General features: G+C 68.0%; 50 protein-coding genes and 1 pseudogene (2 of these 51 running past the window's edge). 34 read left to right on the forward strand and 17 right to left on the reverse strand.

From position 1 onward, the window contains the following. Positions 1–650 carry the 5' portion of a hypothetical protein gene (locus tag A3CU_RS0121635; protein WP_027944067.1) on the reverse strand. Its footprint begins 10 nt before the window's first position, so 650 of the gene's 660 nt are visible here — the first part of the coding sequence; it begins with the start codon at positions 648–650; its stop codon lies beyond the left edge, outside the window. A gap of 135 nt (positions 651–785) precedes the next feature. Here A3CU_RS0121635 and A3CU_RS52590 point away from each other — a divergent pair, with 135 nt between their 5' ends. After that, on the forward strand, positions 786–953 hold the full coding sequence (locus A3CU_RS52590) for a hypothetical protein (protein WP_156960480.1): 168 nt from the start codon (positions 786–788) through the stop codon (positions 951–953). 37 nt (positions 954–990) lie between these two features. On the opposite strand, the gene A3CU_RS0121645 is transcribed toward A3CU_RS52590, so the two are convergent. Further along, positions 991–1872: a LysR family transcriptional regulator gene (locus A3CU_RS0121645; protein ID WP_027944068.1), complete on the reverse strand. Its 882-nt coding sequence runs from the start codon at positions 1870–1872 to the stop codon at positions 991–993. Positions 1873–1951: 79 nt separating this feature from the next. Between A3CU_RS0121645 and A3CU_RS45970 the strand changes: the two genes are divergently transcribed. From A3CU_RS45970 to A3CU_RS0121660, 3 genes are all read left to right on the forward strand, one after another. Next, entirely contained in the window at positions 1952–2842 is an 891-nt protein-coding gene (locus tag A3CU_RS45970) for an EamA family transporter (RefSeq protein ID WP_084143547.1), read from the forward strand. After that, complete coding sequence (locus tag A3CU_RS0121655; RefSeq protein WP_027944069.1) at positions 2839–3456, forward strand: NAD(P)-dependent oxidoreductase; 618 nt, start codon at positions 2839–2841, stop codon at positions 3454–3456. Before A3CU_RS45970 ends, A3CU_RS0121655 begins: the two co-directional genes overlap by 4 nt. 407 nt (positions 3457–3863) lie before the next feature. After that, complete coding sequence (locus tag A3CU_RS0121660; RefSeq protein WP_027944070.1) at positions 3864–4517, forward strand: hypothetical protein; 654 nt, start codon at positions 3864–3866, stop codon at positions 4515–4517. 14 nt (positions 4518–4531) lie between these two features. Here A3CU_RS0121660 and A3CU_RS0121665 read toward each other — a convergent pair whose 3' ends face one another. Together A3CU_RS0121665 and mdlC are read right to left on the reverse strand one after the other, a co-directional pair. Continuing rightward, complete coding sequence (locus tag A3CU_RS0121665) at positions 4532–5749, reverse strand: MFS transporter (RefSeq protein WP_027944071.1); 1218 nt, start codon at positions 5747–5749, stop codon at positions 4532–4534. A gap of 181 nt (positions 5750–5930) precedes the next feature. Continuing rightward, positions 5931–7508 (reverse strand): benzoylformate decarboxylase, encoded by a 1578-nt coding sequence (gene mdlC, locus A3CU_RS0121670; RefSeq protein ID WP_027944072.1) that lies wholly within the window; start codon positions 7506–7508, stop codon positions 5931–5933. Between the two features lie 72 nt (positions 7509–7580). Between mdlC and A3CU_RS0121675 the strand changes: the two genes are divergently transcribed. From A3CU_RS0121675 to A3CU_RS0121720, 9 genes are all read left to right on the forward strand, one after another. Further along, the gene (locus A3CU_RS0121675) at positions 7581–8477 is read left to right on the forward strand and encodes a LysR family transcriptional regulator (RefSeq protein WP_027944073.1); all 897 of its coding nucleotides are present in this window, start codon (positions 7581–7583) and stop codon (positions 8475–8477) included. Positions 8478–8705: 228 nt separating this feature from the next. Continuing rightward, positions 8706–9929 (forward strand): PucR family transcriptional regulator, encoded by a 1224-nt coding sequence (locus tag A3CU_RS0121685; RefSeq protein ID WP_052371962.1) that lies wholly within the window; start codon positions 8706–8708, stop codon positions 9927–9929. Between the two features lie 125 nt (positions 9930–10054). After that, entirely contained in the window at positions 10055–11986 is a 1932-nt protein-coding gene (locus A3CU_RS0121690; protein WP_027944075.1) for an AMP-binding protein, read from the forward strand. Then, the gene (locus tag A3CU_RS0121695; protein ID WP_027944076.1) at positions 11983–13140 is read left to right on the forward strand and encodes a thiolase family protein; all 1158 of its coding nucleotides are present in this window, start codon (positions 11983–11985) and stop codon (positions 13138–13140) included. The genes A3CU_RS0121690 and A3CU_RS0121695 overlap by 4 nt, the downstream gene beginning before the upstream one ends. Next, entirely contained in the window at positions 13137–13544 is a 408-nt protein-coding gene (locus tag A3CU_RS45975; protein WP_043842022.1) for a Zn-ribbon domain-containing OB-fold protein, read from the forward strand. Before A3CU_RS0121695 ends, A3CU_RS45975 begins: the two co-directional genes overlap by 4 nt. 32 nt (positions 13545–13576) lie before the next feature. Next, positions 13577–14917 (forward strand): MFS transporter, encoded by a 1341-nt coding sequence (locus A3CU_RS45980; protein WP_043842050.1) that lies wholly within the window; start codon positions 13577–13579, stop codon positions 14915–14917. After that, positions 14907–16124, forward strand: a complete 1218-nt coding sequence (locus A3CU_RS0121710) for an MFS transporter (protein WP_027944077.1) — start codon at positions 14907–14909, stop codon at positions 16122–16124. Before A3CU_RS45980 ends, A3CU_RS0121710 begins: the two co-directional genes overlap by 11 nt. A gap of 160 nt (positions 16125–16284) precedes the next feature. Then, entirely contained in the window at positions 16285–16713 is a 429-nt protein-coding gene (locus tag A3CU_RS0121715; protein ID WP_027944078.1) for a MaoC family dehydratase, read from the forward strand. A 5-nt stretch (positions 16714–16718) separates the two neighbouring features. Then, positions 16719–17879 (forward strand): acetyl-CoA C-acyltransferase, encoded by a 1161-nt coding sequence (locus tag A3CU_RS0121720; protein ID WP_027944079.1) that lies wholly within the window; start codon positions 16719–16721, stop codon positions 17877–17879. A gap of 92 nt (positions 17880–17971) precedes the next feature. Here the strand turns inward: A3CU_RS0121720 and A3CU_RS0121725 are convergent, their stop codons facing one another. The 3 genes from A3CU_RS0121725 to A3CU_RS0121735 all read right to left on the reverse strand — a co-directional run bounded on the left by A3CU_RS0121725 (position 17972) and on the right by A3CU_RS0121735 (position 23795). Beyond that, complete coding sequence (locus A3CU_RS0121725; RefSeq protein ID WP_027944080.1) at positions 17972–19243, reverse strand: HNH endonuclease signature motif containing protein; 1272 nt, start codon at positions 19241–19243, stop codon at positions 17972–17974. 326 nt (positions 19244–19569) lie between these two features. Then, on the reverse strand, positions 19570–21714 hold the full coding sequence (locus A3CU_RS0121730; protein WP_027944081.1) for a hydantoinase B/oxoprolinase family protein: 2145 nt from the start codon (positions 21712–21714) through the stop codon (positions 19570–19572). 2 nt (positions 21715–21716) lie between these two features. Continuing rightward, positions 21717–23795 (reverse strand): hydantoinase/oxoprolinase family protein, encoded by a 2079-nt coding sequence (locus A3CU_RS0121735; RefSeq protein ID WP_027944082.1) that lies wholly within the window; start codon positions 23793–23795, stop codon positions 21717–21719. A gap of 90 nt (positions 23796–23885) precedes the next feature. On the opposite strand from A3CU_RS0121735, the gene A3CU_RS0121740 reads away from it, so the two are divergent. The 7 genes from A3CU_RS0121740 (at position 23886) to A3CU_RS0121770 (ending at position 32147) form a co-directional block, all read left to right on the forward strand. After that, a complete protein-coding gene (locus A3CU_RS0121740) occupies positions 23886–26027 on the forward strand; it encodes an acetate--CoA ligase family protein (protein WP_052371963.1) in 2142 nt (713 codons plus the stop codon). 40 nt (positions 26028–26067) lie between these two features. Then, positions 26068–27327, forward strand: a complete 1260-nt coding sequence (locus tag A3CU_RS0121745) for a CaiB/BaiF CoA transferase family protein (protein ID WP_211246483.1) — start codon at positions 26068–26070, stop codon at positions 27325–27327. A 114-nt stretch (positions 27328–27441) separates the two neighbouring features. Further along, on the forward strand, positions 27442–28263 hold the full coding sequence (locus A3CU_RS0121750) for an ABC transporter ATP-binding protein (protein WP_245617248.1): 822 nt from the start codon (positions 27442–27444) through the stop codon (positions 28261–28263). Positions 28264–28429: 166 nt separating this feature from the next. Next, complete coding sequence (locus tag A3CU_RS0121755) at positions 28430–29311, forward strand: ABC transporter permease (RefSeq protein WP_027944086.1); 882 nt, start codon at positions 28430–28432, stop codon at positions 29309–29311. A gap of 40 nt (positions 29312–29351) precedes the next feature. Next, entirely contained in the window at positions 29352–30506 is a 1155-nt protein-coding gene (locus tag A3CU_RS0121760; RefSeq protein WP_052371964.1) for an ABC transporter substrate-binding protein, read from the forward strand. After that, positions 30506–31312 carry an SDR family NAD(P)-dependent oxidoreductase gene (locus tag A3CU_RS0121765; RefSeq protein WP_027944088.1) on the forward strand — a complete coding sequence of 269 codons (807 nt, stop codon included), beginning with the start codon at positions 30506–30508 and terminating at the stop codon, positions 31310–31312. The genes A3CU_RS0121760 and A3CU_RS0121765 overlap by 1 nt, the downstream gene beginning before the upstream one ends. 46 nt (positions 31313–31358) lie before the next feature. Beyond that, entirely contained in the window at positions 31359–32147 is a 789-nt protein-coding gene (locus A3CU_RS0121770; protein ID WP_052371965.1) for a sugar phosphate isomerase/epimerase family protein, read from the forward strand. A 56-nt stretch (positions 32148–32203) separates the two neighbouring features. Here the strand turns inward: A3CU_RS0121770 and A3CU_RS0121775 are convergent, their stop codons facing one another. Next, positions 32204–32959 (reverse strand): SDR family oxidoreductase, encoded by a 756-nt coding sequence (locus tag A3CU_RS0121775; RefSeq protein ID WP_027944090.1) that lies wholly within the window; start codon positions 32957–32959, stop codon positions 32204–32206. A 369-nt stretch (positions 32960–33328) separates the two neighbouring features. On the opposite strand from A3CU_RS0121775, the gene A3CU_RS45985 reads away from it, so the two are divergent. The 3 genes and pseudogenes from A3CU_RS45985 (at position 33329) to A3CU_RS54605 (ending at position 35003) form a co-directional block, all read left to right on the forward strand. After that, positions 33329–34363: a hypothetical protein gene (locus A3CU_RS45985; protein WP_052371966.1), complete on the forward strand. Its 1035-nt coding sequence runs from the start codon at positions 33329–33331 to the stop codon at positions 34361–34363. Positions 34364–34531: 168 nt separating this feature from the next. Then, positions 34532–34648, forward strand: a pseudogene (locus A3CU_RS54600) (MbtH family protein); the annotation flags it as partial. Positions 34649–34667: 19 nt separating this feature from the next. Further along, positions 34668–35003 (forward strand): hypothetical protein, encoded by a 336-nt coding sequence (locus tag A3CU_RS54605; protein WP_027944091.1) that lies wholly within the window; start codon positions 34668–34670, stop codon positions 35001–35003. 67 nt (positions 35004–35070) lie between these two features. Here the strand turns inward: A3CU_RS54605 and A3CU_RS0121790 are convergent, their stop codons facing one another. Continuing rightward, complete coding sequence (locus tag A3CU_RS0121790; protein WP_156960482.1) at positions 35071–36111, reverse strand: apolipoprotein L family protein; 1041 nt, start codon at positions 36109–36111, stop codon at positions 35071–35073. Beyond that, positions 36018–36356 carry a hypothetical protein gene (locus A3CU_RS0121795; protein WP_027944093.1) on the reverse strand — a complete coding sequence of 113 codons (339 nt, stop codon included), beginning with the start codon at positions 36354–36356 and terminating at the stop codon, positions 36018–36020. Before A3CU_RS0121795 ends, A3CU_RS0121790 begins: the two co-directional genes overlap by 94 nt. A gap of 264 nt (positions 36357–36620) precedes the next feature. On the opposite strand from A3CU_RS0121795, the gene A3CU_RS0121800 reads away from it, so the two are divergent. From A3CU_RS0121800 to A3CU_RS0121820, 5 genes are all read left to right on the forward strand, one after another. Continuing rightward, positions 36621–37124 (forward strand): hypothetical protein, encoded by a 504-nt coding sequence (locus A3CU_RS0121800; RefSeq protein ID WP_052371982.1) that lies wholly within the window; start codon positions 36621–36623, stop codon positions 37122–37124. Then, entirely contained in the window at positions 37094–38503 is a 1410-nt protein-coding gene (locus A3CU_RS0121805; protein WP_027944095.1) for a hypothetical protein, read from the forward strand. The genes A3CU_RS0121800 and A3CU_RS0121805 overlap by 31 nt, the downstream gene beginning before the upstream one ends. Then, on the forward strand, positions 38500–39894 hold the full coding sequence (locus A3CU_RS0121810) for a VWA domain-containing protein (RefSeq protein WP_027944096.1): 1395 nt from the start codon (positions 38500–38502) through the stop codon (positions 39892–39894). Before A3CU_RS0121805 ends, A3CU_RS0121810 begins: the two co-directional genes overlap by 4 nt. A 101-nt stretch (positions 39895–39995) precedes the next feature. Continuing rightward, positions 39996–41108 carry an ATP-binding protein gene (locus tag A3CU_RS0121815; protein ID WP_027944097.1) on the forward strand — a complete coding sequence of 371 codons (1113 nt, stop codon included), beginning with the start codon at positions 39996–39998 and terminating at the stop codon, positions 41106–41108. After that, positions 41105–43885 (forward strand): DUF5682 family protein, encoded by a 2781-nt coding sequence (locus A3CU_RS0121820; RefSeq protein WP_027944098.1) that lies wholly within the window; start codon positions 41105–41107, stop codon positions 43883–43885. The genes A3CU_RS0121815 and A3CU_RS0121820 overlap by 4 nt, the downstream gene beginning before the upstream one ends. 67 nt (positions 43886–43952) lie before the next feature. On the opposite strand, the gene A3CU_RS0121825 is transcribed toward A3CU_RS0121820, so the two are convergent. Further along, on the reverse strand, positions 43953–44213 hold the full coding sequence (locus A3CU_RS0121825; RefSeq protein WP_245617249.1) for a CDGSH iron-sulfur domain-containing protein: 261 nt from the start codon (positions 44211–44213) through the stop codon (positions 43953–43955). After that, complete coding sequence (locus A3CU_RS0121830; RefSeq protein WP_027944100.1) at positions 44210–44416, reverse strand: heavy-metal-associated domain-containing protein; 207 nt, start codon at positions 44414–44416, stop codon at positions 44210–44212. The genes A3CU_RS0121825 and A3CU_RS0121830 overlap by 4 nt, the downstream gene beginning before the upstream one ends. A 365-nt stretch (positions 44417–44781) precedes the next feature. On the opposite strand from A3CU_RS0121830, the gene fmdA reads away from it, so the two are divergent. Beyond that, positions 44782–46023 carry a formamidase gene (fmdA, locus tag A3CU_RS0121835; protein ID WP_027944101.1) on the forward strand — a complete coding sequence of 414 codons (1242 nt, stop codon included), beginning with the start codon at positions 44782–44784 and terminating at the stop codon, positions 46021–46023. A gap of 7 nt (positions 46024–46030) precedes the next feature. Here the strand turns inward: fmdA and A3CU_RS0121840 are convergent, their stop codons facing one another. Both A3CU_RS0121840 and A3CU_RS45990 read right to left on the reverse strand, forming a co-directional pair. After that, positions 46031–47128: an LLM class flavin-dependent oxidoreductase gene (locus A3CU_RS0121840; protein WP_027944102.1), complete on the reverse strand. Its 1098-nt coding sequence runs from the start codon at positions 47126–47128 to the stop codon at positions 46031–46033. Next, positions 47125–48246 carry an LLM class flavin-dependent oxidoreductase gene (locus A3CU_RS45990; RefSeq protein WP_169739671.1) on the reverse strand — a complete coding sequence of 374 codons (1122 nt, stop codon included), beginning with the start codon at positions 48244–48246 and terminating at the stop codon, positions 47125–47127. The genes A3CU_RS0121840 and A3CU_RS45990 overlap by 4 nt, the downstream gene beginning before the upstream one ends. A gap of 304 nt (positions 48247–48550) precedes the next feature. On the opposite strand from A3CU_RS45990, the gene A3CU_RS49940 reads away from it, so the two are divergent. Then, a complete protein-coding gene (locus A3CU_RS49940; RefSeq protein ID WP_052371969.1) occupies positions 48551–50050 on the forward strand; it encodes an arsenate reductase/protein-tyrosine-phosphatase family protein in 1500 nt (499 codons plus the stop codon). Here the strand turns inward: A3CU_RS49940 and A3CU_RS0121860 are convergent. Next, the gene (locus A3CU_RS0121860) at positions 50047–50730 is read right to left on the reverse strand and encodes a nitroreductase (protein ID WP_084143567.1); all 684 of its coding nucleotides are present in this window, start codon (positions 50728–50730) and stop codon (positions 50047–50049) included. The genes A3CU_RS49940 and A3CU_RS0121860 overlap by 4 nt on opposite strands. A gap of 17 nt (positions 50731–50747) precedes the next feature. On the opposite strand from A3CU_RS0121860, the gene A3CU_RS0121865 reads away from it, so the two are divergent. Together A3CU_RS0121865 and A3CU_RS0121870 are read left to right on the forward strand one after the other, a co-directional pair. Continuing rightward, a complete protein-coding gene (locus A3CU_RS0121865) occupies positions 50748–52280 on the forward strand; it encodes a type I 3-dehydroquinate dehydratase (protein WP_084143569.1) in 1533 nt (510 codons plus the stop codon). Continuing rightward, positions 52277–53476 carry an acyl-CoA dehydrogenase family protein gene (locus A3CU_RS0121870; RefSeq protein WP_211246484.1) on the forward strand — a complete coding sequence of 400 codons (1200 nt, stop codon included), beginning with the start codon at positions 52277–52279 and terminating at the stop codon, positions 53474–53476. Before A3CU_RS0121865 ends, A3CU_RS0121870 begins: the two co-directional genes overlap by 4 nt. Positions 53477–53492: 16 nt before the next feature. Here the strand turns inward: A3CU_RS0121870 and A3CU_RS0121875 are convergent, their stop codons facing one another. Next, complete coding sequence (locus A3CU_RS0121875; RefSeq protein WP_027944106.1) at positions 53493–54749, reverse strand: LuxR C-terminal-related transcriptional regulator; 1257 nt, start codon at positions 54747–54749, stop codon at positions 53493–53495. A gap of 399 nt (positions 54750–55148) precedes the next feature. Further along, entirely contained in the window at positions 55149–56453 is a 1305-nt protein-coding gene (locus tag A3CU_RS46005) for a dicarboxylate/amino acid:cation symporter (RefSeq protein ID WP_245617250.1), read from the reverse strand. A 173-nt stretch (positions 56454–56626) separates the two neighbouring features. Between A3CU_RS46005 and cuyA the strand changes: the two genes are divergently transcribed. Both cuyA and cuyB read left to right on the forward strand, forming a co-directional pair. Then, positions 56627–57634, forward strand: a complete 1008-nt coding sequence (cuyA, locus tag A3CU_RS0121885; protein WP_027944107.1) for a D-cysteate sulfo-lyase — start codon at positions 56627–56629, stop codon at positions 57632–57634. A 4-nt stretch (positions 57635–57638) separates the two neighbouring features. Beyond that, on the forward strand, positions 57639–57671 hold the start of the coding sequence (gene cuyB, locus A3CU_RS0121890) for a cysteate racemase (protein WP_027944108.1). Its footprint extends 687 nt past the window's final position; only the first 33 of its 720 coding nucleotides appear in the window; its start codon is at positions 57639–57641; its stop codon lies beyond the right edge, outside the window.

Here is a 57671-nt window from a genome sequence, read left to right on the forward strand (position 1 = left end):
GGCAGGAGGTCCGCGACACTGGCCACCTCATTGAGCATGGCGTCGGATGGCGCACCACGCAGTCGATCGGTTTCTGCGATTACGACGAGTGGCCCGTCCAGGCGCGATTTGTAGTGCTTTCCGCTGAACCGGAAGTGGCTGAGTTCGAGGATCTCGGTGCCGAAGGGTGTGACATCACCGGTTCCGTAATTGTCTTCCAATTCTTTGAACTGCGCGGCGACCTCCGCTGACGGCATGGTAACCCACACAATCGAGCCGGCGATCACGTTTCCTTGTGTGTCGCTCAACGCGAATAATTGTTGATCCAGTTTGTTGCATGGATGCGTGAGAAAGAACTGCCGCACCTCGCCATAGGACTGTGCGGCGCATCGAAGGCCTCGCTTTACTTCCCGCCTGACTTCCTTGAGGGCCATCCGTTGCCACGCCTCGGATTCGTTACCTTTCTGGGCAGACTTCCTTCCATTCGCCGCTTTTTGCTCAGCTGTGCCCTGGCTGGAACCGGCATCCAGCGCCGCGCCGACGGAGGTGGTGACATCCGCGCCTCCCGCAGCCGTCATCACGCCCGCCACCAAAGCCACTCCAGCGCCCGCCGCCTTCCCCTTGGTCCACCGGCCACGGCTGTCTCGGGGCTGGTTCGGATCGAAAGGCATGCCATTCTCCCTGGTCGACTTCTCAACAGAATCCGAGTTTGGCCCAGGAAAGGGGAGCAATACTGTGATCATGGCGTTGAACCCTCGAACGTCGCAGCCGGTCCACCCGAACGCACCAACAGAAGGATTCGATACGTGTCGGCGCGAAGGGTCGTGCACGGCGTCCACCCAGCGCCTCGGGGTGTCGTCCAGGATCGGCTCACCGTGCTGGCGGCCAGCGCCGCCGGCCTCGTGGTGGAAGCACTCGCGTTCGTCGCGGGCCAATGGTGCATGGCTGAATTCGACCAAGGCCTGTCCGGCTGATCGGAGAACGTTGTATTCAGCCAGGACATCAGGAATCTCACCCGGCTCGTTCCGGGGTGCCCAGAATGGACAGGAACGCGGCTGCCGCGGGGGTGGGCGTGAACCGGCTCCAGGCGAGGTACTCGATTCGGACGGGTGCGTCGGCCACCGGAACCGTGATCAGTCCGGGTAGTCGCGGTGCATAGGCCGACGCCAGCATCGCCACGCCGAGGCCCTCGTGCACGAGCCGGGCCAACAGGTCCGCGGCGGTCACCTCGAACGCCACGTCGCGGGTCAGGCCCGCGGCCGAGAAGGCCTGGTCGGCCTGCAGGCGGCCGGCGGTTCCGGCAGGGAAGTCCACGAACACCTCCTCGGCGAGCCGGCGGAGCGTGACCTTCCGCCGGCCGGCGAGCGGGTGCCCGGGCGGGACGAGGGCGACGTGCCGGTCGCGGGCCAGTACGCGGGTGCGGACTCCCTCGGGCTGGGCCGTGGGCGGCAGTCCGAGGAAGGCGACGTCCAGGCTGCCGTCCTTCACCTGCTCGATGAGGTCCTCGCTGGCGCCCATGCGCAGGCTGACCCGCACCTGCGGGTAGGTGTCGCGGAACTCGCGCAGCACGGCCGGGATGTCCACCGCGGCGACGGTCGGGATCACGCCGACGGCCAGTCGCCCACGCACCTGGCCCACGGCGGCGGCCACTTCGGCGGCGACACGCTCGGCGGCGTCGAGGCACTGGCGGGCCACCGGCAGGAACGCCTCGCCGGCCGGGGTGAGCCGCACCCAGCGGCTGGTGCGGTCGAACAGCCGCGCGCCCAGTTCCCGTTCCACCCGCGCGATCTGATGACTGAGCGCCGACTGCACCACCAGGCATCGTTCCGCGGCGCGCGTGAAACTGCCCGTCTCGGCCACGGCCACGACGTAGCGCATCTGCTGAAGCTCCATTCATCCATGATGCACAGAGATGGATCACATGACAAACATGTGTTGGACTCATCCATGCGGCCGGGCTGGAATAGGGGGCATGAAGACGTTGTCCGTTCCTGCTCCCACTCCCACTCTCGCTCCTGAGACCAGCCACTGGGGCCGCACCGCGTTGACCGCGCTGGCGCCGATCTCGTGGGGCACGACCTATCTGGTGACCACCGAGCTACTTCCCGCCGGCCATCCGCTGTTCGCCGGGCTGCTGCGGGCGTTGCCCGCGGGCCTGATCGCGCTGGCGATCACCCGGATCCTGCCGCGCGGCGCGTGGTGGGGCAAGGCCGCGGTGCTGGGTGTGCTGAACATCGGGATGTTCTTCCCGCTGCTGTTCGTCGCGGCCGAGCGGCTGCCGGGCGGGGTGGCCGCCACCCTCGGCGCGACACAGCCGCTGATCGTCGCCGTGCTGGCCGTACTGGTGCTGGGTCAGCGACCGTCGGTGAAACGGTTCGCGTGGGGAGGGCTCGGCGTGGCCGGCGTCGGGTTCGTGGTGCTCGGGCCGGCCGCGACGTTCGATCTCGTGGGCGTGTTCGCCGGCCTGGGCGGGGCGGTGAGCATGGCGCTCGGGGTGACGCTCACCAAACGGTGGGGCCGCCCGTCCGGGGTGGGGCCGGTGACGTTCGCGAGCTGGCAGCTCACCGCGGGTGGCCTCTTCATGCTGCCGCTCACCTTCCTGGTGGAGGGTGCGCCGCCCGCGATCGACGGGAACGCGATCCTCGGTTACCTGTGGCTCGGCCTGGTCGGCGGACTGATCGCGTACGTGCTGTGGTTCCGGGGAATCGGGTCCGTTCCGGTCACTTCCGTCGCCGTGCTCGGGCTGCTGTCACCGATCGTTGCCGCGCTGCTCGGGGTTCTCGTGCTCGGGCAGACGCTCTCCCCGATACAGCTCGTCGGGTTCGCGCTCGCGCTCGCGGCGATCGTGGGAGGTCAGCGATGAAGATCATCGTCGTCGGCGCGAACGGGATGGTCGGTTCGCGGGTCACGGACGAGTCCGTGCGGCGGGGGCATGATGTCACCGCCGTCGTCCGCGGCGGGTCACCGCGCGGAGTGCCTGTGGTGTATGGGAATGCCGCGGACCGTGAGCAGATGAGCACCGCGTTCTCCGGTTCGGACGCGGTTGTCGTGGCGACCCGGCCGCGCCCCGGCCAGGAACACACCGTGTCCGCGACCACCGCGGCCCTGCTCGACGCGGCCGCCGCGACCGGGACCCGGATCCTCGTCGTGGGCGGCGCGGGCCCGCTGCGCTCCCCGGACCGGCCTGGATTGGTGATCGAGGACCCTTCGTACGTACCACCGCAATGGCGCTCCAGCGCCGAGGCCAGCATTGCCCAACTGCGCGCGTGCCACGGACATCCGGCGGACTGGACATACCTCAGCCCGCCCGCGATCCTCGAGCCCGGCGTGCGCACCGGACACTACCGCCGTGGCACCACCACGCTGGTGGTGCGCCCGGACGGAACCTCCCGCATCTCCGCGGAGGATCTCGCGGTCGCCATCGTCGACGAGTTGGAAAACCCGGGCACCGACAGACATTTCACCGTGGGCTACTGATGCTCAGGGCTTGCGCCTGGATCTACTCGGCGGTGGCGGCGGGAACGCCGACCACCGCCGAGCGCATCAGGCGGGACGTCGTACTCCGTCCAACAGTCGGAGATTTCGATGCCGACCTCTGCGCCGCACTGGACGCACAGCAGGCTGGGACCGTTGAGCCCGCAGCATCCGCAAAGGCACGTGGGGTCGGCGTGGTACCGCATCAGCACACCGTCCAGGGATGACCTACCCGAACCAGCTGTCGGCCTCCAGGGGGTTGTGGGCTCGCTGGGTGACCTACGCGCCGGTCAGCGGCGACCGCGAAACTCGGTTGTCTTCTGTGGACGGTCCTGCGATTCTGTCCTGTTCTGCGAAGATCGATGGAAGGGGTCGCGGGTGCGGCAGCACAGCATGGTGAACCGCAAGCGATGAAGGTGGCAGTCCAGGTGCGGCGGGCTCGGATCGACGGTCGTGACTGGCGGGTGATCAGCCCAGCCGACGGAACAGGCAACGCGGGGCTGTGGACCAACGACTACTGGCGAGAGCTCTACGTGGATCGCCGTGCCGCATACCGCATAGGCGTGTTGTGGCTGCTGGCCGCACGGTCCAGGCACACCATCATCTACCTGCCGTTGCGCAACGGCAGGCAGCCGGCCCATCCGGAGCATGACGGCAGGCGGATGGATCTGGTGCTGAGCCAGCACAGCTTGTGCCTGCGCGCTTCACAGTGGCCGCGGTTGCGCTCCGCGCTCGGCCGCGGTCTTCCGCAGACGGCGCAGGTCCCGGCGAACTACCTACCGGACCCGGCCGGCATCGACTACGAAGCCCGCCACCACCGGGACAACCGGGATCGGCTACGCGAGCGCATCCACGGCGACACGCTGTTCCTGACCGGCAGCACACCCGTCTTCCGGGAGACCGCCGACCGGTTCTTCGACATCGCCTTCGGCGCACCCGGTTCCGCGCCCGGCGAAGAACCTCCGGCGCACTACTGCGCCCGGTTCCATTGGGCCGATGGTGTGCTGAGCAATACCGACGAAATCCACGTGCAGTATCGCTCACGCTGGCTGACCGCCGTCTAGCCGGGCGCACCCACCTACGTTCCGGGCACGGCGGTGACTTCGGGCTCGCTGTCGGTGGCGGGTGTGCGCGGGACGACGAGCATGGCCCCGAGACCGAGCACGGCGACCACGGCGAACAACCAGAAACCCCATGGGTAGGCGATGCCGGCGGTCACCAATGCGCCGGTGACGAACGGGCCGACGATCGCGCCCAGGCGCCCGATCCCGGAGGTCAGCCCGAGCGCGGTGCCCCGCACCTGTGGCGGAAACGTGTGCGCGACGTAGCCGAAGATCAGGACCTGCGAGGAGAACACGAAGATCCCGGTTGCCAGTACGACGAGGTTGAGCAGCAGGCTGCTGGAAATCTTCATGCTCAGCAGGGCCAAGAACACCGCCGCGATGCCGAACCACGCCAGCACGGTCGGCTTGATCCCGCGCCGGTCGGCGACGAAGCCGGCGACCAGCAGGCCGATGATCGCGCCGGTGTTCAGCACGAGCAGCAGCGTGACCGACGTCGACATCGCATACCCGGCGGTGCGCATGAGTTGCGGCAGCCAGGTGTTCAACCCGTACACCAGCAGCAGGCCCATGAACGAGCCGACCCACACCGCGATGCTGATCCTGCGATACCGCGGGGTGAGGACGTCACGCGGACTCCTCCGTTCGGCTTGCACGTTCGCCTTGGCGGCGAGGAACGCGGCGGACTCGGGCAGCCGCAGCCAGATCACTCCGGCGAGCACCAGCCCCACGACGCCGCCGACGTAGTACAGCGCATCCCAGTTCGTGCCGAAGGCCAGTGCCAGGACCGAGGTGGCGACCGCACCGACGTGATACCCGGTCATGGTGATCGTGCTGCTGCTCGCCCGGTGCCGCGCGGGCAGCGTCTCGGACATCACCGCGAGCGCGGTCGGCATGCACGCGCCGAGCCCGACGCCGGCGATCAGCCGGAAGATGCCGAAGATCAGCGGGTTCGGCGAGAGCGGGACGATGACGGTGAAGACGGAGAACAGCAGCACCGAGGCCACCAGGACGCCACGCCGGCCGAAGCGGTCGGCGATCGGGCCGGTGCCCGACGCGCCGATGGCCACGCCGACCAGTGAGATGGTGGCGACCGCGGTGGCTGCGGCCGGGGTGAACCCCAGTTCGCCGTCGTTGAGCACGGTCGGGATGGTGACGCCGAGCGCCACGAGGTCGTATCCCTCGATCAGCACGGTCAGCCAGCACAGGATGATCGGCCAGAATGTTCGCGTCATTGCGGATGGCCTCCTCTGTCATTCAGAACGTGTTCGAATAGCCAGGCCGTGACTTCTCTTCGTCGGCTGCCGGTTGGCCACGATGGCGGCCTGCCCCACAAGGCGCCGTAGTGCTGTGTCGCCAAGCGTGATCATCTTGCGTTTTGAATAACCCTCCTACTCTATTCAGCCTCGAAACGCACTATTCCGGTGTCGTCAATGTCGTGTCCACTTGAAACAGGCGCGGCCCGTCCGTGGGTGCCGCCAGCGCGGTACGAAGTTCGTCCACAGTGGATACGGTGTGGCCGGGAACCCCGTATCCCGTGGCGATCGCGGCGAAGTCGAGCCCCGGGATGTCCACGCCGGGCACCGTGCCGACCTCGAGCAGCTCGGCGAACCAGCGCAGCGCGCCGTAGGTTCCGTTGCGCAGGATCACGAAGGTGACCGGCAGCCCGCGTTGCGCGGCCGTCCACAGCGCGGTTATCCCGTAGTTGGCCGAGCCGTCACCGATCACGCCGACGATCGGCCGGCCGGGGTTTCCGATGGCCGCACCCACGGCCGCGGGCAGCCCGAACCCGAGGCCGCCCGCCGCGGGGAAGAAGTACGAGCCGCCGCGCCGCAGATCCATCTGCCGCCACCAGGCGACGTTGGTCGCGGTGGACTCCACGACGTAGGTGGTGTCGGCGGGTTGGGTGTCGCGCAGCGCGGCGAACACCTGCTCGGGATGCAGCGCCACCTCGCCCACCGGGGGCTCGGGTGCGGGCAGGTAGCGGTGTTCGCCGGCGACCTTGCCCGTGCACCGCTTGAGCAACGCTTCGATCACCATTCCCGGATCGGCCACCAGTGCCTCGCCGACCGGTGCCCGCGCGGCCGCTTCGGCGTCGTCGGTCACCTGCACCAGCCGGGTGCCTTCGGGCAGATACCGGCCGGGCTCGTGCTGGTGGTAACGGAACACCGGCGCACCGAGCACGAGCGCGAGGTCATGTCCGTCCAAAGCGGACGAGACCGAGGCGATCCCGGCCGGCAGTACGCCACGGAACAGCGGGTGCCGGTTGGGGAAGGGCAGCCGGAACGACGATGGCGCCACCCACGTGGGCGCGTCCAGGTGCTCGGCCAGCGCGACGGAGCGGTCGAACAGCCCCGCGCTGTCGATGTCGCCGCCCAGTACGAGCGCCGGGTGCTTCGCCGTATTCACCCACCCGGCGAGCGCGCGCAGGTCGTCCTCGCCGGGCGTGGCGCTCCGCCGCACGCGGCGCTCGACGATCATGGCCGCGTTCGGGCTCGCCTCGGTGTCCCAGTCGTCGTAAGGAACAGACAGATAGGTCGGCCGCCGCCGCAGTTCGGCCTCGAACACCGCCTGCGCCAGCGAGCGCGGCACGTCCTCGGCGCATGTCGGCTCGCCGGCCCACCCGACGAGCGGGCGCATCAGCTGGGTCGGGTCGACGTTGGCCAGCATGCCTTCCATGCCGACCACGGTGCGCACCTGCTGACCGGCCATGAGCACGAGCGGCGAGCGCGCGTACACCGCATTGGTCAGCGCACCCATCGCGTTGCCGGACCCGGCAGCCGCGTGCAAGCTCACCAGCGCCGGACGGCCGGTCACCTGGGCGAAGCCGTCGGCCATGCCGAGCACGGCGCCTTCGTGCAACCCGAGCACATAATCGATGCCGGCCGGCAGCCCGCGCAGGAACGGCAGCTCGTTGGAGCCCGGGTTGCCGAAGATGGTGGTCAACCCGTGGCGCTGGAGGAAATGGTGCGCGATCTCGCGCACGGTGGCCATGGCCTGACCATGGCATGCGCGGTGATCGGGTTCCAATAAATGTTTTCCGGCCATATTATCGATGTGGTCTATATGAGCGACTTCGATCTGAACCTGGTGCGCACGTTCGTGCTGCTGTACGAGACCCGCAGCGTCACCGCGACCGCGGAGTCGATGCACCTCACCCAGCCGACGGTCAGCTACGGGTTGCAGAAGCTGCGCAGGCGCTTCGACGACGAGTTGTTCCGCCGCACCGGCGCGGGGCTGATCCCGACGACTACCGCGTCCGAGCTCTACCAGCCGCTGTGTGCCGCGCTCGCCGGGATCGAGGGCATCGTCAGCCGCAGCGACGCGTTCGACGCGGCAACCGCGCGCACCGGGTTCACCATCGCGCTGTCCGACCTCGGCGAAGTCGCCCTGCTGCCGCGCTTGCTGACCCGGCTGCGGACGGACGCGCCCGGAAGCACCCTCACCGTGCGCCCGCTGGATGTCGAGGGCGCAGAGGCGCAACTCGGGCGCGGCGAGATCGACGCGTTCATCGCCTCGCCGCTGATCTGTTCGCAGCGGCTGGCCCGCATTCCGTTGTTCAGCGAAAGTTACGTCGGCATGGTCGGGCAGGAACACCCGCGCCTGCGCGGAAATCCCGTCACCGAGGCCGACCTCGCCGCCGAGGAGCATGTCACGGTGTTCGGGCCGAACGGGCACCACGGGCCCCGCCGGGCGCTCAATGCACACGGAATGAACGTCGCATTGGAAGTCACCCGGTTCTCCTCGCTGCCCTACCTGCTGCGGGGCGGCGAGTTGGTGGCGATGGCGCCGCGCAAGGTCGCCGAGGTGTTCGCGGACACGCAACCGGTGCGCCTGTTCGAGGTGCCCTTCGAGATCGAGTCCGTGGAGGTGTCGATCTACGCGCGGCATCCGCATGCGCGCAGTTCGGCGCAGCGCTGGTTGGTGGAATTCATGCACCGTGTGCTCGCCGAGCGAAAGTAGGGCGCGGCCAGCACGAGGGCGTCAACGAGACGACGGCGAGCCGGCAGGACTTGTACCCCTACGGCGGCGTGAAGCAGAGTGGGCACGGCAAGGAAGGTCCGCGGTACGCGGTGGCGGAGATGACCGAGGAACGGCTCATCACCATCGGCGTCTAGCGCCGCCGCAAGAGGGCGTGGCATGTGTAGGGCCGTATGAAGGCACGGGAGGAGCTTGTTTCAAGATCGAACTGTGGCGAAAGAACCGAATGATGTCCTGCGCACGATCGAGCGGGTCGAGCAGCGGCTCGACGTGGTCGGGGGTCGGCTCGTGGACCGCTATCGTGCCGAGATCGTCGACTACCGGGCTCTCGACGAGCACACCCTGCACGGCGACGTCCTGCCCACCGCGCAGCGCAACGTGCAGGAGTTGCTAGCGGCGCTGCGCGAGGACGCCGCGCCCACCGAGTCGTCACTGGACGCACTGCGGCGCAGCGCGTCGCGGCGCGTTCACCAGGGCATTCCGTTGCAGGCGTTGCTGCACGCCTACCGCTTGTGGGGACAGGTCGTCTGGCAGGAGATCCTCGCCGTCACCGATCCCGGCGAACCGAGCGAACGGGAGGCGGCGCTCGCCGTCGCGGGTCGCGTGATGGCCTATGTCGACCAGGTCTCGGTCGCCGTCGCCCAGTCCTACCTCGACGAGGTGACCGGTGTGCTCGGCGACCGCGAGGCGATGCGCAGGGACCTGTTGGAGGCACTCGTCTCCGGAAGGCCGATCAGTGAACGCATGCGCCAGCGTGCCGGGGCCTCGGCACTCGACGTCGACGGTGAGCACGCCGTCGTACTCGCGAGGTCGCTCGAACCGATGGGCAGCGACCGGTCGGCGCTGCGCGCGGCCGTGGACGGCGCCCGGCAACGGCTCCGGCCCTCGTCCTCGGCGATCCTCGTCGGGATACGCGAGGACGAGGTGGTGACGATCTACCCGGTCACCAGCCATGAGGAGTACACGATCCTCGTCGCGCAGGCGGGGGAGTGGGCGGCCGCGATCACCGGGTTCGCGGTGGGCGTGGGGCGCGCGCACCGCGGCGCCGACGGCATCGCGGCCAGCTACGCCGAGGCCGAGGAGGCCGTGCGGCTCGGCGCCGTCACCGGGGGCGGCAAGGCCAGCACGTTCTCCGAGGTGCTGCTTGACCACCTGCTCTCCAGCAGCCCGCACCTGGCGGCGTTGCAGCACGAGACCATTGCTCCGCTGCATGCCTACGACCGTGCCAAGGACGCCCAGCTTGTGCGCACGCTCCGGGTCTATTTCGAGCACGCGTTCAACCTCGCCCGCAGCGCCGCCGCGTTGTCGGTGCACCCGAACACGGTCGTCTATCGGCTGCGCCGGATCCACCAGCTCACCGGGCACGACCCGAACGACCCCGACCAACTGCTCCTGTTGCTGCTCGGCATGAAGAGCGACCGCTGGAGGAGCTGATTCGCGTTTCTTGCAACGGCAGGGGCGCGAACTTCTCGGATTGACGCGCAGACAGCTCGCGTCGCGCCGTCTTACCGTCACCTCCAGTTAAGCCCCAGGTCAGAGACGTCCTTCGGAGGTGGTACGTGGCCGCGACGCCCGTATGGGTGCCCGATGAAAAGACCGTGGCGCGCAGCAGGCTCGGCGACTTCCTTGCCGCGACCGGATGTGCGGACCCGCGCGACCTCGACCGCAGGGCCCGCGAGGACCCCGGCTGGTTCTGGGGCGAGGCCGCCCGCTGGCTCGGGCTGGACTGGCAGCGGGAGCCGCACGCGGTCGTCGAGGGCCTCGACGAGCCGCACCACACCCGCTGGTTCCCCGGCGGGGAGCTGAACATCGCCGACAACGCCGTGGACCGCTGGGTTCGCCGCGGTCGTGGTGCCGAGCCCGCCCTGCGTTGGGAGACCGAGGACGGCGAGCGCGGCCACCTGACCTTCGCCGGGCTGGCCGCCGAGGTCGACCGGGTGGCGGCCGGGCTCCGTGAGCACGGCATCGGGTTCGGCGACCGGGTGGGCATCCAGCTGCCGATGGTGCGGGAGGCGGTGGTCTCGGCGCTCGCGTGCGCCAAGCTCGGCGCCGTCGCGGTGCTGCTGTTCTCCGGGTTCGGCGAGGCTGCCGTCGCGCAGCGCCTCGGGGACTCCGGTGCGGTCGCGCTCGTCTGCGCCGACGGCTTTCCCCGGCGCGGCAGGTCCGTCCAGTTGCGAGGCATGCTCGCGAAGGTCGCCGAGCGCACACCCAGCCTGCGCACGTGCGTCGTCGTCGGCCTCGCCGGGGCGGACGTGGCGGGGCCCCGGCTTCCGGGCGAGGTCTCGTGGGACGCGCTGGGCACCGGCGCTGAGCCCGTGCCGGCCGCCCGCTGCCCGGCCACGCATCCGCTGATGATCGCCTACACCTCGGGCACCACCGGTGCGCCGAAGGGCATCACGCTGGGACACGCCGGGTTCGCGGTCAAAGCCGGCACCGACGCCGCATGGTGCTTCGACGTGGGCGAAGGCGATGTCAGCGCCTGGATCACCGACCCCGGCTGGATCATGAGTCCGATCACCGTGCTCGGCGGGCTGGTCGCGGGCAGCGCCGTCGCCGTGTACGGCGGGGGCGTCGACTACCCCGATCACGGGCGCGTGTGGCGCTTCGCCGAGAGCGCGGGGGTGACCATGCTCGGCGTGTCCCCGACGCTCGTGCGCACGCTCGCGCGCGGTGGCGACGACGCGGTACCAGACGAACCGGCCACGATCCGGGTGTTCGCCTCCAGCGGCGAGCCGTGGACGCCCGACGCGTTCTCATGGCTGTTCGACAGGGTGGGCCGGGGCCGCGTCCCCATCATCAACTACTCCGGCGGCACCGAGGTATCGGGCGCGATCCTGTCCAACACGACGCTGCAGCCAATCGTGTCCTGCGGGTTCGCGGGCCCGGTGCCGGGGATGGCGGCCGAGGTGGCGGCGCCCGACGGCACGCCGCTCACCGGGTCCGTCGGCGAGTTGGTGCTGCGCCGCCCGTCGCCGGGGATGCCACTCGGCTTCTGGGGCGAGCCAGGACGGTACGAGAGGACCTATTGGCAGCACTGGCCCGGCACGTGGCTGCATGGCGACTTCGCCGAAATCGACACCGACGGCGTGTGGTTCATTCGGGGTCGCAGCGACGACACGATGAACGTGGCGGGCAAGCGGCTCGGGCCCGCCGAGATCGAGCAGGTCGTCGGCGAGCACCCCGGCGTCAGCGAGTCGGCGGCATTCGGCACGCCCGATCCCGTGAAGGGCGAGCGTGTGGTCGTGCTTGTCGTGCCGTCGGCGCGGGCGGACGTGGAGCGGCTCACCGACGAGGTGACCGCGTTGGTGCGGGAGCGGCTCGGTGCCGCGTTGCGGCCGCACGCGGTGCACGCGGTGCCGAGCCTGCCACGCACCCGCAGCGGCAAGATCCTGCGACGAGTGATCCGCGCCGTGTATCTCGGCGACAGTCCGGGGGATCTGTCCTCATTGGACAATCCCGAGTCGATCGACGCGGTGAGGGGAGTCCGATGAGCCTGCGCGGCGCGGCTGCGGTGGTCGGCGTGGCGGAGACCGCGCCACGCCGCACCACCCCGGGACTGACCACTTTGGACATGATCGCGGGCACGGCGGCGAGGGCGGTGGCCGACGCCGGGTTGGAGCCGGGCGAGATCGACGGGCTGCTCGTCGGCCCGCAGGTGGGGGAGACCCCGCAGCACGTGCCCGCCACGGTCGCCGAGTACCTCGGGCTCGCGCCGACGTACGCCGACGTTGTGGACCTCGGGGGCGCCACCGGCGCGGGCATGGTGTGGCGTGCCGCGGCCGCCATCGCCGCCGGGATGTGCGAGACCGCGCTCTGCGTGCTCGGCAACGTGCGCACCGACGTCACGCCGCGCTCGCCCAACCGCAACCCGATCCGCGAGTTCGACGTGCCCTACGGCGGTAGCGGAGCCAACCAGGCCTACGCCATGGTCGCCAACCGGCACCGGGCGGAGTTCGGCACCACGCCTGAACAGCTCGCGCTCGTGCCGGTGTTCGAGCGGGACAACGCGCGGCTCAACCCGGACGCCGTGTTCCACGGCACGCAGATCACCGTGGACGATGTGCTGGCCTCACCGCTGGTGGTGTCGCCGCTGCGGCTGTTGGAGGTGGTCATGCCGTGCGGCGGTGGGGCTGCGGTAGTCGTCACTTCGCCCGCCCGTGCGCGCCGCGCGCCGTCCCGGCCGGTGTGGCTGCGCGGCGCGGGCGAGAAGGTGACACACCGCGCGCTGAGCCAGGCGCCCGAGCTGACCACCTCGCCACTGGCCGCGGCGATCGGCGACGCGTACACGATGGCGTCGGTGGGTTCCGCCGACCTGGACCTGCTGTCGCTGTACGACTGCTACTCGATCATGCTCGCCGTGACGTTCGAGGACGCGGGGCTGTGCCGGAAAGGCGAGGTCGGCCCGTGGATGGCCGACCAGGACTTCTCGCATACCGGCAACCTGCCCTGCAACCCGCACGGCGGCCAGCTCGCGTGCGGCCAGGCCGATCTGGCGGGCGGGATGGCACACGTCGTCGAGGCCGTGCGCCAGCTGCGCGGCACCTCGGGCGGGCGCCAGGTCCCCGATCCGGAGCTCGCGCTGGTGACCGGCAACGGCGCCACGATGAGCGAGGAGGTCGCACTGGTGCTGGAGGCAGGAGCATGACGATCGCCAAACCCGGCCCCACGCCGGTTCCGCTGACCGAACCGTTCTGGGCGGCCGCGCGCCGGGGAGAGCTGCTGCTGCAGCACTGCCGGGCGTGCGGCCATCACCAGCACTACCCGCGCGTGCTGTGCACCCGCTGCTGGCATCGCGAGCTGGACTGGGTGCCGTCCGCGGGGCGGGGTCGCGTGTGGACGTTCACCGTCGTGCACCGGCCCGGCCATCCCGCGTGGACGGACGACGTCCCGTACGCGCTGGCCATCGTGGAGCTTGACGAGGGGCCCCGGCTGCTGACCAACGTCGTCGGGATCGACCCCGTCGACGTGGAGGTCGGTCTGCGGGTCGGTGCGCGGTTCACCGAGCGCGACGGCACCACGCTCGTCCAGTTCGGACCGGAGGACTCCTGACGTTAGCCCGGCTTCACAACGAGGTGATGACCATGAGCTCGACAGTCACGACGACGACCGCCACTCGCCGCGGATCCGCCCGCAAGGTCGCGGTCGCCAGCTTCATCGGCACCGCGATCGAGTGGTACGACTTCTACCTTTACGGCACGGCCGCCGCGCTGGTGTTCAACCGGCTGTTCTTCCCTTCCTTCTCGCCGCTGGCAGGAACCCTGCTGGCGCTGTCCACCTACACCGCGGGGTTCGTCGCCCGACCGCTCGGCGGCATCGTCATGGGCCACTTCGGCGACCGGCTCGGCCGCAAGTCCATGCTCGTGCTGTCCTTGCTGATGATGGGCACCGCCACGGCGCTGATCGGCGTGCTGCCGACGTTCGCGGTCGCCGGTATCTGGGCGCCGTTACTGCTCGTCGTACTGAGAGTGGTGCAAGGCTTCGGCGTCGGCGGCGAGTGGGGTGGCGCGGTGCTGATGGCCGTGGAACACGCCCCGAAGCGATCCCGCGGTTTCTTCGGCGCGTGGCCGCAGATCGGCGTGCCCGCGGGGCTGCTGCTCGCCAACGGTGTGTTCATGGCGCTGACCAACGCGCTCGGCGAAAAAGCCTTCCTGCAGTGGGGCTGGCGCATTCCGTTCCTGCTCTCGGCGGTCCTCGTGCTCGTCGGCCTGGTCATCCGGTTGCAGGTCGAGGAGTCGCCCGCGTTCCAGGAGGTCGCCAGCTCGGGCCGGGTCGACCGCAGGCCGTTCGTGACGTTGCTGCGTACCCAGTGGCGAGTGGTGTTGCTCGCGGCCGGGGTCAAGCTCGCGCAGAACTCGATCTTCTACATCTTCACCGTGTTCGTGCTGACCTATGCGACGAGCGTGCTCGGGCTGAGCCAGTCGGTCGCGCTCACCGGTGTGCTCATCAGCTCGGCGCTGAGCCTGGGCAGCCTGCTGTTCTTCGGCTGGCTGTCCGACCGCTACGGCAGGCGCAGGGTGTACCTCGTGGGTGCGGTGGTGTCGGTGCTCTTCGCGTTCCCGTTCTTCTGGCTGCTCGACACGCGCTCCGCAGTGGTGATCTGGCTGGCGATGGTCATCGGCATGATCGGCCACGACATGATGTACGGCCCGCAGGCTGCGTACTTCAGCGAGTTGTTCGACGCGAAGGTGCGCTACAGCGGCGCGTCGCTGGGCTACCAGCTGTCGTCGCTTATCGCGGGCGGGTTCGCGCCGGTCATCGCCGTGGCGCTGCTCGGTGTAGCGGGCGGCCACCACTGGCCCATCGCGACGTACATGATCGTGGTCGGGGTGATCAGCGTGGTGGCCCTGGCGCTCGCCCCCGAGACGCATCGCGGCGACCGCCGCGAGCGGGCCGATACGAGCGGGAGGGTCGATGACACGTGATCACCGGTACGTCCAGCTGGGCCTGATCGCCGCCATGCAGGTGCTGGGCCTTGCGGTGTGGTTCTCGGCGTCAGCCGTGGTGCCGACGCTGCGCGAGGTGTGGCGCATCGGGGACATGCAGGCGGTGTGGCTCACCGCGTCGGTGCAGGTTGGATTCGTGGCGGGCGCCGTCACCTCGGCGGCGTTCAACCTGCCGGACCGGTTCCCGCCGCAGCGGGTAGCGGCATGCGCGGCGCTCGGCGCGGCGCTGGTAACGGCAGCGGTGCCGGTGCTGGCGGACGGTTTCGGCGTCGCCGTGCTGCTGCGCCTGTGCACCGGATTCTTCCTGGCCGGCGTGTACCCGGTCGGGATGAAGCTGATGGCGTCGTGGTTCGGTTCGGCCGGGCGGGGACTGGCGCTCGGAGTGCTGGTCGGCGCGCTCACGCTCGGCTCGGCGCTGCCGCAACTGCTCAGGGGACTGGGCACGCTGCCGTGGCAGGGCGTGCTGGCTGCCGCGGCCGGGCTCGGTGCGGTCGCGGCGGTGCTCGCGCTGACGCTCGTCCGGCCGGGGCCCCACCTTTCCGGAAAGGGAGCGCGGCACCGGCCGAGGTACGCGCTGGAGATGTTCACCGAGCGCGGCCCGCTGCTGGCGAACTTGGGCTACTTCGGGCACATGTGGGAGCTGTACGCGCTGTGGACCTGGCTGCCGTCGTTCGTCGCGGCGGGCGCGGCCACAACGGGCACGACCACGAGTCTCGTCGCGTTCGCGGCGATCGGCGTCGCCGGCGTCGCGGGCTGCCTGCTCGGCGGCTGGGCCGCCGACCGATACGGCCGGGCCCCCGCGGCGGGCGTGGCGCTCGTTGTCAGCGGCGCGTGTTGTGTCGTCTCGCCGCTGTTCTTCGGCGCACCACTGCCGGTGCTGCTCGTGCTTCTGGTGGTGTGGGGCGCGGCCGTGATTGCGGACTCCGGCGTTTTCTCCACGGCGCTCAGCGAGGTCGCCGACTCCCGCTACGTCGGCACGGCGCTCACCGCGCAGACCGCGATCGGGTTCCTGCTCACCGTGGTCACCATCAACCTCGTGCCCATGCTGGCCGGGCTCACCGGCTGGCGCTACGCCTTCCTTCTGCTCGCACCGGGCCCCATCCTGGGGGCGATCGCCATGCGGGCGCTGGGACACCGGACGGCACGTGCCGCCCGGCTCGACCAACCGATTGGAGAGATGACATGACACCCCTTGTGTCAACCCGCGGCCATCCTGGTGACCACCGAGCGCGCGCTTTTGTCCCGTTGCCGGGGCGGGGCGCCCTCGTCGCGGACCTGACTCGATCCCTTAGGCCGTGCCCCGTCGACACCATCGCGGTCGCGCGCAAACTCTCGGAGGAGAAGCCATGACCTCGTGCTGGCCTCACGGAGCACCGTCGGCCGGAGAATCCGCCGAGTTGAGCAGGCTCGTCACGACGCGCGACATCGAGTTGTTCACCGAGATCAGCGGCGACCGCAACCCGCTGCACTACGACGAGGAGGCCGCGGCGGCGTCGCGGTTCGGTGAGATAGTCGTGCAGGGCGGCATCACGAGCGCGATCCTGAACGCGGTGGTGGCCGAGAAGCTGCCCGGCCCCGGCACGGTGTTCCTGAACACCCAGTTCGACTTCTCCGCCCCGGTACGGCCCGGCGACACGATCACTGGCCGCGTCGAGGTGACCGAAGCCCGCGAGGACAAGCCCATCACGAAGCTGAAGGTGAGCGTGACCCGCGACGACGGCACTGTCGCACTGTCCGGCACTGCCGTCTGCTACACGATGGCGCTGGAACGGTGACCGCCATGGACGATCGCACGCCGGTGCTGGCCGCCGCGGCCCGCACCCCGATCGGCAGGCTCGGTGGCGCGCTCGCCGGGGTCGACGCGCTCGACCTCGGCGCGACCGCGGTCGCCGGCGCGCTCGCCAGGGCTGGTGGCATCGCGCCGGACTACGTGTACCTCGGCAACGTCGTGCAGGCCGGCAACGGGCAGAACCCCGCCCGGCTTGCCGCGACCCGGGCCGGAGTGCCGGTCACCGTCCCGGCGATGACACTCAACGACGTGTGCCTCGCGAGCATGAGCGCGGTCGGCTGGGCCGCGGCGCAGATCCGCATGGGAGAACTGGGCGCGGCGGTCGTCGGTGGCTTCGACTCCATGACGAGGGCCCCGCACGCGGTACGCGTGCGGGGTGCAGGCAAGGTCGGTGATCATCAGCTCACGGACCTGCTCGTCCACGATGGACTGTGGTGCGGGATCGCGGAGAGCGGCATGGGCGAGTTGTCCGACGCGGAGAACGCGCGGCTCGGCATCGGCCGTGCGGCGCAGGACGAACTCGCCGCGGCGAGCCACCAGCGTGCGGAGGCCGCGACGGCGGCCGGTGTGCTCGCCGGGGAGATCGTGCCGGTCGACGGTGTGGCGCTGGAGAGCGACGAAGGCATCCGGCGCGGGAGCACGGCCGAGGCACTCGCACGGCTGCGGCCCGCGTTCACCGCGGACGGCACCATCACCGCCGCGAACGCCTCGCAGATGTCCGACGCGGGCGCGGCGGGCGTGCTCACCTCGCTGCGCACCGCGCAAGAGCACGGCCTTGCCGGACTGACCGAGATCGTGGACCGCGTCGTCGTCGCGGGCCCGGACCCGGCGCTGCACCTGCGACCCGCCGACGCGATTCGCGCACTGCTGGAGCGAAACCGGCTCACCGTCGGCGACATCGGCCGCTGGGAGATCAACGAGGCGTTCGCCGGGGTCGTGCTCGCCAGCACCCAGAAGCTCGGCATCGACCTGGACACCGTCAACGTCAACGGCGGCGCCATCGCGCTCGGTCACCCGCTCGGGGCGTCTGGCTTCCGGCTCGTGCAGACGCTGGCCGCGGAACTGCCGAGGGCGGGTGCCGAACTCGGGGTCGCCGCCATCTGCGGTGGTGGTGGACAAGGGCAAGCCGTGTTGCTGCGCGCGGTGCGTTAGCTGGATGACAGGGCCAGCGCTCGGGCGACGGTGCTGTCTGTCCGAGTGCTGGTCACAGCCTGATACCGATCTTGAGGTTGACACAAGGGGTGTTATGCGGCTTGTTGGTGTCTGGGTAGGGTGGTGTGCGCGAGGTTGCGCATGGGTTTTCGCTCGCGGTCGATCCAGGGCGGAGGGATGAACTCGGGCAGATGCCCGTTCATCCGTACCTCCCACGCCGTGCGATGGACCGTCCGATGATGGCGAGCACACAAGAGCACCAAGTTGTCGACGTCGGTGCGCTTGTCCACCGACCACGCCACCACGTGATGCGGTGTCGTCCACTTAGGTCCGCGAGTGCAGCCCGGATATGCGCATCCTCGATCTCGGACGGCCAGGTAGCGGCGTTGGGCGGGCGTGGCGAACCGGGAAGCGTCGCCCACGTAGAGGGGTGCGGCGTTGTTGCCGAAGATCGCGGGCACCACCTTCGACTCACAGGCCAGACGGCGAAGCCCATCCACGCTCGATAGTCCGGGAACGTCGAGAAACGCTTGCCGGGCACGGTTTTCGAGTTCTGCCAGCGTGACCGACACGATCATCACCGCGCGTTCCCCGCCCTGGGTCGCCAACTCGTCGCAGCGGGCGGCCAGGGCGATGATCTCGGCGAGTGCGTCTCCGGCGCGTTCGGCGGTGGTGCGGGTATCGTGTTCGCCGATGGCGGGGTTCTTGTGTGGTTTGGCCAGTGGTCCGAGTAGCCCGTCGAGTTCCTCGGCGGTTTCGGCGTCCAGTTCACCGCTGAAGCGGATACTGCCGTCTTTGCGGCGCGTGATGTCCAACCGGCGCAGCGGGTGGGCTTGTTCGCGTTCTTTGTCGGCTGGTGGTGCGGTGTCCTGGTCCCAGATCGCGTGCAGTCGGCGGCCGGCTTTGCGCACCGCTTCCGGTCCGGCCTGCCGAGCCAGCTCCACCAGGATCCGCTCATCCGCCTCGCGCTGCTCGACGGGAATCCCGGCCGGGCACGCCTGAAACGTCGCGGTAATCGCCTGGACATGCTCTACGTTGATGTCTCCGGCGGTCAGGGCTTGGCTGGTGGCGGCCTGTGGTGGGGGTTGCGGCACGCCGGTCAGCGACGACGACGGCATGGTCGCCGCGGCATGGTCGATGCGTTGTTTGGCTTCCCGTGTGGAAATCCGCAAGGTATCGGTCAGGAACGCGGCGGTGTCCTTGTATCCCAGAGACTTCCCCAGTCCGCGCTGCTCGCTCTCGCCCACGGCCGCGAGCATCTCCGCGTAGCCGGTCCGCAGCTTTTCCTCACACGCCACCACAATTGCGGCCAGGTCCCCATCGGGAACCTGCCACAACTGGGAACCGGGACTCTGCTCGGACATGCATCCATGATATCAAGTTTAGTGCATGCGTTCGATACACGTTCGAGTTAATTTGATGAGGCAGGATCGACACAAGTAGTCACAAGTAACGTCTGCCGCAAGTTGAGCAGCGCTCTTATCCCTTTGTCGGTCAGGTTGTTTCGCTGTCAAGTTGTCCGGCCTAGACCAAGCCATGGCCGATCTTGCGGACTTCGGTGGCGGTGAGGCTGGATCAGAAGAGCGTACAACCGGTGTGGGTCCGACAGATTCGCCTCGACACCTGCCTTTTGTCGAATCGCTACCTGGTCTTCGGTCCGCTGAGCTAGTTCGGGGCCAAGCTCACGGTGTTATGTCCAGAGTTCGGTTGCGTGGACGATGGGTTCACCGCGCAGCGCGATCTCGGTGTCGACCTGCGCGGCGCAACCGGGACAGAAGTAGCGGCGGAACACGAAGCGCCGCGCGCCTTCGTGTCGTGCGGTCTCCGGCCATCGCTTGGTGACCGGAAGTTCGGCGGTGACAAGGTGTTGCCGCACATTGTCCGTGGCGGGACCGATCTCGGTGTCACAGCGCCTGCACTGGACCGAACCGGCGACGACGTCGAGCGCACTGGACAAGCGGCGCCTGCCGGAACGGGCCACGTCGGCAGGTGGAAGTGGGTCACGACCGCCGAGGCGGGTGCGCCGTCGGTCACGCCGCAAGGTGTCCGTCGCAACTGGATCGACAGCGGAATCGGCGATCACTACTCCGTAGTCACGTTCCGCGCCGTCTCGACTGACCAACCCGGCGCGTACATCCGCGAGGACCTCGTCGGCCGGCCGGTCGAGCGGGTCGCCTACGCCACCGCCGCCGGCGCACCAACTCAGATATGTCTGCCGCGGTTCGATCGCCACCGATGCCTTTGCCGGCAGTGCCGTGCCTCCCGCCGCGACGTCCTCGGCCGGGGTGTCGACATCAGGTTCTCCGGGCACGAGCATCATTCCGGTCGGCGCACCCGGCTCGCCTGCCGCGACTCCGGTTGACGTCGGCTGCTCGACACCGTGCGAGAAGACCGTGGTGTCGAACCGGCCACCGGCGCGGTGCGGCAGATAGCCGTGCTCGGCGGACACGCCACCCCGGTACCGGCCGGGACCTCCGGAGTCGGGGCGTTCCCGGCGCCAGAGGTAGCGTAGCGGGTAGCGCTGCTCGATCACCTCGATGTTGGCGCATGCCGCGCCGGGAGAGGTGAGGATGCCGGAAACGTCGGCGCCGTCGGCGAAACCGCGGGCTCCGCCGCCGCCGAGCAACCCGTCCAGCAACATCGTGCCGAACGGCCTGCCCTGCTCGGTCCGGCCCGCGATGGTCTGCGCGGGCGCCGATGACATGCAGGAGGCCAGCACACGATCACCGAACGCGCCGTCTGGTTCCCCGGCGGCGTCCAGCAGTCGCGCGATGCAGGCGTTCACGCAGGTTCGCACCTCTTGTCCAGCCGCGTTCACGCTCATCGCCACCGCGGCCGGCCAGCGGGCGTGCACCACACTGCCCTCACGGGTACGCAGGTCGACCGCGGCGGCGAAACCCGCAGGCACCCACGGCATGCCGTACCCGAGGAGCGCCATCACCGCGGCCATCGCGAAGTTCTGGGTGGTGGCAAGGGTGGCGTTGACCCCGGACTCCGCCTGGTCCGAGCTCTCGGTGAAATCGAGCGTGAGCTTCTCGCCCCGCTTGGTCATGGTGAGCCGGATGGCGAAGACGGTGTTCTCGCGGCCGTCGTGTTCCATGAATGCGGTGTGCCGAAAACGACCGTCCGGCAAACTGGCGAGCCGTTGGCGGAACTGCGTTTCGGTCGCGGTTACCAGCCGCTGCAACGTGTTCACCAGCGTGTCGGTGCCGTAGCGGGCACACAGTTCGAGCACTCGTTCGGCCTGCAGCCGGTTCGCGGCGACCTGGCCGAGCAGATCGAGCGCGTTGAGGTCCGGAGTCCGGGACCGGATCAGGTACTCACGTTCGATGTCCCGTCGGATGACGCCGCCTTCCACGATCCGTACCGGTGGCATCGGAATGGGCTCTTCGAAGATGCTGCGCGCGGCCACGTTGATGCTGCCCGCGGTGGGGCCGCCGACATCGGGCTGGTGCACGACCGAGCCGGACCAGGCGATGAGCGTCTCACCGTCGAAGATCGGGGCAACCACGATCGCGTCCGGCTGATGCGGCGCGCCGACATACGGATCGTTGGTGAGGAACATGTCACCGGACCGGATACCGGGATTGTCGCCGTAGTTGGCCAGGATGTCCTGGATGACACCGGAGAGCGACACCACTTGCACGAGGATGTAGATACCGGTGACGACGACCTGCCCGTCCGGCGTCATCAACGCGGTGTTCACGTCGTTCGCTTCGGTGGCCACCTGCGAGCCGGACACCCGGCCGATCGTGGTCGCCGCCTCGTCGTTGATCACCCACAGCCGATGGCGGAGAATCTCGAAGGTGATCGGGTCGAGGTCGTTGTCGGGCACCGCTAAACCCCTGTCCGTAGCCGGATGTTGCCGTTCTCGTCGACGACCGCGCGCTGCCTTGGATAAACCACCACGGTGGTGGTCTCCAACTCGATGAACGCCGGACCATCCACCCTAGACCCGGCGGATAGCCGATCCCGGTCGTAGACGGGTCGTTCTCCGAGCTCGCCATCGAACCAGGCGATGCGCGATCGGGCTGGTTCGGCGCCGTTCCGCGACGGCACCGTCGGCGGTGCCGCACCCGGTGTTCGCAACGAGAGGCGTCCCTCGACCGCAAGGCTCACCACCTCCACCCCGGAGGCCGCGTACGCGGTGCCCTTACCGACGATCTGTTCGTAGTCGCCGCGGAACCGCTCGGCGAGCCGCTCAGCGAGGTCCTCGTTGATCGGGCCGGGCGGCAACTCGACGGGCAATTCGTTGACCTGATTGACGAACCGCAACCCTGCCCGGCGAACGAGCGTCAGCTCCCCGGCAATGGACCGGTCGCCAATGGCGAGTTCGGCACGCACCTGGGCCTCCAGCACGTCGGCGACCTCGGCGAGCGCTGACGCTCCGGTGCCGAGCGGAACGGGGGAGAACTGGCGTTCGGCGACCGTGCTGAGGTCGCTGGCGACCGCGCCGTACGCGGAGAACACCGCGGCGAGCGCGGGAATGATCGCCTCCGCGCAGCCCAACTCGTCGGCATATCGCCCGACGTACTGGGCCGCGGCGCCGCCGAAAGCGTAGAGCGCGAAGTCGCGTGGATCGTGTCCTTTTCGGACTGTCGCGCGACGGACTAGATCGGCCATCTGGGCGTTGGCAACGGTGAGAATCCCGTCAGCGGCAGCGTAGACGTCGAGTCCGAGCGGTTGCGCGACGTACTTGCTGACCGCCTCGGCCGCGGCCGCACGATCGAGTCGAAGGTGACCGCCGAGCCGGTCCAGGTAACCGAGTACCACGGCGGCATCGGTCACGGTCGGCCGCGTGCCACCTAGGCCATAGCAGACGGGTCCCGGATCGTTGCCCATACTCTCCGGGCCGACCCGCAGCGCGCCGAGCGTGTCGTCCACCCAGGCCAGCGATCCACCACCGGTACCGATGGACAGAATGTCCACAACGGACATCGCGAGCGCGTGGCGGTTCAGTAGCGGACGGCGCAGGTACTGGACGTCACCATCGATCACCAGGCCGACGTCGAAGCTGGTACCGCCGACGTCGGTTGTGATCACATTGCGGTGGCCGAGCTGTCGTCCGATATGAACGGTCGCACTCAGACCACCCACCGGCCCGGAGTTCAACGTCTCCAGGCTGCGCTGCGCGAGCCGATGTGCCTGTTGCACCCCACCGCCACTGCGCATCAGCACGAAGGTGCCGGCAAATCCGTTGTCCCGCAACGCGTTCGTGAGCGTGTCGAGGTAGCCGCCGACCAGCGGCCCGACATAGGCATTCAACACCGTGGTGACGGTGCGTTCATACTCGCCGACCCGGGGCGCGAGCTCGCTCGACAGGCTCAGGTGCGCGCCCGGCAAGCGTTCACGAACCAGTTCGGCAAGCCGCTGCTCGTGCTCGGGTCGCAACATCGACCAGAGCAAGCTGATCGCGACCGCGTTGACGCCGCGCTGCGCGAGCAGGTCGATTTGGCCGCGCGCGTGCTCTTCGTCGAGCGGGGTCAGGATGTCGCCGTGCGCGTCCACCCGTTCCCGGATGCCGAGAATCCGGTCACGGGGCACCAGCAGTGGGGGTTTGGCCCACCGCGTCGGCTCCGACAGGCTCTCCGCGTCGAGGCCGTGCACCTTGTTGATCTTCGCGATCGGCAGCGTCGACTCGAAGCCGCGGGTGGTGAGCAGGCCGACGGCCGCTCCGGTGCCGGTGAGTAACGCGTTCAGCCCGATCGTGGTGCCGTGGCTGAACACGGTACAAGCGCCGAGCGCGTCGGGGAGGGTCTGTCCGAGCGCGGCCGCGGCCTGCGTGACGGAGGTGAGTACCGCGGCGGCCGGATCTGCCTTGCGAGACAGCGTCTTGCCGACGCCGAACCTGCCATCCGAGGAAATGATCACGGTGTCGGTGAAGGTCCCCCCGGTGTCGACGCCGACAACCTGCACGCGACCGCCTCCCGAAAGTAGCAAGCGCTTGGTTGATTAGGTTATGGTGCACCCGATGACGCAGTCAAGCGTGAGAGGTGCCGACCGAACGTGAACTCGCCGACCGACATCACCCCGGCCACGCGCCGGACAGCACTGCGGGAACTAGACCTTGACCGGTTCTTCCATCCGGAAACCGTTGCCGTGATTGGCGCGTCGGACACGCCCGACCGTCCGACCACGTTGAACTGGCGACGCATCCGGGACTGGGCGAACCGGGTGGGTTCCCGTATCCACCCGGTGAACCCGAAGAAGGAGATGGTCGACGGCCTCCCGTGCTTTCCGTCCATCCTGGATGTGCCGGGCGAGGTCGACCTGGTGGTGATCCTGATCGGCGACGCCATGGGTGTTCTCCCGCAGGTGATCTCTTCCGGTGCGCGATACGCGGTGATGTTCGCCGGCGGGTTCGCCGAGACCGGGGCGGAGGGCGCCCGCCGGCAGGCGGAGCTCGAAGACCTGCTCGCCGCGGGCCAGTTGCGGCTACTCGGACCGAACACCAACCTCAACGCGTTCGAGGAGTTCCGGGACGACCTGCCAGGGCGGCCGATCGCGCTGATCACGCAGAGCGGGCACCAGGGCAGGCCCGTGTTCCAGGGCCAGGAGATCGGCATCCGGTTCAGCCACTGGGCACCGACCGGCAACGAGGCCGACCTCGAGGTGGCGGACTTCGTTCGCTACTTCGCGGATCTCGAGGAGACCGGGGCGATCGCCGCGTATGTCGAGGGCTTCCGGGACGGCCGCACCTTTCAACTCGCGGCGGATCACGCCGCGCGCAAGGGCGTTCCGCTGGTGATGGTGAAGGTGGGACGTACCGCGATCGGCCGTTCCTGGGCGAAGTCGCACACCGGCCACCTGGCCGGGTCGGACGCGATCGTCTCGGCGGTGATGCGGCAGTACGGTGTGATCCGCGTCGACGGACTCGACGAACTCCTTGACACCGCGGCGATGCTGGCGCGGGCCAAACCGCCGACCGCGCGTGGGGTCTGCGTGTACTCGATTTCGGGTGGGACCAGCGCGCACATGGCCGACCTCGCCACGGCGGCCGGGCTCGAACTGCCGGAGCTGACCGAGGACACGCAACGCGCGCTCCGCGAGTGGATTCCGGACTATCTCAGGGTTTCCAATCCGGTGGACAACGGCGGTCACCCGACCGGTGACTGGCGTGGCCGCAAGATTCTCGACGCGCTGGTGGCCGACCCCGGCATCGGCGCGCTCGTGGTGCCGATCACCGGCGCCTTCCCGCCGATGAGTGACTACTTCGTGCGTGACCTGGTCGCGGTCGCGGAGACCACCGACAAGCCGGTGTGTGTCGTGTGGGGCTCGCCGGTCGGGACCGAAGGGGCATACCGCGACGTGCTGCTCCGTTCGGGCATTCCGGTGTTCCGCACCTTCGGCAACTGCATCACCGCGGTGCATGCCTACTTCCAGCATCACGAATTCATGCGCGAGTACCAATCCCCGTGGGATCGGGTAGAGCTGAGGCCGTCGCCGGTGGCGCCGAAGGCCCGGGAGCTCATCGCCGGAGGGTCGGTGCTGGCCGAGCACGATGCCAAGTCCCTGCTGGCCGCCTACGACATCCCGGTGAGCCGCGATGTTCTTGCCACCTCGGCGTCCGACGCGGTGGCCGCGGCAGACTCCATCGGCTATCCGGTGGTGCTGAAGGTCGCTTCGGCGGCCATCGCGCACAAGTCCGACCTCGGCCTGGTGCGGATCGGTGTCGGCTCGGCAACGCAGGTCCGCGAGACGTACGCAGAACTCGTTGACCGCGCGTCGGCCGCCGTCGACCCGGCGCTCATCGACGGTGTGCTGGTCTGCGAGCAGCTCACCGGCGGCGTGGAGACCGTCGCCGGCATCGCAACCGATGAGCTGTTCGGGCCGGCCGTGATGTTCGGCATCGGCGGACTGGCGGTCGAGGTCTACCGGGACGTCACGTTCCGAGTACCGCCGTTCGACCGCGCCGAAGCGCTGCGGATGATTCGCGAGATCAAGGCGTTCCCGTTGCTGCGGGGTCATCGTGGCCAGCCGGCCGCGGACCTGGACGCACTCGCCGACGTGCTGATGAAGGTGCAGCGTATCGCGCTCGACCTGCCGGGCGAGCTGACCGAACTGGACATCAACCCGCTGCTCGCCCTGCCGGGGCGGGCCGTCGCGCTGGATGCGTTCGCCGCGGGGAGGACGAAGGAACAACCATGACACGAGTCATCCTGACGTCTGTACGAGAGAGGGCGCACCAGTGACCGAACAGGAACCCGTGGCACTACTGGAAAGCGTGCGGGTGCTCGACTGCTCCATGCTCGCGCCGTCCGGGCTCGGGCAACATCTCGCCGACCTCGGCGCCGACGTCATCAAGGTCGAGGCGCCGGGCAATGGCGACTACGTGCGCAAGCTCGCCTGGCCGATCGTGCGCGGGAATTCGCTCTTGCACTGGCGGTGGAACCGGGGCAAGCGCAGCCTGGCGCTCGATCTGCGCACCTCCGAAGGGGTCGAGGTTTTCGAGGAACTGGTGTGCAACGCCGACGTGGTGGTCGAAGGCATGCGCCCGGGCGCGCTCGCCAGGCGTGGCTTGGGCTATGACCGGCTGCGCCGGCTCAATCCGGCGGTCGTGTTCTGCGCGCTGTCGGGCTACGGCGGTAGTGGCCCGTATCGGGACATGGCCAGCCACGGCATCGCCTATGACGCGATCGCCGGCCTCGCCCCACCCGGGAGAACGCCGGACGGCTTCCCGACCCTCACGTCGTACACCCAGGTCGGCTCGCACGCCGCCCCGCTGTTCGGCGCGCTTGGTGTGCTGGCCGCGGTGATCAGGGCGCGGCAGACCGGCGAGGGCGTCGCGCTGGACGTCGCCCAGTCCGACGCCGCCGTGGTGTGGAACTGGATGGCCATCGAATCCGCAGTGGCCGAACAGCGGCCGGACGACGAGGTCACCGGCAACGACGGCGACGGGAAAGGTGGCGAGCGCCGGGCCTACGGCGCGGGAGGAATGGCCGCCGCCGTGCGCTACCAGTACTACGAGACCAGCGACGGCCACGTCCTTTTCCAAGCGTCGGAACGGAAGTTCTGGCGGAACTTCTGTGTCGGCATCGGCAGGGAAGACCTCTACGACCGGGCCCCCGGCAAGGAGTTCGCCGACCATGCGCGCGGGGATCACGAGTTGCGCCGGACTCTGGCCGGAATTTTCGCCGGGCGCAGTACGGCCGAATGGGTCGAGTTCGGCCGCGAGGTGGACACGCCGATCGCACCGGTTTATGCGGGTACGGCCGTGCTCGACGACCCTCAGTTGAAGCACCGGATCGGTTGGTTGCCAGCGGAAACCCACGGCGTCGCGATGATGCGCACTCCGGTGCGGCTGACCGATGCCGAACTGGCGGCACCCGGTCCGGCACCCTCGGTCGGCGAGCACGGGGAACAGGTACTCACCGAACTGCTCGGCTACGACGAGACAAGGCTGCGCGCACTGCGAGCCGCCGGCGCGATTCCCGACACGATCAAGTAACGGGAGAGTCGTCCGAAGAACGACCTCTTGCCTGTCTCGTCGTCTGGCCGTAGTCTACCAAGCGCTTGATAGGTTGCGCACTGCGCGAAACCCCATCGTCGTGAGGATCCAGTATTGACACCCATAGAGACGCAGCAGATTCATGCTCGCGCGAGTGACGCCGCGGCGGGCCGCGGCGGCGTGAAGATAGAGGCGCGCGGTGTCGAGCGGGTTTTCGAGAGCAAGAACCGCGAGGTGCGTGCGCTGGGACCGTTCGACCTGGACATCGCGGACGGCGAGTTCGTCTGCCTGGTCGGGCCCTCGGGATGCGGGAAGTCCACCTTCCTCCGCATGGTGGCCGGGCTGGCCCGGCCATCCGCGGGCACCGTCCGGGTTTCCGTTCGCGACACGAGCCGGCCGCCGACCGCCATGGTGTTCCAGGACTACTCGATCTATCCGTGGCGCACCGTGCTCGCCAACGTCCGGTTCGGGCTCGAAGTCCAGGGCGTGTCCAAAAAGGAAGCCGAGCGGAGGGCGCTCGACAGCATCAGCAGGCTCGGCCTTGCCGAATTCACCAAGTCGTACCCGCACGAGCTCTCCGGCGGGATGCGGCAGCGCGTCTCCATCGCCAGGGCCTTGGCGATGGAGCCGGAGATCCTGTTGATGGACGAGCCGTTCGCCGCACTGGACGCGCAGATGAGAACGATCCTGCAGGAGGAACTGCTCGCGCTGTGGGAGGCCGACCGGCGCACGGTGCTGTTCGTGACGCACAGCCTGGAGGAGGCGATTCTGCTCGCCGACCGGGTGGTGGTGATGACCGCGCGGCCGGGAAAGTTGTTGGACGACAAGGTGATCCCGTTCGACCGGCCGAGGTCGGTGGCCATCCGGCAAAGCCCGGAATTCGCCGCACTGCACGAGGAACTGTGGGAGCACCTGCGACGGGAGGTAACGCCATGACACCCGCTGTGTCAACCCGCGGCTGGCAGGGCGACCACAGAGNGCGCCGCCGCCAGGCCCCGCTATCGAGGCGGCAGGGCGCCATCAAAGACGACGTGACCCGAGGTCGTCAGGAGCGCCCTGGCGACACGATCGCGGTCGCGCGCAAACTCGCGGAGGACACGCCATGACGAGCGCCTCGCAGGCCCAGCGATCGATCGAAGTGACTGACGGCACGGTGCTCACCAGGGAGCCGGGGCCGGCAGAACTGCGGCCACGCGCGCACGCACGCCGCCAGCGGACCGTCCGGATGTCGCTGTCGATCGGCGTTCCCGTCGCCATTATCGTGCTGTGGCAGGTGGTTTCGGACAGCGCGCTGATTGATCCTCGGCTGTACCCCTCACCGACCACCATCGCGGAGTCCGCCTGGGACATGGCCGTCAGCGGCGTGCTCTGGCATGACCTCTGGATCAGTTGCCAACGGGTGATCCTCGGCTTCCTGCTCGGCGCGGTGACCGGGCTTGCGCTCGGGGTGTTCACCGGTTTGTCGAAGTATGTGCGGGCCGCGCTGGAGCCGATGCTCAATGGTCTCTACACGGTGCCGAAGCTGGCGTTGCTGCCGATCTTCCTGACCATCTTCGGGCTGGGGGAGGGCCCGAAGATCGTGCTGATCGCGGTGACCGTGTTCTTCTACGTCTGGATCTCCACCATGTCCGCGATCCTGGTGGTGCCCAAGGGATACCGCGAGGCCGCGGTGTCCTTCGGGGCCGGCAACTGGCAGATGTTCACCAAGATCATCCTGCCCGCCGCGCTACCGCAGACCTTCGTCGGGCTGCGGATCTCCATGGCCACGGCGGTGCTGGTCCTGGTCGGCGCCGAGTTCATCGTCGGCAACGACGGTCTCGGTTACGTCATCTTCAATTCCCGTTCCCTGCTGCAGAACGAGCGGATGTATGTCGGCATCGTCTGCGCCGCCCTGCTCGGCGTGATCGCGTCCGCCTTGGTGCGGTGGCTCGGTAGGCGACTGTCCCCGTGGTCTCCCGAGGACAACGCGATCAGCCCGCAGTAACCCATCCGTCACCCGAGGCCACGTTGAAAAGGACCCGGCCATGATCAGAACTCGTGCAAAACGCCTCCCGATCCCACTGGTGCTGGCCGCCGTGCTCACCCTGCTCGCGGGCTGCGGAGCCGGCCGCGGTGGCACCGGCAGCACGATCGCCACCCCGGCTCGGCCGATCACCGCGGTCGAGGGGTGCGGTCCGGAGTCCTACACGGACCCGGACGTCCGCGACCATCCCCTCGCGCGGTGCGCGCCGAACACTCCCGCGCCGAAGAAGCTCGCCCAGCGGACGAAGATCACCGTCAGCGCGGCGACGCTGAGCGCGGAACATCTGGCACCGCTACTTCTCGCCAAGAGCCTCGGCGAGTTCGAGAAGGAGAACCTGGACGTCGATTTCCGGGTGTTGACCGCGGCCGACGCGTGGCCGTTGCTCGGCCGGGGCGACCTCGATGTCGTCTGGGGCGGCACGGAAGCCGCCATGTTCAACGCGATCGCGTCGGACTTCCACATCCGCCAGGTGAGCGGCAACTTCATTCCGGCCGCTGGTTCGAAGGTCGGGCTGTGGAGCAGCACCAACGGGAAGGTCGACCCGGCGAACCCGAAGATCAGCGCGCTGAAGGGCGGTACCGTCGCATCCATCGTCGGGCCGGGTGGCGTGATCAACTATCCGTTGAGCGAGGCGCTGAAGAAGGAAGGACTGTCCATCAAGGACATCAAGATCCAGACGCTGCCGGCGGCGGACATCCTCACCGCGCTGCGCAACGGAAGCGTGGACGGCGCCTGGGTACTCGACCCGCTCTGGCTGGAGCTGCAGAAGGACCCGAAGGTCGCCCATCTGGCCGGTCAACCGGAGGGTGAGGTGCTCGGCGGCGCCTTCATGGGGCCGAACCTGCTGGAGAAGAACAAGGACGCCGGAGTCGCGTTCCTGCGGGCGGTCATCCGGACCATCAACACCTACTTCACCGGCGACTACCACCAGAACGCGCAGACCATGGCGGACGTGCAGCGGGAGACGAAGCTGACCCAGGAACAGCTGACCAAGACACCGGCGCTGATGTTCGACTGGGAGATCAGGTCCGGCACGGCAGCGCGGATTCAGGAGGTCTTCCTGAGTACCCGAGCCGTCTCCTACACGGAAGCACTGCCCGAGGACAAGATCGTCGACCGGTCTCTCTATCAGGAAGTCGTCGGCCGGAGCCAGTGATGGCCGGCAGGTTCGACGGCACCGTCGCGGTGGTCTTCGGGGCGGCCCGGCCCCCGGGTATCGGGCGGGCGACGGCGCTTCGGCTCGCCGGCGAGGGCGCCCTGGTCGCCTGCCTCGACCACACCGGTGCGGCCGGGTCCGATGTGGACACGACGGCGGTGTCACGTGCCGCGCTCGAGGCGGTAGTCGGGGAGATAATCGACGCCAGTGGCACGGCGATCGGGATACCGGTGGACACCACGGACGAGGACTCGGTGCGTGCCGGTCTTGCCGAGGCGGAGCGGGTCCTCGGCCCGATCGGTGCCGGCGCATACCTCGGTGGCGGGACGGGGCCGGGCAACGGCGCACTGCTCCGTCTGCCGCTTGAGGAGTTCGACGCGACGATCCGGCTGAACCTCCGCGGTGCGCTGATCGCCATGCGCGGCCTTGCCGGCCGGATGCCGGACGGCGGTGCCATTGTGGCGCTGTCGTCGCACGCGGTCCGGTCACGGCCGGCCACCTTCGGTGCGTTCGCGGCCGCGAAGGCCGGTGTCGAGTCGTTGGTCGGCTCGCTCGCTCGCGAACTGGCCGCGTCCGGGGTGCGGGTGAACGCGGTGTCGCCGCTCGGGATCGGTGGTGGCGCGGTGAACCCTGGCCTCGCGGCCACGGCGGGCGGGTCGCCTCCGATGCCGGACTGGATCAGCGACCGCATCCCGCTCGGCCGGCTCCAGTCCGCCGATGAGACCGCGGCCGCGGTCACCTACTTGCTGTCGGAGGACGCGTCGTTCATCACCGGTCAGACCCTCTCCGTGACCGGTGGTGCCTGATAGCGTCTGTAGCGACCAAGCGATTGCTCGCTGGAAGGACGTCCCCGTGCAGGCGACCAGCGTGAATCCGATGGCGGCGCTCGCCATGCCGTTGCCGGACGAATTCACGATGTATCAACGGATCGGTGCGACAAGCATCGGCCTGTACTATCCCAAGGGCAGTCAGCTCGGCTGGACCGCGGTCATCGCGCTGGCCGCCGACCGCGGGCTTCGGGTCGAGTACCTGTGCCTCGGTATTATGTCCACAGTAGACAGTGAGGCCTATCGAGCCGATGTGGACGGATTGATCGATGCGGTACGTGCGGCGGCCGACCTCGGTGCCCACACCGTGTACTGCACCAGCGGACGCTCCGGTCGACTGCCGTGGCGCGTCGCCGCCCAGTATGCGGCGAACTTGCTCGGCCCGGTGGCACAACGGGCGAACGAGCTCGGGGTCACGCTCGCGCTGGAGAACACCATGTCGATCCGGTCGGACCTCGGCTTCACCCACAGCCTGCGGGATACCGCCGAGCTGGCGCGACTCGCCGGCGCGGGACTGTGCGTCGACCTCTACTGCTGCTGGCAGGAAGCCGACCTCGTCGAGACCCTGCGCGCGAACCTCGATCTCGTTCGCCTCGTGCAGGTCAGCGACTTCAAGGTCGGTACGATGACGATGCCCAATCGCTGGCCGCCGGGCGACGGCGACATTCCGCTCGACCGGCTGCTCGCCGAGGTGCGGGAGCTCGGCTACCGAGGACTGATCGACCTGGAGCTACTCGGCCCGGCGATCGACGCCGAAGGCCCGGAAGCGGCGTTGCGGCGGGGCCTGCGCTGGCTTGCCGAACACCAAGGCTGAGCGGGCAGGCCGGTCCTACTGGTGTTGGTGAAGTGACGTTGACCTAGGACGGCTCGCTATCCGGACCGTCGTGGACGGTTTCGAGCGAGCCAGTCGGGGTAGTGGGTGGGGGCGATGCGGGCGCCGTTCGGGGCGGTGAGGACGTCTCCGTGGGCGGCGGCGAACATGCCCGCGGTGTCATCGGTGACGACAGTGCGCCCGTCACTTCTGGCGGTCACGGTAAGCCGGCCGAGTTCGTCGAGGGGGTAGACGTCGGGACCTGCGATGTTGAGGACGCCGTTCAGCGGGCTGCCTGCGGCGACTTCGGCGACAACGCTGGAGACATCCGCGGCGGCGATCGGCTGGATCGGCGTGCGTGGCAGGCGGACCGTGTCGCCCTCGGTGGTCATGCCCAGGGTCGCGTCCATGAACTCCATGAACTGCGTGGCGCGGACGATGGAATACGGGATCGGCCCGGCCTTGAGGATGTTTTCCTGAAGCACCTTCGCACGGTAGTAGTCCAGTCCGGGCACCTGGTCCACGCCGACGATCGAGAGGATGACGAAGTGTCCGACCCCGCCCTTCGCACTCGCGGCAAGCAGGTTGTCCATCGAAGTCTGGAAGAAGGCGAGCGAGGCGTCGTCGAAGGTCGGAGAGTTCGTCAGGTTGATGACGACGTCGACGCCCGTCACGGCCGCCTCCAGGCCCTGGCCGGTGACGATGTCCACGCCCGTGGACAGGGAGTGCGGTACGGCTTGGTGCCCGGCCGCCTTCAGGTTCTCCACGACCCGTGACCCGATCAACCCGGTTCCGCCGATGACTGCGAACTTCATGGCATACACCTTCCTTCGACAACCGGTGTCCGACAGACCGCCTGTGCGGCTCTGCTTGCCAGGTGCTGACCCCTCGACGAACGTGACCGTCTCGTTGAGCGGTATCCGGCCCGTACGGGCGTGCCCCTGCGTGACGTCCTCAAACCCGGTCGACCGGCCACAGAAGAGGATGACCCTGTCCGGGTGAGTTTCCGAGCCACCGGGTCACGGCATCGTCTATTGAGCGGGCTCTGCCACTTGGGTGGCTGATCGTTGATTCTGCTCATGTCCATGGATTCTGTGGGTAAGTAGCGGTAAAGATCGGGATCGGGTCATCGCCGACGGCAGCGTGCCGTCGGCCATCAGATGTCAGCAGGGAGACCAAATCCGATGAAACCAGAACAGATCAGGATCATCGACCGGGCCACCGCAATTCACTGTCTGGCGGAGATCGACCCGGTGGAGGTGGTCGAGTCGGCAGTACGCGCCCACACCGAAGGCGCGTCGGATTTGCCCGCCGAAGGATACATGGAGTGGAAGAACCGCTCCGGTGCATATACGCGCTCGGTGGCGATGCTCGGATCGATCCGGTGCGGACAGGACTCGGCCTATGGCATGAAGCTGATCAACGCGTCGGTGACTAATCCCGCGCTCGGCATCGAGCGGGCCGGCGGCTTCACCGTTCTGTTCGACCCCGAGACCGCGCGGCCGGTCACCCTCATCGAGGCCGGCCATGTCAGCGCGTTGCGCACCTCCGCGTACACGATGTCGACCCTGCGCACCCTCGGCCCGCCGGCCTTCGACGCGGTATCCATCGTCGGGTGCGGCACCATCGCGGCGATGCATGTGCGCCAACTGCGGCGATATTTCCCGTCAGTGCAGGAAGTCCACGTCTTCGACATCGACCCAGCCCGGACGTCGGCCTTCGCGCGGAACGTCACGGCGGAGTTCGCTGACCTGACGGTCGTCGAGCACGACGATGTGCGATCGTGCGTGGGCGCCAGCCGGGTTGTCATCACCCTGACGGTGTCATCAGAGCCCTACATCGAGCCGGACTGGCTCCGCCAAGGCACATTCGCCGCACACGTCTCGCTCGACGACCTTCTGCCGTCGACGTTCACTGCGGCCGAGGCGCTCTACGTCGATGATGTCGACCTTGTCCGGGACAACCCTCGCCGGGTCCTCGGAGCGGTGATGCAAGCGGGCGACGTCGTCGCGGACGCCGATGAGGCCGCCGCGGGCGGACGTGCGCTGGCGAGGGTCTACGGAGACGTGCTGCTTGGCCGCGGCGCGGCGATTCGTCCCGGCAGCGGCTTCGTGGTCAGCAATCCATTCGGGATGGCCATTCTGGATGTGGCTCTTTGTCAGGAGATCTCGGTGCGGGCGCAGGCAACGAACCTCGGAGTAGTGGTCGATCTTCTCTGAGCCCGGTTCGTTGACAATTTGTCGACAGCACATTGACAAATTGTCGACCCGGCCCTTGATACGTTTGCCCGGACGGACGGAAATTGTCCGCCGAAATCTTTTCGGGGTACCGCCATGGCGCCGTGAATGCGGCCCTTCCGGGCCGCCTGCCAACTTCCGGAGGACCACATGAGTAACCCGTTCGAGGATGATCGGACCACCTACCGCGTGCTGGTGAACCACGAGAACCAGCAGGCGCTGTGGCCTGAGTTCGTCGACACCCCGGCCGGCTGGACAGCGGCATTCGGCCCGGAATCTGGGCGTCGTGCACAACCAGCTCGACCGCCAGCTCGAGGCCGCCGACTTTCACCGGCGTGCGCTGGCCATCAATGCGGAACTGGGCAACAGGTACGTCGAGACGTCCTGCATGGTGAACCCGGGACTGACGTACACCAACCTCCGGCAGTTGGACCTTGCGGGGAACTATCTGCGGAAAGCCGTCGAACTGAGCAGGCAAATCGGTAGCCGGGAGGAAGAGGCGCGAAGCCGCTGCCTGCTTGCCGACTGCCTGCGGCTGAGCGGTGAGCTGGCCGAGGCCAACGGGCTGCCCGTGGATGCCGGAATACGACAGCGACTGGCAGACCCGGCTTCGTCCGCCTGAACCCGCAGTGACCCGTGCGCCGGTCCATTGCAGGAGGCGTGCGCGGCTGTGGTTTCCTCGACGGCCGTTAGACCGGATTCAGCCGTTGACCGATGTCGCTGGGCCAGTCCACACCGGGGACCAGGGGGTCCTTCGAGATCGGCTTGGGATTGGGCGGCGGGGAATCCGGCTCGAACGAGCCGGGATCGAACGGCTGGCCGGGCTGGGCGAACGTCGGCACATTATGCTGCACGTCCGCGGTCTTCGAGTTCGTTTTCTTGCCCAGTTCGACCAGCGTGTCGTTGACCTGCTTGATGCGGGCGTTCGTGTTGTCCTTGAGGTGGTCCAGGGCCGTCAGGATGCTCTGCGCGGTCTCCAAATCCGACGAGGTCGACACGTTGATCGTGGCGACCAGGCTGGAGGCGCCGCCAACAAGCCCGGCCAGACCGACCAGGACCAGGCTGTCACCGGCGGTCAGCGGGGCGAGCACCGCCGAGGCGGTCGTCAGCACGACCGAAATCGCCTGCTGATCGACGTTCTGGAAGGCGGAGAGCCCGGCCTGCAGAATGGAGATCAGGTCGTGATGACATTCACTGACGATGTTTCCGTACAGATCGTACAGTGTGGCGAGGTCACCCAGCGCGTCCTGCGCCACGCGATAGGCCGTGTCGGTCTGGTTCAAATAAGTTTTGAACGCCGTCGCACTGCTGCCCTGCCAGTGCTGCATGTTCTGGGTCGCCGCGCCGAATCCCTGGGGCTCGTCCTCGAAAAGTGTTTCCCGGGTGGCCGACAGGACATTCTTGGTGTCGGTGACCGCGTCGGCGTCTCCGGCGGAGAGGTTCTCCGCGCGCGGCCGGATCGACTTGACGGCATCCTGTGCCGCCTGCGCGTCGAGTGACTGTTGTATGGCGGGAACATCGGGAATCATGGGCAAGATCCAGAACAGCGCTTCTCTGGCCGCTTTGCGTTGCGTGACGTGCCACGCCGACATCTCGTCCTCGATCTGGGAGACCAGATCCATTGCTTGCTGGCAGCTCATAGCGCCATTCCGATCTTCTTGAGCTTTGCCGAATTGTTTTCGTCGGCGTCCTGGTACCGGCGGTGGATTTCGCGTAACGCCTTCGCGCATTCCTCAAGGCTGGACGACAGCGCGTCCAGCAGGTTTTCCAGATCGGCACGCGTCTCGGCGAAGGTGGTCGCCACATCGAGATACAACGTGCTGTTCGCGGTCTCGTCGAAGATCGCGGCGTCGTGCTGCGCGTTCGTCTTCAGGGTGGTCTCGGCATCCGAGCAGGTCTTCTCGATGTAGGGAATGTTGGTGTTTGCCAGGGTGTTGAGTTCGTCGAGGTCGACGTCGAAACGGCCGGCGGTCATGGGGCCACCATGCTCCGGACCGCTCCAAGGCCGCTCTAAACCCGGTACAACCAAAGGCAACGGCCCGGACGGCAGGCGCCCGGACTCAGTCGTCGTCCGCAGCGTCCGTGGCTTCGCCTCGGGCGGCTCTGGCAGTGGCCATGGCTTCTTCATCCCACGGGCCGTTACCTGCGGGAACAGGAATTGTCAGTGGTCGCCAGTACGTTCTGTCGCATCCCCGCCACCACCGGCGCGGCGACCGAATCGCGGCAAGGAGAAGGCGCATTGTCAGACTGGGAGAGGTCGAGTACGGCACGGGTGTTGCCACCCGCTCGTCCGCGCAAACTCGCCAAGGTGCCGTTCGTCGAGCTGGCCGACGGACGCCTGCAGGGTGTGGTGTCCAGCGGCTCGGACATCGGGCGGGTCTACGTCTCCTCGGTCGCGGCCGGCACCTACACCTTCGCCTGCAGCACCAACAACAACCGGCCGTGCGGCGGTGCGCGGGGCATGTTCTGCAACCACATCCTGGCCCTGGTCAACGAAGCGGTGCTGCAGTACGGAGCCGAGCGGGTGTCCCGCTACCTGCGGGTCGATACCACGGACGGCGAGCAGAGCGCTCAGGCCATCGCCACGGCCATGAGCAGTGCGCGTCCGCAGCAGGGGGACACCAGCGCCGCCGCGCCCGTCTTCAGCCAGTTCCTGCGTCAGCTCGCCTATCTCGAGCTCGCCCCCACCACCGCACCATTGCCGGAGATGCAGTGGTTCCCGCCGACCCGGGCGGTGGTGTGATGCGGGCGGACCTGCTTGTCGACACCATCGCAGATCTCGACGAGGCCATGGTGGCCGTCGACGCGGTCGACCGGGCCCTGGCCACCGGGCTCCTGCGGCCACCACTCGCCGATCTGGCCGAGTTGGCCGACGCCGTGGCGGGCACTCCGCTTTCCGCCAGGGTCGCCGAGGCGGCCGAGAAGGCGGTGGCCGGTGCCGCGGCTGAGGACCACTTCGTCGCCATCGCCGCCGGGCGCACGGCACTGCTCGGTTCGGTCCACGACGCGCTGATGACCCGGGTCGAGGAGGCGACCGGCCGGTCCACCGGTGAGGAGATCACCCCAGTGCCAACCGGGGGAGCGGCGCCGAACCTGCTCGACGCCGCCCGCTCGTGGCTGTCCGACCTGGCGCGCGCGGGGTGGCGTGGCCTGGACCACGACCTGGTCTCGGGTGCGGCGCCAGTCGTCTCCGCGATGCTGCCGGACCCGGCCCTGCGGCGGCTCGCCGCGCTGCTCGACGGCTTCGCGGCCGAGCTCGCCGCGTCCTGTCCCGGTTCGGCGCTGGACCGCGTTCCGGCGCGCCGCTGGGGCGACCTGTGGTCGCGTGCGATCCTGCTGACGCTGCCGGGGGTGGCCGGTGTACCGCCGGCCGGCACGGCCACCGGCCGTGTCCTTCCCCTCGGCATCGACCTGCACGAGCACGCCACCGCCGCGCAGGCTCAGGTCCACGCGGTGTTCGAGCCCGAGGACGGCACCGCATCCCGTCTCGTGCGGGCCAGCGTGTCGGTGTCCAAACCGGACACCGTCCTCGGTGCGGGCATCTGGCAGCTGCTCCGCTCGCACATGTCGCTTCTCCACGCCGTCAGCGAGGGCCGTTCGATGGAGGTGGCCGACATGCCGATCACCGCCGAGGGCGACCTGATCTGGGACGACGAGCATGCGCGGCCGAGCGAGCCCGCCGACGCGTTCGCCACCGCACGCGTGGCCCTGCCGACCGCGACCATGCCGGCGACCGCGCCGGTGGACCGGCACCCGGCACGCATCGCCGTGCCCGTGTTCCTGGAGGGCTATGCCGCGGAGAAGGATGACGACGCACTGGCCTTCACCATCGCCGGGCACCGCTTGGCCGTCGACATCGATCGCGTCCCGAGTGCCGGGCCGCTCACACCCGAGGCGGTCGCGGCGTCCACCGCGTGTATCGGACTGCTGCGGTGGGATGCCGGCACGTTCAGCGTCCAGCCGCTCGCGGTCGAGACCACCGTGCGGAAGAAGACCGTCACGGTCCAGGCCGGGGCGTGGGCGGGCGGCACGACCGACAAGGCGGGCGTCAAGGCCGAGAAGGCTGCCACCGGCGCCACCGCGGCGTTGCGTGAGCGCGCCGGGAGGTTGTTGCGGAAATGACCGAACCGAACCATGTGGTGCGCTCCCACGACAACCGTCGCCAGGTCCTGTACTGGCGGCTTCTCGCACGGCTCTTCGATCACGAGGAGCAGACGTCGCTGGAGTCGGCGAGTCTCGCCGTCGTCGAGGACATCGGCCTGCCGACGGCGTTGCTGGACCCACGGGCCGGTGTCGACTCGGTCGTGCAGCGCCACCCCGAACTGGCCGCCGAGTTCGACGGCCTGATGGTCCCGGCGCCGGACGGCGACGGCGAACGTAACCGCGCTGCCGAGGTACGGCGTGCGGCGCTGGTGTCGAAGCTGCTGCTCAACGTCTTCGCGTCACGCTCCGGCACGGTCACCGCGGAGCAGTTGTCCCGCTGGCAGTCCGACGCGGGGTGGCTGGAGCGGGCGCTCGGCTGCGAGCCGGGGGAGCTGCGCGGTGGCCGTCCCGGGGGCCGTGGTGTCAGCGCGACCGATACTCGAGGCGGCGCACCGGCACCGGATCTCAGCCAGTTGATTCCGGAGATCGGCCCAGAACTCGGTGCCATCGAAGCGGACCTCGTCAAGCGGATGCACCTGCGCGAGGTGCTCGCCGACCCGCAGTTGGCCGCGCGCCTGTCCCCGAGCATGTCCCTGATCGAGCAGTTGTTGCGCGACAAGAACAACCTCTCCGGGGTGGCGCTGGCCAACGCCAAGGCCCTGATCCGCCGCTTCGTCGACGACGTCGCCGAGGTGCTGCGGACCCAGGTGGAGAAGGCCGGCGTCGGTGCGCTGGACCGGTCGGTCCCGCCCAAGCGGGTGTACCGCAACCTCGACCTCGACCGCACCATCTGGAAGAACCTCACCAACTGGAGCGCCGACGAGGAACGGCTGTACGTCGACCGCCTCTACTATCGCCACACCGCTCGTAAGACCACGCCGCAACGGCTGATCACGGTCGTCGACCAGTCGGGCTCCATGGTCGACTCGATGGTCAACTGCACCATCCTGGCGTCGATCTTCGCCGGTCTGCCCAAAGTGGACGTCCACCTCATCGCCTACGACACCCAGGCTCTCGACCTCACACCGTGGGTGCACGATCCCTTCCAGACGTTGCTGCGGACCAACCTCGGCGGCGGCACCGACGGCACGGTCGCGATGGCGCTGACCCAGCCGAAGATCGCCGAGCCGCGCAACACCGTGGTGGTGTGGATCTCGGACTTCTACGAGTCGCGGTCCGCGCCGCTGTTCGATGCCATGGCCGCCATCCACCGCTCGGGGGCGAAGTTCATCCCGGTCGGCTCGGTGACCAGTGCCGGCCGCGGCAGCGTCAACCCGTGGTTCCGGGAGCGCTTCAAGGACCTCGGCACGCCGGTGATCTCCGGTCACATCCGCAAGCTCGTTCACGAACTCAAGAACTTCCTTACTTAGATGGAGGGTTGATTCAAAACGTGAGATGGGAACGCTTGGTGACACAGCAAGTCACGGCCTGGCTACCCGAACACGTTCCGAATAACACTGAAAGGGTTTTCATGTCCGACCTGTTGCGCGCCCCCGCCGAGCTCAAGTACGCCGACGAGCTGGACTGGCTGGAGTCGATCGACGACAACCCCAAGCCGTTCGCCTGGCGCCTGTCCCCGAAGATGGTGCGCCTGTTCGTCCTCGGCGCCGAGCGCGCGGACGGCCTCGACCGCGAGATCTCCCAGAAGTGGTTCGGCGACCGCAGTTTCGTCGAGCGGGCCATCGTCACGCTCGCCTCCGACCGCGGCCTGTTGCTGATCGGCGACCCGGGCACCGGCAAGAGCTGGCTGGCCGAGCTGCTGGCCGCCGCGATCAGCCGCAACTCGACCCTCGTCGTGCAGGGCACGGCCGGGACCACCGAGGACCACATCAAGTACTCGTGGAACGTGTCCATGGTCATCGCCAAGGGCCAGTCGCGGGAGTCGATGATCCCTTCGCCGATCATGACCGCGATGGAGACCGGTTCGATCGGCCGGTTCGAGGAACTCACCCGCTCCACCAGCGATGTGCAGGACGCGCTGATCTCGATCCTGTCGGAGAAGTACATCTCGGTCCCGGAACTGGACAGCGACAACATCGTCTTCGCCAAGCCCGGGTTCTCCATCATCGCCACCGCCAACAGCCGCGACCGGGGCGTCAACGACCTGTCCTCCGCGCTGAAGCGCCGCTTCAACTTCGTCCGCATCCCGGTGGTGACGAACAAGAAGAGCGAGACGGAGATCGTGCGCTTCCGCACCGAGGAGTTGCTGCGCCGTCACCAGATCGAGCTGGACGTGCCACCGACGCTGCTCGACGTACTGCTGCGGAGCTTCGCCGACCTGCGTGCGTCCGCGGCCGCGGCCGGGAGCGACGACGAGAAGCTGGAGTCCGCGTTGTCCACCGCCGAGCAGATCGGTGTGCTCGAGGACGCGATCCTGCACAGCAACTTCTTCGGCGAGCGCGCGCTCACCGGCCGCACCCTCGCCTCCTCGTTCGTCGGCTCGCTGGCCCGCCGGGAACCGGAGGACCTGGCCATCCTCAACAAGTACCTGCACGGCGTCGTCGAGCCGCGCAGCAAGGACGAGGGTGGGGCCTGGCCGGACTTCCTGGAGGGCGGTCGCGACGCGATCGCCACCCTGTCGTGAGTGACGAGGGCGCTTTCGAAGCGCTGCGCACCCAGTTGCGTGCGGCCGCGACCACGTTCGCCGGCGGCGCCGACGCGTTGGAGGGCATCCTCCTCGGCATCGTCGACGACGTGGACCGGGCGGTAGGTGAACCACTCGAGATCTTCCCGGTCTGCCACCATTCGCCGGCATCGGCCGTCGCGATGGCGCGGCGGCTGCGGCAGAAACAGCCGAAGGTGGTCTATCTGGAGCTGTGCGAGGACATGGCGCCGCTGCTGACCGAACTGCGCAACTGCAGGCTCCCGGTGGCGGTGCAGGCGTTCGCGAGCGATGTCGAGGGTTTCCCGGCCGAGTGGTCGCCGCTGTCCGTGGTGGCGCCGATCACCGAGGCATCGGCCGAGTACCAGGCGATCGCCTACGCACTGGACACACCCGGGGTCGAGCTCGTCCTGGTCGACCGCTCCGCCGACCATGTCTTCCAGTGGCAGACCCCCGCCACGCCATCGGTCGAGGAGGACGCGCCGCCGCCGGAGGAGGAAGCCACGCTGCACGGCGATGCGGTCGGTGTGGAGATCGGTGACCTGCGGCCGCGCTTCGCCGAACTGGAGGAGCACCTGCTGCGCCACGGCCGGGTGCGGCACTGGTCGGAGTGGTGGCACCAGTACGTGGAGGTGCCGCTGGGCGACGGCGACCACGACACGTACCGGCAGGTCATGTTTCTCATCGGCAGCCTGTTCCGCCGCCTCGCACCCGGAGATCCGCACCGGGTGCGCGTGGATGAGGATCGTGAACGTCACATGTGGACGAGGATGCGCGAACACCTCGCCGCGACCGGCGCCGATCCAAAGGATTGCCTGTACATCTGCGGCGCGTTCCACGCCGCGAGCCGGGTCGAGGAGTTCGGCCTCCACGGCACCGGCGACTTCGAGATCGGCCCGCCCAGCGCGAGCAAGTGGCAGTACGGCCTGATCCCGTCCAGCCATGCGGCGATCGAGGCGCAGTTCGGTCTGGCCGCCGGCTCGGTGTCGATCGCCGCGGCCGAGTGGGCGAAGAACGTCAAACGCACGCGTGTGCGGCCGTTCCGGCTCGTGGGTCAAGCCGGCGGCTCGAAACGGAAGAAGCCGGCGACGCTCGCGGTCCCCGAGCCGGCGAGCACCCCATCGGATCGCCTGACGGGCTTTCTGCAGCGCCCGCCGGCCCTCGACCGGGTGGACGAGGCCGAACTGCTCGGCTGGTCGGTGGAGATCGTGCGGGCCGCCCGCCGCAACGGCTACCTGGCATCCACCGCCGACTCGATCGCCGTGTTCGAGACCTCGATCCTGCTGGCGGGCATGCGGGACCGGGCCAAGCCCACGCCGTACGACTTCCAGGACGCGGCGATCACGTGCATCGAGAAGGACGTCGTGCCCGGCCGGCGCGACGTGCGCCGCCTGGTGGAGATCATGCTCGGCGGCGACCGGATCGGCCAGGTCGGCTACGACGCGCTGCCCCCGCTGGCACGCGACGTGCACGACCGTCTGGCACCCTTGAACCTCAGGCTCGACCAACGCGGTGTGCGGAGGGCGTTGCTGGACATCGCGTCACAGCCGGAGCTCGAGCAATGCTCCGACGTGTTGTGGATGTTGCGCTACCTGATGCCGCCCGGCGCCGCGCGGCCGATCATGGGGGAGCGGAGACTGGGGGAGCGGCCGATCCAGGAGTCGTGGGACCTGGCGCTGGGCACCCACCAACGGGCACTCATCGAACTCGGCTACGAGGGCGTCAGCATCGAGCAGGTTCTGGAACAACGGCTCCGCCGCGCGGCGTACAGTCCACAGGCGACGGCCGCGAAGGTTCTGGAGGCCGTCGAGGATGCGACGCTGTACCTGCGCAGCCATCGCCTGGCCGGCGAGCTGGGCGCCCGGGCCCTGGCGGTACTGGAAACCGAGCGCACGGTCGATGGTGCACCGGAAGTACTGCGAAGGGTGCGTCGGCTGCTGGCGTACTACCGAACGAACGAGGCGGCGCTGCCGCAGTGGATCGAGTCGTTCGTCAAGACCGGTTATGCGCACTACTGCACTCTGCTGCCAACGGCGTTCACGGACGAAGACGCGAACGTCAACCAGGTCGCCGCGATGCTGGGGTTCCTGTTCAGCATGGAGAGTCTGGCACTGTCACTGGGTTGCGACCGGACCCAGCTGGAGCTGGCGGTCGCGCAGTCGCATCCGGAGGAGCCGTCGAAGGTGGCAGTGCTGTGGGCGGCCCAGGTGCAGCTGGGGAACCTGTCCCGCACCGAACTGAGAACTCGGTGCGACCAGCTGCTCGACAACCCGTTGGCGGTACCGTCCTATCCGCGCTACCTGAACGGTTTCATGCACGCACTGGGGCCGGTGCCAGGACTGGCCGACTTCGTCGTGGCCGCGGTGTCGAATGCGTTCGGCCGGCTGCCGGACGCGGTCTTGCTGCCGTGGTTGCCGCGACTGATCACCACCCTGGGATCCGGTGGCGGCGAATTGGCCCCACTGCTCATCCGCGAGGCCGGCCGGCTCTTCCCGGGCCGGCTCGCGGCGCTGGATGAGTGGGTGCCACCTTGGCAGGCCCAGCCGGCCCCGGCAGCCAAACTCGAGACGCGACGCCGGGCCGGTGCACGCGGCGCCACGCTGCTGACGACCCATCCCGCGACGTGCAACGCAGTGGCGAACCTGCTGGGCTGCGACGAACCGTGGGAGACCGCCCGGCCCGCCGTATCGGGCGCGGCGCTGACCGGGCGCTATCCGGACACGGCGGCAGCGCTGGAGGCTTTACTGGCCAGCTCATGACCCGATTGTGAACTGATACGCGCGAAAGGCCGGTGGCGGGCGAACCCGCCACCGGCCGTCCTGTTTGCTACTCCGTCACTTTCGTGGTGGCCCGCTCCTTTGCGACGAAACCTTGTCGTGCGTGCGAGCCATCGCAGAGCGGCTTCTTCTCCGAGAATCCGCAACGACACAACAGGCGGGTTCGGCCGGGACCGAGCTCGTAGACGTTGTTCTCGTGGTCGACGATCTTGACGGGCCCCTTCACCTGGTACGGCCCGTTGTCCACGGTCTTGATCACCACCGCCGGTTCGGCCGGAGCCGAGCTGTCCATCGAGGCGCTTCCCGTCAACTCACAACCTCGTATCCGGCTTCGCTGACCGCCTTGCGGATCACCTCCGGGTCGACCGGGGACTCGCTGACGACCGTGAGCTCACCGTTGCTGATGTCCACGTCGACATCGGTGACGCCCGCGACACCTGTGACCGCGGTCGTCACCTTGTTCATGCAACCGGAGCATGTCATCCCCTTGACGGTGAAGGTGCTCTCGCTCATGGGATCTCCCTTTCGACTGACAACCACCCTACCCCTGTAGGGTATCAAAGATCTTAATCGACCGGTGCCCGGACTACAAACCCGGGCAAGCGTGGCGCTGCCGTCGCAGTCGCGTCACGGCAGGGACCGGGCCTTCGAAATCGTGAGCGGGCTCAGGTGTGTCCTCTGTGCTGTGTCGAGAAAAGCCACGTGCCGGTGACGGCCGGAACCATCGGTTTGAACCGCGAGGGGCTGGGAAGTCCTAGATGTCGGCGGTCACTGGCGACGGCCAGGTCCTCTGTCCACCTACTCCTACCGCTGCCAGGTACGCGCGGCCCCCTGCCCTTGACCACACGCCGACGAACCGTTCGAGACGAGGAGGCACCATGCCCGAGGTGAAGTTCAGCGTCGACCAGTCACGCAAGTTCGCCGAGCAGGATGTGCTCGGCCACAACCGCTGGCACCCGGACGTGCCGCCGGCGGTGACGGTGCGCCCAGGCGAGGAGTTCCGCGTCGAGTGCCGCGAGTGGTTCGACGGCACGATCCACAATGACGACTCGGCCAACGACGTGCGAGACGCGGACCTGTCCATTGTGCACCAGTTGTCCGGTCCCATCGCGGTGGACGGCGCCGAACCCGGCGACCTGCTGATCGTGGACGTGCTGGAACTCGGCCCGGTACCGCAGGAGAAGGGTCCGGTCGCGGGCCAGGGCTGGGGATACACCGGTGTGTTCGCGCGAGAAAACGGTGGTGGATTCCTCACCGACCACTTCCCGGACGCCTACAAGGCGATCTGGGACTTCCATGGCCAGGTCGCGACATCCCGGCACCTGCCCGGGGTCTCGTTCACCGGCATCGCGCACCCCGGACTCATCGGCACCGCACCGTCACACGACCTGCTGGCGCGCTGGAACCGCCGCGAAGGTGACCTGATCGCGACGAACCCCTCCGCGGTGCCGCCACTCGCCCTGCCCCCGCTGGCGCAGAGCGCGCTGATGGGTTCGCTGACCGGCGCCGACGCCGAGCGTGCGGCGAGCGAGGGAGCACGCACCGCCCCGCCCCGGGAGAACGGCGGCAACCAGGACATCAAGAACCTGTCCCGGGGGTCGCGGGTGTTCTTCCCGGTGTTCGTGTCCGGTGGCAACCTGTCGATGGGAGACCTGCACTTCAGCCAGGGCGATGGGGAGATCACCTTTTGCGGCGCCATCGAGATGGGCGGTTTCCTCGACCTCCACGTCGACGTGATCAAGGGCGGGATGGAGACCTTCGGCATCGAGGCCCCGATTTTCATGCCCGGCCGGGTCAACCCGCAGTACACCGAATTCATCACCTTCGCCGGGCTGTCGGTGACCGAGTCCGGCGAGCAGCACTACCTCGACTCCACGCTCGCGTACCGCCGGGCCTGCCTGCACGCGATTGATTACCTCACCAAGTTCGGGTACACCCGTGAGCAGGCTTATCTGATCCTCGGCGCGGCGCCGATCGAGGGCCGGTTTTCCGGGGTGGTGGATATTCCCAACGCCTGCGCCACGCTCTACATCCCCACCGCGATCTTCGATTTCGACGTCCGCCCCTCCGCCGGTACTCCGCAGCGCGTCGACCGCGGTCAGTGCGCGGTGAGCAGCTGACTTCTCGTCACGTCAACAGACTTCCGGCCTGTTCGCGCTCGCGCACCCTGGGCAGGACCTCTTCACCGAAGAAGGTCATCTGCTCGAAATCGGGATGACCCATGAAGAGGAACCGGGTGACACCGATGGCCCGGTACTCGAAGAGTGCGTCCACGATTTCCGGTGCCGAGCCGACCAGGGCGATGCCGGGCGGCCCCAGGTAGGGAACCGCGCCGGTCCAAAGATAGGGGGTGGGCCAGGCGGACTCGCGATCGGCAAGGTCGTAGGTAGTCGTGTAGCCGACCGAGTCGGATTGCTTGCGCAGCACATTGTGCGTCGCACGCGCTTTCTGCCCTGCGGAGGCCACGATCGCGTGTGCCGCTTCGACCGCCTCGGCGTGGGTCGGCTTGCAGACCAGCGTCACGAGCAGTCCGGCCTCGGTTCCGCTCTCCAAGACCGCCCGGACCTTCGGCTCCATGCGTTTCGGTGTGTCGGGAAGGGTCAGTAGACAGTCAGCGTGTCGGATTGCCAGGGCGTGCGCTTGATCGGAGCTGCCGCCGAGATAGATCTCGGGCCGGCTCCGTTCGTCCGACACGAACGGAGTGTTGAGCTTCGCACCCTCGATCCGGTAGTACTGTCCCGCGAAATCCACCGGGCCATCGCCCCGCCACAGCGCGTGACAGATCCTCCAGAACTCGTCAGTGCGTTCATAACGCTCGTCGTGGGAAACGAAGTCACCGTAGTAGCGCAGTTCGTCCGGCGCGCGCCCGGCCACGATGTTGATGCACACCCGTCCCCGGGTGAGCGCCGACAGCGTGTTGATCTGCTGGACGAAATAGGTCGGCGAGACGATGCCGGAGCGCACCGCGACCAGGAACTTGATCTTCTCAGTGTGTGCGCCGAGCACCGCCGAATAGGTGATCGGATCGGGCCTGGTGAAGCCGAAGGCCATGAGCAGTGAGTCAATGCCACTGGCTTCGGCCCGGCGACAGAACTCGACATGCTCGTCCGGATTGGGCAGGCCGCTCATCGTGGACAAGGGGCTTGATCGGCGAAGGCGGTCGCCGACCGAGGACAGACTCCACATGAAGCGCATCGGACGGTCCAGCGCTGATGTCTTCGTCATCGTTTTTCACCGATCGAATCGACGGCGGCCGCCGGCTCCTGCTCTTCCCGCTGCCTGATCTTCGGCAGGATGTTGGCGCCGAAGAACTCCAGGGTCGGCAGGTCCGGTCGCGCCTGGAACATGAACTGGGTGACGCCGATCCGCCGATATTCGAAGATCGATTCGACGATCTCGCCGGGATCGCCGATCAGCGAAATCGCCATCGGGCCCATGTAGGGGACGAGTCCCGTCCACAGATATGGCGTGAGCCAGCTCGAGCGCTCCTCGGCCAGCTGATAGATCGCGTTGAAGCCGACCGACTCCGAGGTCTTCGAACGCCATTCGGCGACCGCTGCCTTGCCGCGCTCGCCGGCGTTCTGGGCCAGCATGCGCCCGGCATCGAGGGCGTCGTCGTGGGTGGGCCCGGCGATCAGGTTGCTGATGATCCCGACCTCGATGCCGGCGGCCAGCGCGGGTTCGATCTTGGGTTTGAGCTGTTCCGGCGGTTCGACGACGCGCAGCAGGCAGTCCGCGTGTTTGATCGCGAGTTGCCTGGCCTGGTCGGAGCTTCCGCCGATATAGATATACGGCCGGTCCCGGTCCGGTGAGACGAACGGCTGGTTGATCCTGGCGCCTTCGACGTGGATGAACTTTCCCTCGAAGTTGACCGGGAACTCGCGCCGCCACAGGGCATGGCAGATGGTCCAGAACTCGTCGGTGCGCTGGTAACGCTCGTCGTGGGTGGAAAAGTCGCCGTAGTAGCGGAGTTCGTCCGAACCCTGACCCGACACCACGTTTATCTCGATCCGGCCGTTGGTGAACGCGGACACCGCGTTGACCTGCTGGACGAAGTGCGTCGGTGAGATGACCGCCGGGCGAGACGCGGGCATGAGGTTGATCCGCTTGGTGGCCAGGCCGAACACGGTGGCCAGCACCGTCGGATCGGCACGCTGGAAACCGATGGGCAACAGCACGGAATCCAGGCCCAGCTCGTCGGCCCGCACACAGAAGTCGCGCTGCCGGTCCAGGTCGGCGAACTGGTTGATCTCATTTCTGAACCTGGCGCCCCTGCGCTGATCGGCGACACCGGACGATGGCAGACTCCAGTGAAAACGCATCCGCCGGGCGTTGACTGGCATCATCTCACTCCGGAATGTCTTCGGTGCCGGCACGCCACGAAGATCCTTTCCATCCGACCGTAGATTCGGTCCTCCATGGTGGCCATGACGCGTTTTTCCTAGGGGAGGCAAGATCCCCTAGGTAGGTGTGATTATCCGCGAACCTGCGGTAAATTCTTCGCGACCATATGAACCCATGGCCCACCCGAATTGGGTGGGTTCCGTTATCGTCGCCGACAACTACAGGGCATTCGCGCGTGCGTGGTTGGGTGAGCACGTGACGCGCTTTTCTATGTCCTGACGCCGCTGCCGGCTAGGAGAACTCATGACGCGGGCACGTCAGGCCGGGTTCGGCATGCTCGGACTCGGCATCGGCTATTTCATCTGGTACACCCCGTACAGCGGCCTGGCGAAGGCCATGTCGGATGGCCTGCTGCCGATGCTGAGCAGCCCTGTCCGAGGACTGGTCCTCCTTCCGGCCTCGGCGCTGGGAACCCTGGCGGCGATGCCGCTGACGCTGGCCATCCTACGTTGGTGGCATTACGCCCGGCGTTGTCGCATCGGCCGGGTGAGCCTGCCCTTCCCGGGGCGGGAGACCGCGATATCGGCGTTCTGGATGGCGTTGATCATTGGCACCACAACGCTCAACTTCACCTTTCCCGGCGTATCGATCGCGCTGGGACTCATTCTGATGCGCGTCGGGACGTTGGTCATCACTCCCGTCGTCGATCTGCTGCGCTACCGGAAGATTCATTGGTACTCGACCGTCGCGCTGGGGCTGTGTGTGCTGTCGGGAGTGGTCGCGTTGGCCGACGTGCACAACTACGTACTCACCATCGGCGCGGTGGCCAGCGTGCTCACCTACGTGATCGCCTACTTCGGCCGGTTCTTCGTCATGAGCCGGCATGCCAAGCGCGGCACCATCGCGACCGACCGGCGCTTCTTCGTCGAGGAGCACATGACGACGCCGGTTTTGCTCGTCGCGATCCTCGGCGTGGCCGCGCTGGCCGGCGTCGGTCCGCTCCGGGAGGGTTTCACCACGTTCCTCGGCACTTCCGCGGCCGTGCCGGCGTTCTTGATCGGAGTGTGCTACGAGGGCCTGTTCGTGTTCACTTCGCTGATCTTCCTGGACCGGCGTGAGTACTCCTTCGGTGTGCCGGTGCACGTGTGCTCGAGTCTGCTCGCCGGTGTGGCCGCGTCGTTCCTGCTCGGCATGTTGTTCGGGGCGCCGTCGCCGAGCGTGGCCCAGTTCGTCGCTTCCGGGCTCGTGATCCTGGCGGCCCTGATGCTGAGCTACCCCACGATTCTGGCGAGGTTCGCCGCTCCCGTGGATCCGCGGCGGGCGGCGAGCCAACCGCTGCTGCTGTTCGTCTGCGGTGGCAACGCCATCCGCTCACCCATGGCGGCAGCCATTGCCAGAGCCGAACTCGCCACGGTCGCCGGCGATGGTGACTGGCTGGTGGGCAGCGCGGGAGTTGCGGTGGAACAGCCCGGTGGCGGAATCGCGCCGATGGCGGCAAAGGCCCTGCGCGAACTGGACATTCCGGTGCCCCGGCACGAGACTCGCAAGCTGACCGCGGCGCTGTGCCTGGAAAGCGAAGCCGTGTTCTGCATGACGGCCGCGCACCGGAAGAAGATCGTCGCACTGGCACCGGAACTGAGCACGCGGGTCCACTGCCTTGACCGCGACGGCGACATCGCCGAGCCGGCAGCAGGTGTCTACACGTCCTATGTAGACTGTGCGCGACGTCTCCAGGTACTGGTGCGGCAACGTCTCGATGAGATCAATCCTCAGTACGGGTCGGCCGTGGCAGGCGGTGCCTAATCGTGCCACTGCACGTAGTCCGCCAACTCCGCGCGGCCCGGCTGGAACCGGTTCACCGGCATCGACTCGTCCGGGTAGCCGACCGCGAGTCCGCACACGACCAGGCGATCCGGCCCGAGCCCCAGCTCCGCACGGATCGCGTCCGGGTAGCCGGCCACGCTGAACTGTGGGCAGCTGCCAAGGCCGCAGGCGATCAGGGACAGCATGACGTTCTGGACGAAAAAGCCCATCTCGAGGAACTGACCCGGCCTGGCGTCGACGGGCAGGTGAAAGATCATCTCAACGGGAGCGCCATAGAACCCGAGATTGTCCCGCAAGTGGGCGCGGCGCGCGGCCCGGTCGTTCCCGTTGTACCCCTTGGCGAGCAGCACGCCGACGTTGGCCTCGCGGGCTCGGGCCTCGGCGGTCTCGTCCGAACGAGACGATCGGTACTCGTAGTCCGCTTGCTGGGCGACACCGCGGTCGAACTGCGCACACAGCCGGCGCGCGAGTGCATCCTTGCGCTGCCCGGTTACCACGGCAACCTGCCACGGTTGCGCGTTGCGGGTCGACGGGGCACACGCCGACGCCCGCAGAACGTTCGCCAGGAGATCGCGTGGTACCGATTTGCTCAGAAAAGCTCGCTTGCAGTGTCGTTTGTCAAGAACAGAGCTGAACATCGTCCACGGAGAGGTGTCCATGACAATGGATTGTCATCATGACCAATAATTTGTCCAGTCCCCGACCGGCGTGGAATGGCGCGGCAGAACGGACCTGTGCGATCGTGGCGACGTTGACCACGACCATGTGGAAAGGACGTGACGACCTACGCGCATTGCGGGGAAAGGCGACCGCGCTGGAGGTCCGCGCGGACCTCGCCGGCAGTCCTGACCTGGACGTGCTCCGCGGCCTTTTCGACGGCGAACTCGTCTACTGCCTGCGCAGCGCGGAGTACGGCGGGGCGTTCGCCGGCGATGCCGCCGAGCGGCGGCGCCACCTCCTCGCCGCCGCGCGGTCATATGATGTCGTCGAACTGGAGGTCGATAGGGATCTCTCGCCAGACCTGCTGGCCGCGATCCCGCCACAGCGCAGACGGATCTGCTGGTACGGCAGGGGGCTCGATTCAGCCGGGCTGCGCGCGGTCTTCGCTCGCATGGTGAGCACGCCCGCGTGCCTGTACGTGCTGGCGCCCGAGGCGGAGACGGTCGAGCAGGCCATGGCTCCACTGCGGTTGCTCGCCGGGCTCGACCGGTCCGATGTCACGGCCTTCGCCACCGGGAACCTGGGCGCGTGCAGCCGGGTGCTCGCGCCGTGGTTCGGCGCCCCGGTCGTCTTCGGGGGACTCGGCGAGGACGGTGCCGGCGGCGTACCGTCCGTACCGCATCTGCTCAACGCCTATCCGTTCCCGGTTCTGCCGCCCCTTGAGCAGGTGTACGGCATCGTGAGCCGGCCTATGCGGGAGTCCGACTCACCACGCCTGCACAACGACGCCTACCGGGTCCTCGGCCTCCCGGCGCTTTATGTGCCGTTGCCCGCCAACGAGTTCTCCGGCTCGTGGGCGGCGATGTGCGCCGGGTTCGAACAGCTCGGTCTCAGGTTCGGCGGGGCCACCGTGGCCGCGCCGTTCAAGGAGGAGGCCTTGCGGCTGGCCGACGCCGCGAGCGCGGAGGCCGTCCATACCGGGGCGGCCAACCTCGTGGTTCGTGAGGGCGGTGGCTGGCGGGCGTACACCACCGACCCGGACGGCGTTGTCGGTGCCCTGCAACGCGCCGGGGTGAACCTGGCGGGTCGCGCGGCGGCGGTGGTCGGTTGCGGTGGGGCCGGGCGCGGCGCGGCGGCCGGCTTGCTGCGGGCGGGCGCCGTACCCACGATCGTGAACCGCGGGCGCGAACGCGGCCGGTACGCGGCGCACCTACTCGGCGTCGACTACCTGCCGCTCGCCCGGTTCGCGCCGGAGAAGTACTCGCTCATCGTGCACGCCACGCCTGTCCGCGGGATGCCGCCGTTCGCCGTTGACCGGATCGCCGACGGCGCCGTGGTCGTCGACTTCGTCTACGGTCCGGAGGAGACAGAGTTGGCCGCCGCCGTGCGCGCACGGCACGGGGTTTTCGTCGACGGCCGGCGAGTTCTCGAGGTCGAGGTCGACCGGCAGTTTCAGCTGTTGACCGGCAGATCACGGCCCGGACCGAGCGAATCACACGGCGAATTCGGCTTTCCGGTGGTACCAGCGCAGAGGGAGTTTTTGAGGTGACCATTCCGATCGATCAGCACGTCAACCATCCCGAACTACTCGAGCGACTCTCGACGCTGGCCGAAACCTTTGCCCAGCGTGCCGACGGCTACGACCGTACGGCTTCCTTCCCGGTAGAGGACTTCGACGACCTGTTCTCCGCGGGTCTGCACGCACCTGCCGTGCCGCGTTCCCACGGCGGCCTGGGACTCGGGCCGATGCACGGCGACACGCATACGCTGTGGCTGATGACCAAGCGCCTCGCCGCGGCGGACCTGTCCCTGGCCCGATGCTGGGAGGGGCACGTGAACTCGCTCGTGCTCATCGACGCGCTCGGATCCGAGTCACAGAAGTCACGATGGTTCGACGGAGTGGTGCGCCACGGCGAAAAGTGGGTGGCGTGGAGTGGCGAGCCGCGTGCGCCAAAGCCCGGCGAGCCCAAGCGCTTCGGCACGACCGTGCAGCGGGAGGGGGACGGCTGGATCGTCGACGGCACCAAGATATTCGCGACCAGCGCCACCGGCGCCGACTGGGCGATCCTGCTGGTCGACACCGCGGGACCCGGCGGAGCCAGGAACAGTGCCTCCGGCGCCGGATCCGGCGTGCTGATGCTGGCCTGCGAGCTGGCCGACCCCTCGGTGTCGATCGACTCCTCGTGGTGGGATCCGATCGGCATGCGGGCGACGGTCAGCCACCTGGTCCGCTTCGACCACACCTTCATCCCGGACACTCAGCGCATCGGCGAGGCCGGGGACTACCTGCGCCAATCCTGGCAGACGGCGTTCATCCCGCAATACGCGGCGAGCTTCCTCGGCGCGGCGGAGGCGGCCTACGCCTACGCCCTCGAGTACGTCACGCATCAGCACAAGAGCGACGATCCCTATGTACAGCAACGAGTGGGCGCGATGGCCGTCGCCGTGGAAACCGGTCAACTGTGGTTGAAACACGTCGCGGACCTTTGGGACTCCGGGCGCGTGGCGGAAGCCCGCGCGGCCGGCTCGCGGGCGCGCCACCTGGTGGAGCATCTCGCCCTGGACACCTTGGACCACTGCGTACGCGCCTGCGGCGCCCGCTGCCTGGTCAAGCCGAGCCCGATCGAGCGGATTCAGCGGGACCTGCTGTTCTACGTGCGGCACGACAATGACGACCACATTCTGGCGACCATCGGCCGGGCCGTGCTCGGCGAACCCCACGATTCCTCGTTCTACAAGCCGTAGCCGCCTGTCCCGGGGATCATTCGTCGAGCAGGCCCAGATCGCGCGCGACGACCAACGCCGCCGCTCTGTTGTGCACCCGGAGCTTTTTGAACAGGTTGCTCTGCAGGTTTTCCACCGTGCGGGCGGAGATGCCCAGCAGCCGAGCGGTCTGCTTGGTCACGTGCCCACGGCTGATGGAGGCCAGGATCTCCTTCTCCCGAGGGGTGAGCGCGAGTTCCCACCGCCGCCAACCCTCGGCGAAGTCGGCGTGCGGTGGGCCGAACAGGGCCCGGACATAGGTGGAGTTCGCCAGCACATAGCCCTGCCCGGCGGCATGGACGGCGGGCACCAGCAGGTCGTCGATCCGCGATGCGGGCACGATCGCGATGCCACTCGCGAACGCCTTGGTGACCTGGGAACGCTTGAGCTCCCGGCTGTCGACGATGACGAGCCAGCCATCCAGTGAGCGCCACTCGGATTGTCTTGGATTCACCAGAACGGTGATGAGCGTCTCGTTGCCGGTACCGCCTTCCCGGCTGCCGTTGGCGCCTTCGTCCAGTACCGGAATATCGTGCTCGCTGAGGACTTCGCGAAGATCGTCGACGAGGCGACTGGCAGGAGCGGTGAGCACGACGCTGACGCTTCGACGCTGCCTGGATTTCCTTCGGTACGGCGGTTTCGGGCGGACCGCGCCCGCGTGCAGGCCGAGGCGGACCGCGCTCGCGGCGGCGTGTGCCTGGTTGTGCACGTTGAGCTTGCTGAAGATTCGTTTCTTGTGATTTTGAACCGTGTTCAGGCTGATGCCCAACTCCGTCGCGATCTCTCGGGGCGGATAACCGGCACTGATCAAATAGAGCAGCCGTAGTTCCTGCTCGGTGAGAGCTTGCCCACCGGCCCCGTCCTCGCGGGCGACCTCCACCGGTAGCGACGGGATCTTGACCGCGTCGAGCAAGGCGTCAAGTCCGCTCGCGTAGGAGACCAGCGCGCTGACACCGGCTTCGTAGGCTCGAATGGCGTATCCAGCCGGTAGTGCGTCGTGTACGCCGATTATGCGTATCTGGCGCCCGGACTGCCGCAGCAGTGCGATCAGCCGCTCGTTGCTCCAACGCAGCACATCGACCTCGAACACGACGATGCCCGGTCTTCGAAGTTTGCAGAGTTGGATCAACTCGGGCCCCGACGACGCCGTGCCGACGAGGTCGATACCGGGCTCGCGCATCAGGTGGCCGGCGAGCACTTCGCGAACCAGCCGGTTCCCATGCTGGAGGACAACGGCCGAAGTTTCGGCAGCCATGTCGATACCTCGGTTCAGGCATCTCGAACCGATACGCACTACAAGGAGCTACGTCCCCAGGCACCCACTCGGGTTCCCACTCACCCTTTGAATCGTTCGCACTATGATTGCACGTTCGCGGTTACAGGGAAAGGCGAACCCGGTAAGAGGTCATCCTCTTTTTTCGTAACACACCCAGGTTTAGGCCAGTTGCGCCGAGACGATTGCCGAGTTGATGCCGTCGTCGGGCCGGTCGGACTGCGCGTTGTAGCCGCGGTTGCTACCGGCAACGCCATCGTGTCCGCCAAATGGAGTCAGGGCGAATTCGTCATATGACGCTCTATTTGCCGAAATCGTGCGAACGTGGCCGGCGCATCACTTGACGGGAGACTGTCACGCTCAGATCTGTAGTTTTCCCGATCAGGCAGGGACCGGCGTTTCCTCCTCGTATCGCTTCCCGGTGCGGAAGAGCTTTTCCGACTTGGCGACCACCAGGGTCGCCAGGGAGTTGCCCGCCACGTTCAGGCCGGTGCGCGCCATGTCGACGACGAAGTCGACGGCGAGCAGGATCGCGACGCCCTCCGCGGGCAAGCCGATGGCGGCCGAGGCCGAAAAGAGCACGACAATCGACGCCGACGGCACCCCGGCGATGCCCTTGGTGAGCAACATGAGCACCAGCAACGTGGTGATCAGCTTCGGGATCGTCAGTTCCACCCCGTAGGCGTGTGCCAGGAAAACCACCGCCAGCCCCTCGTACATGGTGGCGCCGTCGGCATTGAAGGAGTACCCGAGCGGCATCATGAACGACGGCACCGTCCGGTCGACGCCGAAGTTGTCGAGCCGCCTGATCAGCGGGGCGAGGACCACTTCGGCGCTGCGCGTGACGAAAGACAGGAACAGGAGATCGCCGATCGCACGCAGCATCGGGACATACGGGACCCGGAAGATCGCCGCGATGATCGGGAAGATCACCACGAGAACCACGATCACGGCGGCGTAGAAGACGATGACGAACTGGGCGAGTTTCGCCACCAGTCCCCAGCCGTAGTGCGCGGTGCTGTAGGCCACAAAGGACACTACGGCCAGCGGCGTGAGCTGCACGACCCAGCCGATGACCTGGAACATCGCCTCGGCCACGCCGTCCAGCACGCCGATGACGGGCTTGGCCTTGCCGCCGATCCTGGTCAGCGCGAGCCCAAGGAACACGGCGAAGAAGAGGATCGCGATCAGGTCGCCGTCGGCGAGTGCGGCGAAGACGTTCTTCGGGATGATGTCGAGGAACAGAGACTGCAGGTCCACCGACTTCTGGATCCCGTTGGTGTTCGCGGGAGCCAGGGCGCCGAGGTTGGCACCCTTCCCGATGCCGGTGACGAACGCGAGGAACAGCGTCAGGATCAGGATCGCCGTCGTGACGACCTCGAAGTACAGCAGCGCCTTCCCGGCCAGCCGGCCCACCGACCGCGCCGACTTCAGGCGCGCGATCGACACCACGATGAGCGGGAAGATCAGGGGGACGATGCTCATCTGGATCAGCCGGATGAAGCCGTCGCCGACGATCTTCAGGTGTTCGCCCAACGACGGGGCGGTGAAGCCCAGAACCGCGCCGATGACGAGTGCGGCGAGGACCTGCACACCCATCGGTGGCATCGGCAGCTTTCGCCGGCCACGCCCGGCAGCGTCCTCGCGGGCGCCCCGTGGCGCCGTGTTCGCGTTCGGATCCTCCATGCCTGACTCGTCCCTTCCCGGGCGGTTCCGCTGACGATTGGGAAGGAAGTGTGGTCCCGGTCGGGGAAGGGGCGTGACCTTATGCGTCATCTGCATGACCGTTGCCCACCGGAGTACGGGCGGCCAACGCTGGACGTGATCCACTGCCCCCGGCACATCGAGGTGATGGCTGAATGGTTCAGGTTGCGCGTTTCGCCCGGTTCTCGCTGGGGCACTTTCCCACCGCGTTGGAGCCGATGGACCGCCTGACCGCGCACCTGCGCGAGCGGCACACGAAGGTACCCCGGCTGTGGATCAAGCGCGACGACTGCACCGGTCTGGCGACCGGCGGCAACAAGACCCGGAAGCTGGAGTTCCTCGTGGGCGAAGCCATCCAGCAGAAGGCCGACGTGCTCATCACGCAAGGTGCCACCCAGTCGAACCATGCGCGGCAGACGGCCGCCGCGGCGGCCAGAGCCGGGATGGAGTGCAAGCTGTTCCTGGAGAAGCGCCAGGTGCGCGACGAGGAGTACGAGCTTTCCGGCAACGTGCTCCTCGACGACCTGCTGGGCGCCGAGATCGTCGATCGCGTGCCGGCCGGGACCAACCTGCAGGAGGCGATGGAACTGCTCGCCGGCGACCTGCGCGAGCAGGGCCGGAAACCGTACGTGATCCCGGGCGGCGGTTCGAACGCGCTGGGCGCCGTGGGGTACGTGGTGTGCGCGCAGGAACTGGAGTCCGCGCCGATCGCCGTCGACTGGGTGGTGCACGGCACCGGCAGCACCGGAACGCAGGCCGGGCTCGTCGCGGGGCTGCGCGCGATGAACAGCCCGGCACGCGTGCTCGGGATCAGCGTGCGGCAGCCGCAGCAGGTCCAGATCGACGCCGTGTTCGGGCTTGCCGAGCGCACCGCGGCCCTCATCGGTGCCGCGGGCACGGTGGCCAGGGAGCACGTGCTGGTGGACGACCGTTGGGTCGGCGATGGCTATGGCGTCCCGACCGACTCAATGATCGAGGCGGTGCGGCTCGTCGCGTCGACCGAGGGCATCCTGCTCGACCCGGTGTACTCCGGAAAAGGGTTCGCCGGCCTGCTCGGCAACATCGCGGACGGCACCTTCGCCGAATCCGACAACGTCGTCTTCCTGCACACCGGCGGCAGTGCCGGCCTTTTCGGCTACCGCTCCGCGTTCGAGCGGCGCTGAGCCCGTGGCGCGACACGACCACCTCGTCGGCGTTCTC

Origin of the sequence: Amycolatopsis taiwanensis DSM 45107 (assembly GCF_000519205.1) — a bacterium.
Taxonomy (GTDB): domain Bacteria; phylum Actinomycetota; class Actinomycetes; order Mycobacteriales; family Pseudonocardiaceae; genus Amycolatopsis_E; species Amycolatopsis_E taiwanensis.

What these genes read in the sequence shown, in the direction of transcription:
- A3CU_RS0121715 (WP_027944078.1), top strand. Translation starts at nt 16,285, where the DNA reads ATGACCTCGTGCTGGCCTCACGGAGCACCGTCGGCCGGAGAATCCGCC.
- A3CU_RS0121875 (WP_027944106.1), bottom strand. Translation starts at nt 54,749, where the DNA reads ATGGCTGCCGAAACTTCGGCCGTTGTCCTCCAGCATGGGAACCGGCTG.
- fmdA (WP_027944101.1), top strand. Translation starts at nt 44,782, where the DNA reads ATGCCCGAGGTGAAGTTCAGCGTCGACCAGTCACGCAAGTTCGCCGAG.
- A3CU_RS45975 (WP_043842022.1), top strand. Translation starts at nt 13,137, where the DNA reads ATGACGATCGCCAAACCCGGCCCCACGCCGGTTCCGCTGACCGAACCG.
- A3CU_RS0121660 (WP_027944070.1), top strand. Translation starts at nt 3,864, where the DNA reads ATGAAGGTGGCAGTCCAGGTGCGGCGGGCTCGGATCGACGGTCGTGAC.
- A3CU_RS0121695 (WP_027944076.1), top strand. Translation starts at nt 11,983, where the DNA reads ATGAGCCTGCGCGGCGCGGCTGCGGTGGTCGGCGTGGCGGAGACCGCG.
- A3CU_RS46005 (WP_245617250.1), bottom strand. Translation starts at nt 56,453, where the DNA reads ATGGAGGATCCGAACGCGAACACGGCGCCACGGGGCGCCCGCGAGGAC.
- A3CU_RS0121840 (WP_027944102.1), bottom strand. Translation starts at nt 47,128, where the DNA reads ATGACGAAGACATCAGCGCTGGACCGTCCGATGCGCTTCATGTGGAGT.
- A3CU_RS45980 (WP_043842050.1), top strand. Translation starts at nt 13,577, where the DNA reads ATGAGCTCGACAGTCACGACGACGACCGCCACTCGCCGCGGATCCGCC.
- A3CU_RS45970 (WP_084143547.1), top strand. Translation starts at nt 1,952, where the DNA reads ATGAAGACGTTGTCCGTTCCTGCTCCCACTCCCACTCTCGCTCCTGAG.
- A3CU_RS0121720 (WP_027944079.1), top strand. Translation starts at nt 16,719, where the DNA reads ATGGACGATCGCACGCCGGTGCTGGCCGCCGCGGCCCGCACCCCGATC.
- cuyA (WP_027944107.1), top strand. Translation starts at nt 56,627, where the DNA reads ATGGTTCAGGTTGCGCGTTTCGCCCGGTTCTCGCTGGGGCACTTTCCC.
- A3CU_RS0121645 (WP_027944068.1), bottom strand. Translation starts at nt 1,872, where the DNA reads ATGGAGCTTCAGCAGATGCGCTACGTCGTGGCCGTGGCCGAGACGGGC.
- A3CU_RS0121790 (WP_156960482.1), bottom strand. Translation starts at nt 36,111, where the DNA reads ATGCGCGAAGGCGTTACGCGAAATCCACCGCCGGTACCAGGACGCCGA.
- A3CU_RS0121775 (WP_027944090.1), bottom strand. Translation starts at nt 32,959, where the DNA reads ATGAAGTTCGCAGTCATCGGCGGAACCGGGTTGATCGGGTCACGGGTC.
- A3CU_RS0121830 (WP_027944100.1), bottom strand. Translation starts at nt 44,416, where the DNA reads ATGAGCGAGAGCACCTTCACCGTCAAGGGGATGACATGCTCCGGTTGC.
- A3CU_RS0121665 (WP_027944071.1), bottom strand. Translation starts at nt 5,749, where the DNA reads ATGACGCGAACATTCTGGCCGATCATCCTGTGCTGGCTGACCGTGCTG.
- A3CU_RS0121725 (WP_027944080.1), bottom strand. Translation starts at nt 19,243, where the DNA reads ATGTCCGAGCAGAGTCCCGGTTCCCAGTTGTGGCAGGTTCCCGATGGG.
- A3CU_RS0121710 (WP_027944077.1), top strand. Translation starts at nt 14,907, where the DNA reads ATGACACGTGATCACCGGTACGTCCAGCTGGGCCTGATCGCCGCCATG.
- A3CU_RS49940 (WP_052371969.1), top strand. Translation starts at nt 48,551, where the DNA reads ATGACGCGGGCACGTCAGGCCGGGTTCGGCATGCTCGGACTCGGCATC.
- A3CU_RS0121655 (WP_027944069.1), top strand. Translation starts at nt 2,839, where the DNA reads ATGAAGATCATCGTCGTCGGCGCGAACGGGATGGTCGGTTCGCGGGTC.
- A3CU_RS45990 (WP_169739671.1), bottom strand. Translation starts at nt 48,246, where the DNA reads ATGCCAGTCAACGCCCGGCGGATGCGTTTTCACTGGAGTCTGCCATCG.
- A3CU_RS0121860 (WP_084143567.1), bottom strand. Translation starts at nt 50,730, where the DNA reads ATGGACACCTCTCCGTGGACGATGTTCAGCTCTGTTCTTGACAAACGA.
- A3CU_RS0121795 (WP_027944093.1), bottom strand. Translation starts at nt 36,356, where the DNA reads ATGACCGCCGGCCGTTTCGACGTCGACCTCGACGAACTCAACACCCTG.
- A3CU_RS0121765 (WP_027944088.1), top strand. Translation starts at nt 30,506, where the DNA reads ATGGCCGGCAGGTTCGACGGCACCGTCGCGGTGGTCTTCGGGGCGGCC.
- A3CU_RS0121760 (WP_052371964.1), top strand. Translation starts at nt 29,352, where the DNA reads ATGATCAGAACTCGTGCAAAACGCCTCCCGATCCCACTGGTGCTGGCC.
- A3CU_RS0121675 (WP_027944073.1), top strand. Translation starts at nt 7,581, where the DNA reads ATGAGCGACTTCGATCTGAACCTGGTGCGCACGTTCGTGCTGCTGTAC.
- A3CU_RS0121810 (WP_027944096.1), top strand. Translation starts at nt 38,500, where the DNA reads ATGACCGAACCGAACCATGTGGTGCGCTCCCACGACAACCGTCGCCAG.
- A3CU_RS0121865 (WP_084143569.1), top strand. Translation starts at nt 50,748, where the DNA reads ATGACCAATAATTTGTCCAGTCCCCGACCGGCGTGGAATGGCGCGGCA.
- A3CU_RS45985 (WP_052371966.1), top strand. Translation starts at nt 33,329, where the DNA reads ATGAAACCAGAACAGATCAGGATCATCGACCGGGCCACCGCAATTCAC.
- A3CU_RS0121755 (WP_027944086.1), top strand. Translation starts at nt 28,430, where the DNA reads ATGACGAGCGCCTCGCAGGCCCAGCGATCGATCGAAGTGACTGACGGC.
- A3CU_RS0121815 (WP_027944097.1), top strand. Translation starts at nt 39,996, where the DNA reads ATGTCCGACCTGTTGCGCGCCCCCGCCGAGCTCAAGTACGCCGACGAG.
- mdlC (WP_027944072.1), bottom strand. Translation starts at nt 7,508, where the DNA reads ATGGCCACCGTGCGCGAGATCGCGCACCATTTCCTCCAGCGCCACGGG.